Annotated in this window: 58 protein-coding genes (1 of these 58 only partly in view); 21 read left to right on the plus strand and 37 right to left on the minus strand. The window is 63.4% G+C overall.

Annotation, left to right across the window (positions count from 1 at the left end):
• On the plus strand, positions 1-530 hold a 530-nt coding region (gene fhuF / locus QBK88_RS10260; protein ID WP_277961958.1), incomplete at its 5' end, for a siderophore-iron reductase FhuF.
• A 21-nt stretch (positions 531-551) separates the two neighbouring features.
• On the opposite strand, the gene QBK88_RS10265 is transcribed toward fhuF, so the two are convergent.
• Together QBK88_RS10265 and QBK88_RS10270 are read right to left on the minus strand one after the other, a co-directional pair.
• A complete protein-coding gene (locus tag QBK88_RS10265) occupies positions 552-1,262 on the minus strand; it encodes a 4'-phosphopantetheinyl transferase superfamily protein (RefSeq protein ID WP_277961959.1) in 711 nt (236 codons plus the stop codon).
• A gap of 391 nt (positions 1,263-1,653) precedes the next feature.
• On the minus strand, positions 1,654-2,445 hold the full coding sequence (locus QBK88_RS10270; RefSeq protein ID WP_268149042.1) for a dienelactone hydrolase family protein: 792 nt from the start codon (positions 2,443-2,445) through the stop codon (positions 1,654-1,656).
• Between the two features lie 190 nt (positions 2,446-2,635).
• Here QBK88_RS10270 and QBK88_RS10275 point away from each other — a divergent pair, with 190 nt between their 5' ends.
• The 3 genes from QBK88_RS10275 to QBK88_RS10285 all read left to right on the plus strand — a co-directional run bounded on the left by QBK88_RS10275 (position 2,636) and on the right by QBK88_RS10285 (position 6,279).
• Positions 2,636-3,313, plus strand: a complete 678-nt coding sequence (locus QBK88_RS10275; protein WP_268149043.1) for a response regulator — start codon at positions 2,636-2,638, stop codon at positions 3,311-3,313.
• A complete protein-coding gene (locus tag QBK88_RS10280; RefSeq protein ID WP_277961960.1) occupies positions 3,310-4,656 on the plus strand; it encodes an ATP-binding protein in 1,347 nt (448 codons plus the stop codon). Before QBK88_RS10275 ends, QBK88_RS10280 begins: the two co-directional genes overlap by 4 nt.
• A gap of 306 nt (positions 4,657-4,962) precedes the next feature.
• A complete protein-coding gene (locus QBK88_RS10285; RefSeq protein ID WP_277961961.1) occupies positions 4,963-6,279 on the plus strand; it encodes a dicarboxylate/amino acid:cation symporter in 1,317 nt (438 codons plus the stop codon).
• 67 nt (positions 6,280-6,346) lie between these two features.
• On the opposite strand, the gene QBK88_RS10290 is transcribed toward QBK88_RS10285, so the two are convergent.
• Both QBK88_RS10290 and QBK88_RS10295 read right to left on the minus strand, forming a co-directional pair.
• Entirely contained in the window at positions 6,347-6,841 is a 495-nt protein-coding gene (locus QBK88_RS10290) for a SprT family zinc-dependent metalloprotease (protein ID WP_277961962.1), read from the minus strand.
• Positions 6,842-6,903: 62 nt separating this feature from the next.
• Positions 6,904-7,503, minus strand: a complete 600-nt coding sequence (locus QBK88_RS10295; protein WP_277961963.1) for a Yip1 family protein — start codon at positions 7,501-7,503, stop codon at positions 6,904-6,906.
• A gap of 210 nt (positions 7,504-7,713) precedes the next feature.
• Here QBK88_RS10295 and ttcA point away from each other — a divergent pair, with 210 nt between their 5' ends.
• The gene (gene ttcA, locus QBK88_RS10300; protein WP_268149054.1) at positions 7,714-8,538 is read left to right on the plus strand and encodes a tRNA 2-thiocytidine(32) synthetase TtcA; all 825 of its coding nucleotides are present in this window, start codon (positions 7,714-7,716) and stop codon (positions 8,536-8,538) included.
• Between the two features lie 94 nt (positions 8,539-8,632).
• On the opposite strand, the gene QBK88_RS10305 is transcribed toward ttcA, so the two are convergent.
• The 5 genes from QBK88_RS10305 to arsC are packed head-to-tail and all read right to left on the minus strand — an operon-like array spanning position 8,633 to position 11,518.
• Complete coding sequence (locus QBK88_RS10305; RefSeq protein ID WP_277961964.1) at positions 8,633-9,466, minus strand: hypothetical protein; 834 nt, start codon at positions 9,464-9,466, stop codon at positions 8,633-8,635.
• Positions 9,467-9,481: 15 nt separating this feature from the next.
• Entirely contained in the window at positions 9,482-10,153 is a 672-nt protein-coding gene (locus QBK88_RS10310; RefSeq protein WP_268149058.1) for a DNA-3-methyladenine glycosylase I, read from the minus strand.
• Positions 10,154-10,570, minus strand: coding sequence for a DUF2069 domain-containing protein (locus tag QBK88_RS10315; RefSeq protein ID WP_277961965.1), 417 nt, complete (start codon positions 10,568-10,570; stop codon positions 10,154-10,156).
• Entirely contained in the window at positions 10,563-11,168 is a 606-nt protein-coding gene (gene wrbA / locus QBK88_RS10320; RefSeq protein WP_277961966.1) for an NAD(P)H:quinone oxidoreductase, read from the minus strand. The genes QBK88_RS10315 and wrbA overlap by 8 nt, the downstream gene beginning before the upstream one ends.
• A complete protein-coding gene (arsC, locus tag QBK88_RS10325; RefSeq protein ID WP_277961967.1) occupies positions 11,165-11,518 on the minus strand; it encodes an arsenate reductase (glutaredoxin) in 354 nt (117 codons plus the stop codon). Before arsC ends, wrbA begins: the two co-directional genes overlap by 4 nt.
• Positions 11,519-11,590: 72 nt before the next feature.
• Between arsC and QBK88_RS10330 the strand changes: the two genes are divergently transcribed.
• Complete coding sequence (locus QBK88_RS10330; RefSeq protein WP_277961968.1) at positions 11,591-12,046, plus strand: TlpA disulfide reductase family protein; 456 nt, start codon at positions 11,591-11,593, stop codon at positions 12,044-12,046.
• An 85-nt stretch (positions 12,047-12,131) separates the two neighbouring features.
• Here the strand turns inward: QBK88_RS10330 and QBK88_RS10335 are convergent, their stop codons facing one another.
• From QBK88_RS10335 to QBK88_RS10355, 5 genes are all read right to left on the minus strand, one after another.
• Complete coding sequence (locus QBK88_RS10335) at positions 12,132-12,533, minus strand: META domain-containing protein (RefSeq protein WP_268149068.1); 402 nt, start codon at positions 12,531-12,533, stop codon at positions 12,132-12,134.
• Complete coding sequence (locus tag QBK88_RS10340) at positions 12,530-12,967, minus strand: hypothetical protein (RefSeq protein ID WP_277961969.1); 438 nt, start codon at positions 12,965-12,967, stop codon at positions 12,530-12,532. The genes QBK88_RS10335 and QBK88_RS10340 overlap by 4 nt, the downstream gene beginning before the upstream one ends.
• Before the next feature lie 42 nt (positions 12,968-13,009).
• Positions 13,010-13,999: a 2-hydroxyacid dehydrogenase gene (locus tag QBK88_RS10345; RefSeq protein ID WP_277961970.1), complete on the minus strand. Its 990-nt coding sequence runs from the start codon at positions 13,997-13,999 to the stop codon at positions 13,010-13,012.
• 145 nt (positions 14,000-14,144) lie between these two features.
• Positions 14,145-16,895, minus strand: coding sequence for a response regulator (locus tag QBK88_RS10350; protein ID WP_268149074.1), 2,751 nt, complete (start codon positions 16,893-16,895; stop codon positions 14,145-14,147).
• A 111-nt stretch (positions 16,896-17,006) separates the two neighbouring features.
• A complete protein-coding gene (locus QBK88_RS10355; RefSeq protein WP_277961971.1) occupies positions 17,007-18,044 on the minus strand; it encodes an SDR family oxidoreductase in 1,038 nt (345 codons plus the stop codon).
• Between the two features lie 166 nt (positions 18,045-18,210).
• Between QBK88_RS10355 and QBK88_RS10360 the strand changes: the two genes are divergently transcribed.
• The 8 genes from QBK88_RS10360 to QBK88_RS10395 all read left to right on the plus strand — a co-directional run bounded on the left by QBK88_RS10360 (position 18,211) and on the right by QBK88_RS10395 (position 27,133).
• On the plus strand, positions 18,211-18,807 hold the full coding sequence (locus tag QBK88_RS10360; protein WP_277961972.1) for a TetR/AcrR family transcriptional regulator: 597 nt from the start codon (positions 18,211-18,213) through the stop codon (positions 18,805-18,807).
• A gap of 78 nt (positions 18,808-18,885) precedes the next feature.
• Positions 18,886-19,605 (plus strand): response regulator transcription factor, encoded by a 720-nt coding sequence (locus QBK88_RS10365; protein ID WP_277961973.1) that lies wholly within the window; start codon positions 18,886-18,888, stop codon positions 19,603-19,605.
• A 1-nt stretch (position 19,606) separates the two neighbouring features.
• The gene (locus QBK88_RS10370) at positions 19,607-20,962 is read left to right on the plus strand and encodes a sensor histidine kinase (protein WP_277961974.1); all 1,356 of its coding nucleotides are present in this window, start codon (positions 19,607-19,609) and stop codon (positions 20,960-20,962) included.
• An 80-nt stretch (positions 20,963-21,042) separates the two neighbouring features.
• Positions 21,043-21,945 carry a cysteine synthase CysM gene (gene cysM, locus QBK88_RS10375; RefSeq protein WP_277961975.1) on the plus strand — a complete coding sequence of 301 codons (903 nt, stop codon included), beginning with the start codon at positions 21,043-21,045 and terminating at the stop codon, positions 21,943-21,945.
• Positions 21,945-23,339, plus strand: coding sequence for a 23S rRNA (uracil(1939)-C(5))-methyltransferase RlmD (rlmD, locus tag QBK88_RS10380; RefSeq protein WP_277961976.1), 1,395 nt, complete (start codon positions 21,945-21,947; stop codon positions 23,337-23,339). Before cysM ends, rlmD begins: the two co-directional genes overlap by 1 nt.
• Positions 23,340-23,424: 85 nt before the next feature.
• The gene (gene relA / locus QBK88_RS10385; protein WP_268149087.1) at positions 23,425-25,671 is read left to right on the plus strand and encodes a GTP diphosphokinase; all 2,247 of its coding nucleotides are present in this window, start codon (positions 23,425-23,427) and stop codon (positions 25,669-25,671) included.
• A 62-nt stretch (positions 25,672-25,733) separates the two neighbouring features.
• Positions 25,734-26,567: a nucleoside triphosphate pyrophosphohydrolase gene (mazG, locus tag QBK88_RS10390; RefSeq protein WP_277961977.1), complete on the plus strand. Its 834-nt coding sequence runs from the start codon at positions 25,734-25,736 to the stop codon at positions 26,565-26,567.
• Between the two features lie 26 nt (positions 26,568-26,593).
• Positions 26,594-27,133 (plus strand): DUF2058 domain-containing protein, encoded by a 540-nt coding sequence (locus QBK88_RS10395; RefSeq protein ID WP_268149092.1) that lies wholly within the window; start codon positions 26,594-26,596, stop codon positions 27,131-27,133.
• Positions 27,134-27,205: 72 nt separating this feature from the next.
• Here the strand turns inward: QBK88_RS10395 and QBK88_RS10400 are convergent, their stop codons facing one another.
• The 5 genes from QBK88_RS10400 to pyrC all read right to left on the minus strand — a co-directional run bounded on the left by QBK88_RS10400 (position 27,206) and on the right by pyrC (position 30,509).
• On the minus strand, positions 27,206-27,388 hold the full coding sequence (locus QBK88_RS10400; RefSeq protein ID WP_277961978.1) for a hypothetical protein: 183 nt from the start codon (positions 27,386-27,388) through the stop codon (positions 27,206-27,208).
• Positions 27,389-27,675: 287 nt separating this feature from the next.
• Positions 27,676-28,152: a bacterioferritin gene (gene bfr, locus QBK88_RS10405; protein ID WP_268149094.1), complete on the minus strand. Its 477-nt coding sequence runs from the start codon at positions 28,150-28,152 to the stop codon at positions 27,676-27,678.
• Between the two features lie 201 nt (positions 28,153-28,353).
• A complete protein-coding gene (locus tag QBK88_RS10410) occupies positions 28,354-28,572 on the minus strand; it encodes a bacterioferritin-associated ferredoxin (protein ID WP_277961979.1) in 219 nt (72 codons plus the stop codon).
• 222 nt (positions 28,573-28,794) lie between these two features.
• On the minus strand, positions 28,795-29,466 hold the full coding sequence (gene rnt, locus QBK88_RS10415) for a ribonuclease T (protein WP_277961980.1): 672 nt from the start codon (positions 29,464-29,466) through the stop codon (positions 28,795-28,797).
• Positions 29,463-30,509 (minus strand): dihydroorotase, encoded by a 1,047-nt coding sequence (pyrC, locus tag QBK88_RS10420; protein WP_277961981.1) that lies wholly within the window; start codon positions 30,507-30,509, stop codon positions 29,463-29,465. The genes rnt and pyrC overlap by 4 nt, the downstream gene beginning before the upstream one ends.
• Positions 30,510-30,638: 129 nt before the next feature.
• Between pyrC and QBK88_RS10425 the strand changes: the two genes are divergently transcribed.
• Both QBK88_RS10425 and QBK88_RS10430 read left to right on the plus strand, forming a co-directional pair.
• The gene (locus QBK88_RS10425) at positions 30,639-31,607 is read left to right on the plus strand and encodes a flagellar protein MotY (protein ID WP_277961982.1); all 969 of its coding nucleotides are present in this window, start codon (positions 30,639-30,641) and stop codon (positions 31,605-31,607) included.
• A 131-nt stretch (positions 31,608-31,738) separates the two neighbouring features.
• Positions 31,739-32,956, plus strand: a complete 1,218-nt coding sequence (locus tag QBK88_RS10430) for an argininosuccinate synthase (protein WP_277961983.1) — start codon at positions 31,739-31,741, stop codon at positions 32,954-32,956.
• Positions 32,957-33,013: 57 nt separating this feature from the next.
• On the opposite strand, the gene QBK88_RS10435 is transcribed toward QBK88_RS10430, so the two are convergent.
• Positions 33,014-33,685, minus strand: a complete 672-nt coding sequence (locus QBK88_RS10435) for a hypothetical protein (protein WP_277961984.1) — start codon at positions 33,683-33,685, stop codon at positions 33,014-33,016.
• Positions 33,686-34,262: 577 nt separating this feature from the next.
• Here QBK88_RS10435 and QBK88_RS10440 point away from each other — a divergent pair.
• Positions 34,263-34,889 (plus strand): response regulator transcription factor, encoded by a 627-nt coding sequence (locus QBK88_RS10440; RefSeq protein WP_268149102.1) that lies wholly within the window; start codon positions 34,263-34,265, stop codon positions 34,887-34,889.
• Between the two features lie 97 nt (positions 34,890-34,986).
• On the opposite strand, the gene QBK88_RS10445 is transcribed toward QBK88_RS10440, so the two are convergent.
• The 4 genes from QBK88_RS10445 to metG form a co-directional block, all read right to left on the minus strand.
• Entirely contained in the window at positions 34,987-35,163 is a 177-nt protein-coding gene (locus QBK88_RS10445) for a PA3496 family putative envelope integrity protein (RefSeq protein ID WP_268149104.1), read from the minus strand.
• Positions 35,164-35,270: 107 nt separating this feature from the next.
• A complete protein-coding gene (gene nth, locus QBK88_RS10450; RefSeq protein ID WP_277961985.1) occupies positions 35,271-35,909 on the minus strand; it encodes an endonuclease III in 639 nt (212 codons plus the stop codon).
• A 19-nt stretch (positions 35,910-35,928) separates the two neighbouring features.
• Entirely contained in the window at positions 35,929-36,939 is a 1,011-nt protein-coding gene (gene rsxB, locus QBK88_RS10455) for an electron transport complex subunit RsxB (RefSeq protein WP_277962091.1), read from the minus strand.
• Between the two features lie 81 nt (positions 36,940-37,020).
• Positions 37,021-39,063, minus strand: coding sequence for a methionine--tRNA ligase (metG, locus tag QBK88_RS10460; RefSeq protein ID WP_277961986.1), 2,043 nt, complete (start codon positions 39,061-39,063; stop codon positions 37,021-37,023).
• Between the two features lie 188 nt (positions 39,064-39,251).
• Between metG and apbC the strand changes: the two genes are divergently transcribed.
• Complete coding sequence (apbC, locus tag QBK88_RS10465) at positions 39,252-40,346, plus strand: iron-sulfur cluster carrier protein ApbC (protein WP_277961987.1); 1,095 nt, start codon at positions 39,252-39,254, stop codon at positions 40,344-40,346.
• Between the two features lie 125 nt (positions 40,347-40,471).
• On the opposite strand, the gene QBK88_RS10470 is transcribed toward apbC, so the two are convergent.
• Positions 40,472-40,681, minus strand: coding sequence for a cold-shock protein (locus QBK88_RS10470; RefSeq protein WP_008365925.1), 210 nt, complete (start codon positions 40,679-40,681; stop codon positions 40,472-40,474).
• A 337-nt stretch (positions 40,682-41,018) separates the two neighbouring features.
• On the opposite strand from QBK88_RS10470, the gene dcd reads away from it, so the two are divergent.
• Both dcd and QBK88_RS10480 read left to right on the plus strand, forming a co-directional pair.
• Positions 41,019-41,585, plus strand: coding sequence for a dCTP deaminase (gene dcd, locus QBK88_RS10475; RefSeq protein WP_003184751.1), 567 nt, complete (start codon positions 41,019-41,021; stop codon positions 41,583-41,585).
• A 100-nt stretch (positions 41,586-41,685) separates the two neighbouring features.
• Entirely contained in the window at positions 41,686-41,901 is a 216-nt protein-coding gene (locus QBK88_RS10480) for a hypothetical protein (protein ID WP_268149115.1), read from the plus strand.
• Positions 41,902-41,950: 49 nt separating this feature from the next.
• Here the strand turns inward: QBK88_RS10480 and pdeM are convergent, their stop codons facing one another.
• From pdeM to QBK88_RS10525, 9 genes are all read right to left on the minus strand, one after another.
• Positions 41,951-42,586 (minus strand): ligase-associated DNA damage response endonuclease PdeM, encoded by a 636-nt coding sequence (gene pdeM / locus QBK88_RS10485; RefSeq protein WP_445764919.1) that lies wholly within the window; start codon positions 42,584-42,586, stop codon positions 41,951-41,953.
• A 20-nt stretch (positions 42,587-42,606) separates the two neighbouring features.
• On the minus strand, positions 42,607-45,045 hold the full coding sequence (locus QBK88_RS10490; protein WP_277961989.1) for a ligase-associated DNA damage response DEXH box helicase: 2,439 nt from the start codon (positions 45,043-45,045) through the stop codon (positions 42,607-42,609).
• Positions 45,046-45,120: 75 nt separating this feature from the next.
• Positions 45,121-45,885 (minus strand): ABC transporter ATP-binding protein, encoded by a 765-nt coding sequence (locus tag QBK88_RS10495; RefSeq protein ID WP_268151371.1) that lies wholly within the window; start codon positions 45,883-45,885, stop codon positions 45,121-45,123.
• A gap of 13 nt (positions 45,886-45,898) precedes the next feature.
• Positions 45,899-47,017, minus strand: a complete 1,119-nt coding sequence (locus tag QBK88_RS10500) for a succinylglutamate desuccinylase/aspartoacylase family protein (protein ID WP_277961990.1) — start codon at positions 47,015-47,017, stop codon at positions 45,899-45,901.
• Between the two features lie 9 nt (positions 47,018-47,026).
• Positions 47,027-47,737: an ABC transporter permease gene (locus QBK88_RS10505; RefSeq protein ID WP_268149121.1), complete on the minus strand. Its 711-nt coding sequence runs from the start codon at positions 47,735-47,737 to the stop codon at positions 47,027-47,029.
• A complete protein-coding gene (locus QBK88_RS10510) occupies positions 47,734-48,462 on the minus strand; it encodes an ABC transporter permease (RefSeq protein ID WP_268149123.1) in 729 nt (242 codons plus the stop codon). The genes QBK88_RS10505 and QBK88_RS10510 overlap by 4 nt, the downstream gene beginning before the upstream one ends.
• Before the next feature lie 66 nt (positions 48,463-48,528).
• Positions 48,529-49,308 carry a transporter substrate-binding domain-containing protein gene (locus tag QBK88_RS10515; RefSeq protein ID WP_268149125.1) on the minus strand — a complete coding sequence of 260 codons (780 nt, stop codon included), beginning with the start codon at positions 49,306-49,308 and terminating at the stop codon, positions 48,529-48,531.
• A 198-nt stretch (positions 49,309-49,506) separates the two neighbouring features.
• On the minus strand, positions 49,507-51,144 hold the full coding sequence (locus QBK88_RS10520) for an ATP-dependent DNA ligase (protein WP_277961991.1): 1,638 nt from the start codon (positions 51,142-51,144) through the stop codon (positions 49,507-49,509).
• Entirely contained in the window at positions 51,141-52,151 is a 1,011-nt protein-coding gene (locus tag QBK88_RS10525; protein WP_277961992.1) for a ligase-associated DNA damage response exonuclease, read from the minus strand. The genes QBK88_RS10520 and QBK88_RS10525 overlap by 4 nt, the downstream gene beginning before the upstream one ends.
• A gap of 150 nt (positions 52,152-52,301) precedes the next feature.
• On the opposite strand from QBK88_RS10525, the gene QBK88_RS10530 reads away from it, so the two are divergent.
• Positions 52,302-52,847, plus strand: a complete 546-nt coding sequence (locus QBK88_RS10530) for a glutathione peroxidase (RefSeq protein ID WP_268149130.1) — start codon at positions 52,302-52,304, stop codon at positions 52,845-52,847.
• Between the two features lie 72 nt (positions 52,848-52,919).
• Here QBK88_RS10530 and QBK88_RS10535 read toward each other — a convergent pair whose 3' ends face one another.
• The 3 genes from QBK88_RS10535 to QBK88_RS10545 form a co-directional block, all read right to left on the minus strand.
• Complete coding sequence (locus QBK88_RS10535) at positions 52,920-54,191, minus strand: outer membrane protein transport protein (protein ID WP_277961993.1); 1,272 nt, start codon at positions 54,189-54,191, stop codon at positions 52,920-52,922.
• A 144-nt stretch (positions 54,192-54,335) separates the two neighbouring features.
• Positions 54,336-54,818, minus strand: coding sequence for a hypothetical protein (locus QBK88_RS10540; RefSeq protein ID WP_277961994.1), 483 nt, complete (start codon positions 54,816-54,818; stop codon positions 54,336-54,338).
• A 301-nt stretch (positions 54,819-55,119) separates the two neighbouring features.
• Positions 55,120-55,164, minus strand: partial view of a hypothetical protein gene (locus tag QBK88_RS10545; RefSeq protein ID WP_008365955.1) — the final stretch only. The gene runs 177 nt beyond the window's last position; the window shows 45 of its 222 coding nt (coding positions 178-222); its start codon lies beyond the right edge, outside the window; the stop codon is at positions 55,120-55,122.

A 55,164-nucleotide genomic window follows, 5' to 3' on the forward strand; every position in this document is an offset into this window, starting at 1 on the left:
AGCTGTTTGCCGAGCAGAAGCCGGTGCTGGTCTCGCAATGGTCCAAGTACTTCTTCATGCACTGGCTGCCGGCGGTGCTGGTCGCCCAACTGGCCTATGGCTGGTACCTGCCACTGCAATTGGACCAGTTGGGCCTGGTGCTCGATGAGCGCGGTTTGCCGCTGGGCGTGAAGCTGCTGGAGGAGGGCGAGCCGGGCGATGCCGACGAATCCCTGGAGCCGGTGGTGCAGGCCAGCCTGCGGCCCTTCGTTGAGCGCCTCAGTGCCTATGGCGAGGTGCCCACCGCGGTGTTGTGGGGCAATGCCGGGGATTACCTGGAGCAGGCCGTGGTGCGGCTGCAAGCACTGGGTGTGGCGGTGGGGCCGGCGTTGGCGTTGCTGCAGGCGCGCAAGGCGGCGGATGGGCGGAACAACCCTTTATATGAGCCGGTGCGGTATTTGCCCGACGGCAAGCGGCAGCGGCGCAGTTGCTGCCTGGCGTACAAGGTGGAGTGGGTGGGGCCGTGTGAGCATTGCCCGTTGGTAGCCTGAGGCAAAACTCGAGAAGCAGGTTCAGCAGGGAATAGCGATCAAGCTCAGCAGTTGATCACCCTGTACCACGAATTGCCCTTCCAGTTCACGGCCGTTGCACCACTGGGCCGACAGGTCTGTCAGCAGGCGCAGGCGGACCGTGCCCCGTGCATCCCACCCCAGCACCTCGGCATGCTCGAAATAGAAGCGCTTGCCGACGATGGGGTACAGTGCCTTGAACAGGCTTTCCTTGATAGAGAACGTCAGGGTCACGGCCAGGGACACCTGGGCCGGGTCCATGCGGGCCAGTTCATCGGCGGTGAGAATTTCCGCCGCCAGCCGCGTGGCGCGGTCGTCGCCCAACAGGTTCTCCATGTCCAGGCCCAGGCCTTGCCACTCGTTGGCTCGGGCGACGATGGCGCCAGCCCAGCCAGTGCCATGGGTGATGGAGCCGCTGATGCCGGCTGGCCAGACAGGTGCGCGGTCTTCACCGATGTCGGGTACATGGTCCAGGTTGGCCAACTGGTGGAGGGCAGTGCGGGCGCACAGGCGGCCCGCCAGGAACTCGGCCTGGCGCTTGGCTACCGAACGCTGGATGCTGGCGGGCGGTGCGATGCCGGCGCGAGCGAAATCGTCGGGGGCCAGGGCCTTGGGGTCGAACTGGCTGCTGACCAGCACGGCGCCGGGCAGCGCGAAGGGCAGTGGCCAGTGGCGGTTGGGGGCGGTGCAGCAAAGGGGAAGTAAGCTGGTCATGGCGCTAGTTTGCCATAACCGAGGCGCCTGTTTCCCGAGCTTCGCCCGGTCCCACAGAGAAAACCCATCAGCGGGTGCCAGCCCTGTGGGACCGGGCGTCAGCTCGGGAAGGGGGCGCCGCGTAGTGTCAGTGTGGCCGCGTTGCCTGTTTCCCGAGCTTCGCCCGGTCCCACAGAGAAAACCCACCAGCGGGTGCCAGCCCTGTGGGACCGGGCGTCAGCTCGGGAAGGGCGCGCGCGTAGTGTCAGTGTGGCCGCGTTGCCTGTTTCCCGAGCTTCGCCCGGTCCCACAGAGAAAACCCATCAGCGGGTGCCAGCCCTGTGGGACCGGGCGTCAGCTCGGGAAGAAGGCGCCGCGTGGTGTCAGGGGGACCGCGTCGAAACCCTTGATCCTAACCAAACACCTTCTTCAAAAACGCCTGCATGTCCGCCCAGGACTTTTCATCCGCTTCCTTGTTGTAGCCAATGTCCGGCCCGCCATGGTCGCCATGGGCCAACCGGTCGGCGTCGGGGTTGGTGAAGCCGTGCTTGGCACCAGGCTGCACCACGAACTGGTAGTTCACCCCGGCGGTGGACATTTCGGTCTTGAAGTCGGCTACGTCCTTGGGTGTGCTCATGCTGTCCAGTTCACCATGCTCCACCAGGATCGGCGTTTTCACGCTGCCTTTGGTGGCGCGGGTCTTGGCGGCCAGGCCGCCGTGGAAGCTCACCACGCCCGCCAGGCTTGCACCGTGGCGCGCGGCGTTGAGCACCACGGTGCCGCCGAAGCAATAGCCAATGGCGGCGATTTTCGCCGGGTTGGTCTGGGGCTGCTGTTTGAGCAGTTGCACGCCAGCGTCAAAGCGTGCGCTGGACACCGCGGCATTGGCCGAGGCCTCCTGCATGAACGCCATGGCGTCCTTGGGGTGCTCGGTGTGCTTGCCTTCGCCGTACATGTCGATGGCCAGGGCGCTGTAGCCCAGGGCCGCGAGCGCACGAGCGCGGCCCTTGGCGTAGTCGTTCAGGCCCCACCACTCATGGACCACCACCACGCCCGGCCGCGGGCCCTGGATGGCGTCGTCGTAGGCGAAGTAACCCACCAGCGGCGTGCCGTTGAGGTCCTTGTAATGCAGCTCCTGGGTCTTGATTTCGGCCTGGGCCAGGGTGCTGGCCAAAAGCAGCAGGCACATCAGCAATACGCGCATGTTCGAGGCTCCGTGTGTGGGCAGTCAGCTCAGCCTAGTCCATCCGGTTCAGTTGGGGTTCAGCGCTGCATGACTAACATTGTTACAGGTACACTCTTGGTGCCGGGCAGCGCATGGGTGCGCGCCCGGTGCTGCAAACAGTCGAGGGAACACGGCGGCCCGCACGCAAGGGCACCGGTCGGGGAGCACTATGAAACTGCTGGTGGTAGAAGACGAGGCGCTGTTGCGGCACCACTTGTACACCCGTTTGACCGAAAGCGGCCATGTGGTCGAGGCCGTCGCCAATGCCGAAGAGGCGTTGTACCAGGCCTCCCAGTACAACCATGACCTGGCCGTCGTCGACCTGGGCCTGCCGGGCATGGGCGGCCTGGAGCTGATCCGCCGCCTGCGCGCCGACGGCAAGGCATTCCCCGTGCTGATCCTCACTGCCCGTGGCAACTGGCAGGACAAAGTCGAAGGCCTGGCCACCGGTGCCGACGACTATGTGGTAAAACCCTTTCAGTTCGAAGAGCTGGAAGCGCGCCTAAACGCATTGCTGCGCCGCTCCAGTGGTTTCATCCAGTCGACCATCGTCGCCGGCCCGCTGCTGCTGGACCTCAACCGCAAGCAGGCGAGCCTGGACGAACAGCCGCTGGCCCTGACCGCCTACGAATACCGCATTCTTGAATACCTGATGCGCCATCACCAGCAGGTGGTGGCCAAGGACCGCCTGATGGAACAGCTGTACCCGGACGACGACGAGCGCGACCCGAATGTCATTGAAGTGCTGGTAGGCCGCCTGCGTCGCAAGCTGGAAGGCACCAACGGCTTCAAGCCCATCGAGACCGTGCGCGGCCTGGGCTACCTGTTCACCGAGCGGTGTAAATGATTCGATCGCTGCGCGTACGGCTGATGGCGGCCGCCTTCATTCTGGCGGTGCTGTTCATGATCGGCCTGCTGCCAGCGCTGCAAAGCACCTTCAGCCTGGCGCTGCGCGAGTCCATCGAGCAGCGCCTGGCGTCGGACGCCACCACCCTGATCTCTGCGGCACGGGTCGAGAACGGCCAGTTGCAGATGCCTGACCTGCTGCCCGACGAGCGCTTCAACCTGCCCGACAGCCGCCTGCTGGGGTACATCTACAACCGTGAGGGCGACCTGGTGTGGCGCTCCCGGGCCACCACCGAGCAAAGCATCAACTACAAGCCACGTTACGACGGCATGGGCGCCCAGTTCGCGCATATTCGCGAGCCCAACGGCGAGGAGTATTTCGTCTACGACGTGGAGGTAAAACTGCTGGGCGGCAAGAGTGCGGCCTACAGCATCGTCGCCCTGCAACCGGTGCGCGAGTACAAGCTGATTCTCTCCGGGCTGCGCGAAAAGCTCTCCCTGGGTTTCGGCGCGGCCTTGCTGGCCCTGCTGGTGCTGTTGTGGGCCGGCCTGACCTGGGGCTTGCGTGCCCTGCGCCAGTTGAGTTCGGAGCTGGACGAGATCGAATCGGGCAAGCGTGACAGCCTCAGTGAAACCCACCCCCGCGAACTGCTGCGCCTGACCGGCTCGCTGAACCGTCTGCTCAGCAGTGAGCGTGAGCAGCGCGGCCGTTATCGTGATTCCCTGGGCGACCTGGCCCACAGCCTGAAAACGCCGCTGGCAGTGTTGCAGGGTGTCAGCGAGACCATCGCCCAACGCCCGGAAAATATCGAGCAGGCCCGCATTCTGCAAAGCCAGATCGAGCGCATGAGCCAGCAGATCGGTTACCAGCTGCAACGTGCCAGCCTGCGCAAAAGCGGCCTGGTGCGCCACCAGGTGCCGCTCAAGCCCATGCTGGATAGCCTGTGCAGTACCCTGGAAAAGGTCTACCGCGACAAGCCGGTGCAGGTGACCTACGCCATTCCCGAAAATGCCCAGGTGCCCATGGAGCAGGGCGCCTTGCTGGAGATGCTCGGCAACCTGCTGGAAAACGCCTATCGGCTGTGCCTGAGCGAAGTGAAGATCAGCCTGAGGTACAGCGGCGCGGCACTTGAGCTGAGCGTGGAAGACGACGGCCCGGGCGTGCCCCCGGACCAGCGTGCGCGCATCCTGCAACGGGGTGAGCGCCTGGACCGGCAGAACCCAGGGCAGGGCATTGGCCTGGCGGTGGTCAAGGACATCATCGAAAGCTACGACGCCTTGCTGATTCTCGACGACTCGCCCTTGGGCGGCGCGGCGTTCCGGGTGCGCTTCAAGCCGCTCTGAAGTGCGCTATACCTTCTTGTGACGAGTCGAGGCGGGCGGGAATCCGCCATGTGGCGGAACTCGCCCGGGCGGATTGGCGGAATTCCGCCAGGCAATTTCTCCCGTGGTGGCTATCATGATGGCACCGACCCCCGCAATCATTGACCCTTTACCCAAACCTGTAACCTGGCACGCCCCTTGCGATACACAGGCAAGGTCTGCCCCGAGCAGCTCGACAATAAATCCCTCCAGTTCAGGGGGGTTCGTGCTTAGGTGTCGTGTGCATCACAGGAATGGATGTCAGGCGATGCACTTGAGGAATTTGTAATGACGACTCGTCAGCCACTGTACAAATCGCTGTATTTCCAGGTGATCGTCGCGATCATCATCGGCATTGCGTTGGGGCACTTCTACCCTGACACCGCCGTTACCCTGAAACCGCTGGGTGATGGCTTCATCAAACTGATCAAAATGGTCATCGCCCCCATCATCTTCTGCACCGTGGTCAGCGGTATCGCTGGCATGGAGAACATGAAGGCCGTGGGCAAGACCGGTGGCTATGCGCTGCTGTACTTCGAAGTGGTCTCGACCATCGCGCTGCTGATCGGCCTGGTGGTGGTCAACGTGATTGGCCCGGGCAACGGCATGCACATCGACCCGGCCACCCTGGACGCCTCCAAGGTCGCCACTTACGTGGCCGCCGGTAAAGACCAGAGCGTGATTGCGTTCTTCCTCAACATCATCCCCAACACCATCGTCGGTGCCTTCGCCAACGGCGATATCCTGCAGGTGCTGATGTTCGCCGTCCTGTTCGGTTTTGCCCTGCACCGCCTGGGCGCCTACGGCAAGCCGCTGCTGGACCTGATCGATCGCTTTGCCCATGTGATGTTCAACATCATCAGCATGATCATGAAGCTGGCGCCCCTGGGTGCGCTGGGCGCCATGGCGTTCACCATCGGTGCCTACGGCGTCAGCTCGCTGGTGCAACTGGGCCAGTTGATGATCTGCTTCTACATCACCTGCATCCTGTTCGTGCTGCTGGTGCTGGGCTCCATCGCCCGCTTCCACGGTTTCAGCATCCTCAAGCTGGTGCGCTACATCCGTGAAGAACTGCTGATCGTACTGGGCACGTCCTCGTCGGAATCGGCCCTGCCACGCATGCTGGTGAAGATGGAGCGCCTGGGCGCGCAGAAGTCGGTGGTTGGCCTGGTGATCCCGACCGGCTACTCGTTCAACCTGGACGGTACCGCCATCTACCTGACCATGGCCGCGGTGTTCATCGCCCAGGCCACTGACACCCACATGGACCTGTTCCACCAGCTGACCCTGCTGGCCGTGCTGCTGATCTCCTCCAAGGGCGCCGCGGGCGTCACCGGCAGCGGCTTCATCGTGCTGGCCGCTACCTTGTCGGCTGTTGGCCACCTGCCGGTAGCCGGCCTGGCGCTCATCCTGGGCATCGACCGCTTCATGTCCGAAGCGCGTGCGCTGACCAACCTGGTGGGCAACGCCGTGGCGACCCTGGTGGTTGCCAAGTGGGTAGGCGAGCTGGACGAGGACACCATGAAGACGCAGCTGGCCGCAGGCCCGACTGCCATCGAAGTGGCTGAAGCCCATGAGGCTGTGGTCGTTGATACCCCACGCTAAGTACTGACGCTGCACGAAAAAACCCATCTTCGGATGGGTTTTTTCATGGTGCTCCGGGCACCCCGGATCATTCCACCCGGGTTTCCCCGGTGAACACCAGGGTATGGCGGCAGCGCCGGCACAGGTAACGGCGCCCCTGGTGGACCAGTTTGTGGCGCTGGGCCGAGAAGGGAAAGTCGCTGTCGGCACACGGGCATTTGTAGATGTAGCGCGTGACCCGTCGGCGTTTCACTTCATAGGTGTGGCAGCGGTTGGGCGGCAGCTCGTACACGCCGCGCATGATCAACTGCCATTCTTCGCCATGGGGCGCGATACGGTCGCCGAACAACTGGTGCGCCACCAGGTGGGCAACCTCGTGGGGCACGGTCTGGCGCAGGAAATCTTCACTGTTTTCGCGGTACAGCTGCGGGTTGAAGCGCAGCAGGTTTTCATGCAGATGCGCGACACCGGCCTTCTGCCCCCTCAGCTTGAAGCTGACCTGGGGGCGGGCGAAGGTGCGTTTGAAAAAGGCTTCGGCTTGCTGGAAACAGGATTCGACGCGGGAATTGAGTAACTCGGGCATGCTAGACAACACTCCATATGCGCCGATTATGCCGCAACCCTGGGGGCCTGCCGAGCCGCCTGTCAGTTGGTGTAGACCGGGCCAACGCCCAAGCCCCAGATGATCACCGTGAACGCCATGATCGCCACCAGCACCACCAGGCCTACGGCCAGCACCGAGCTGGCGAACAGAAAGCCTTCGTCTGCGTGGATATTCATGAAGGTCGGCAACCCCACGTACAGCAGGTACACCGTGTAGCAGATGGCTGCGGTGCCCACCATCATGCCCAGCCACAGGTGCGGGTACAGGGCCGCCAGGCCGCCGATGAACAGCGGGGTGGCGGTGTAGGTGGCGAAAGCCACGCAGCGGGCGAGGCTAGGGCTGGCGTCGTAGGTGCGGGCCATCCAGTGAATGAAGGCGCCCATCACCGCCACCCCGGCCAGCATGGCCACGTAGGACATCAGCGTCATCCACACCGCACTGTCCACGGTCAGCATCACCGGGGCGCGGTTGCCTATGACCCAGCCCACGCGGGTGGTGCCGATAAACGCGGAAACGGCGGGTATCGCCGCCAATATCAAGGTGTGGGTGAGGTACATGTGGCCGATGCTTTCGTCTTCGCCACGAATCTGCCGCCATTCCCGATCGGGATGGGTGAATAACCCGACGACGTGATGGATCATGCCCTTCACTCCTCTGGTGATTACCGCTCAAGCGCAGTATAGGGCGAAGATGCCAGCACTTTTAGAGCAAATCGCGCTCTGTGGGGGCGCTGTAAGCACTTTGCAGTATTTACCTGCGTTAAAGGCGAGTTGACCAGATACCGTACCCGCGCGCCGGCTTTACAGGTAAAATGCCCGGCTTTTCGTCTCACCACGCGGATTCCAAGCGCCATGGGCACCCTTTCGGTCAACCAGAACAAACTGCAGAAACGCCTTCGTCGGCTGGCCGGTGAAGCCGTCGCCGACTACAACATGATCGAGGACGGTGACAAGGTCATGGTCTGCCTGTCGGGCGGCAAGGACAGTTACACCATGCTCGACGTGCTGATGCACCTGCAGAAGGTCGCGCCGATCAAGTTCGATATCGTCGCCGTGAACATGGACCAGAAACAGCCAGGTTTCCCGGAGCACGTGCTGCCGGCCTACCTCAAGGAACTGGGGGTGGAATACCACATCGTCGAGAAGGACACCTATTCGGTGGTCAAGGAATTGATCCCGGAAGGCAAGACCACCTGCTCGCTGTGCTCGCGCCTGCGCCGTGGCACCCTGTACACCTTCGCCGACGAAATCGGCGCCACCAAGATGGCGCTGGGGCACCACCGCGACGACATCGTCGAGACGTTCTTCCTGAACATGTTCTTCAACGGCAGCATGAAGGCCATGCCGCCCAAGCTGCGTGCCGACGACGGCCGCAACGTGGTGATCCGCCCGCTGGCGTACTGCAACGAGAAGGACATCCAGGCCTATTCGGACCTCAAGGGCTTCCCGATCATCCCGTGCAACCTGTGCGGCTCGCAGGAAAACCTGCAGCGCCAGGTGGTCAAGGACATGCTGGTGGAGTGGGAGCGCAAGCACCCGGGGCGTACCGAGAGCATCTTCCGTGGCTTGCAGAATGTGGTGCCGTCGCAGTTGGCTGACCGCAACCTGTTTGACTTCGTGAACCTGGCGATCGACGAGTCGGCGCCTTCGCGGGTATTGAATGTGTTGAACCTGTAGAACCGAGTCGCCTGGTTCCCGAGCTTCGCCCGGTCCTACAATGAAGCGTGTTTTTTGGTAGGACCGGGCGAAGCTCGGGAAGGGGCCGGCAGCGTTATTCCGCTCTGAGCTCGATCACCCGATTACGGCCTCCTTCGGCCAGCAGGTAGGTATTGTCCCCTGTAGGCAACAACTCCTGCGGCGCCCGCAGGTGCGACAGGATCACCTGCAACTTGCCATCCGGCGTGCGCAGCCACAGCCGCGCCAAGTGCGTCTGGTCTTCCACTATCCATAGCCCGCGCTTGTCGCACAGGATGAACGTTGGGTTGGTAATGCCGTCCACGTACACCGGGTCCTTGCCCGATTCGTCGAACTGGCGGACCACGCCTTCCTTTTTCACGGTGTACAGCAGCTTGCCGCCGGAGCAGATCTCCACCGACTCGGTCTGCGCCAGTTTGTCGCGCAGCACGGTCAGCGAGCCGTCGGCGGCGTCGTAGCGCATCAACCGGCCGTCGTCGTGGCGGTCCTCAATGGCATACAGCGTGTCGCCGTCACTCTTCAGGCCCTGCACGTCGCGGCCCATGAACAGCTGGGTGACCTTGCCGTCCTTGAGCAACTGCACTGGCTTGTTGTCGAATTCCTGGCTGAAGACGTGGCCACCCAGGAACGGCGCCAGGCCGTCGGGCTTGGTCAGGCCGTCGACAATGACCGTGCGGGTGCCGTCCGGGGCGATGCTGCTCAGGCGGCCCTTGTCGTCACGCAGTTCCTCGGTGACCAGCACGTTGGCGCCGTCCAGGCCCAGGCCTGCGGCCTTCTCGACCTTGTCGTAGACCAGGCGCGTGCTCCAGCCGGAGGCAGCCTGCACCGGCCAGTAATGCTGCCAGCCCAGGAAACTTAGTGCCCCGACAACAGGGACGGCGGCCAGCCACAACAGCGGTTTAAGGTTCATCAGCGGTCCATGCAATTAGTGGTTGACGGTGTAGGCCAGCATCGCCGAGAGCTGGCACAGGGGCCGCCCACTTTCGGCCTGCCACTGGTTGAACACTTCCTGGACCTTGGCCTGGTCGCGTTTGCTGCTGGGCACCCTGTCGACGATGCCTTGGGCGTTGAGTGCCGCCACCACGTCGCCGCTCGGAATGAAGGTGTCCTTGCCGACCATGCGCAGGAAGCGCGGGGCCGACAGGCCGCCCATCTGGTTGCCGTGCTTAGCCAGATACTGCCACAGGCCGACGATGTCATTCACCGGCCAATCGGCGATGAAGGCGCCAAAGCTTTTGTGCTCGTGCTCGATGTCCAGAATCAGCTGGGCGTTGCGTGGCACGCTCTTGAGCTTGCCCAGGTGGCGGATGATGCGGGTGTCCTGCATCAGCCGCTCCAGGTGCTCGGCGCCCATCAGTACAACCTTTTCCGGATCGAAGCCGAAGAACACCTGCTCGAACGCGGGCCACTTGGAATCCACCAGGCTGTGCTTGAGGCCGGCGCGGAAGACCCGCAGGGCCATGGTCGACAGGTAACGGTCAGCGGGGATCTTGCGCAATTGTGCCGCGGTTTTCGGCTCGGGCAGCTGTGCCTCCAGGGCCTTGGCCGAGCCAAAGCGGTTGAGGCAGTATTCGTTGAGCCATTTGTAATCCTGCATTCACGCCAGGCCCTCTCCGGCCAGTTTCCGATTCAATTGAAAACGCCAGCGCACGTATAGCAGCGCGCTGGCGAACAGCGCCAGGCTGGCGGCCATTTCCAGCAGGCCGAACAGCTGGCGGTGGGGGTCGTAGGCGGCCAGCGCGCCCTTGATGAAGTACAGGTTGACCGCAAAGCAGGTCCACGCATGCCCGCGCGGGCTGCCCAGGAGCATGCCGGGGGTCAGCAACAGCAAGGGCACCAGCTCGATCAACAGGATGACCCAGGGCCGCGCGCCATGCAGGTCGGCCACCAGCAGGTAGTAACCGCACAGCAGGGCGATGAAGCCGAAGAAGCACGCCAGGCTCAGCCAGCGTGCCATTCGCACCCGGGGTTGCAGCCATTGGACACTGGGCAGCACCTTGGCGCGTTTAGCCACGCGGTGTTTCCAGTTTCTGCGCGATGTTGCCCAGGCGCTGCCCCAGGGCACGGCACAGGGCGATCTCGTGTTCGTCCAGGGCGCGCTTGCTGTCGGCGCCGGCATGGTGGCTGGCACCGTACGGGGTACCGCCGCCGCGGGTCTCCAGCAATGCCGACTCGCTGTAGGGGATGCCGCTGATCAGCATGCCGTGGTGCAGCAACGGCATCATCATCGACAGCAGCGTGGTTTCCTGGCCGCCGTGCAGGCTGGCGGTGGAGGTGAACACCGAGGCCGGCTTGCCCACCAGGGCGCCGCTGAGCCACAGGCTGCTGGTGCCGTCCAGGAAATACTTGAGCGGCGCGGCCATGTTGCCGTAACGAGTGGGGCTGCCCATGGCCAGGCCGGCGCAGTTCTTCAGGTCATCGATGCTGGCGTAGGGGGCGCCGTGCTCAGGGATGCTCGGGCCTGTGGCCTCGTGGTCGGCGGACACCGCTGGCACGGTGCGCAGGCGCGCTTCCAGGCCGCTGAGCTCGACGCCGCGGGCGATATGCTTGGCCATCTGCGCGGTGGCGCCGCTGCGGCTGTAGAACAGCACCAGGATGTACGGTTGGCTCACGGCAGGATCTCCAGCACTTTCTCGGGCGGCCGGCCAATGGCGGCTTTGTTGCCGGCGATCAGGATCGGCCGTTCGATCAGTTTCGGGTGCTGGACCATGGCGTCGATCAACTGGTCTTCGGCCAAGGCCGCGTCGGCCAGGTTCAGCGCCTTGTATTCGTCTTCGCCGGTGCGCAGCAGGGCACGGGCATGCAGGCCCAGCTTGGCCAGCACGGCCTTGAGGGCGGCGGCGTCGGGCGGTGTGTCCAGGTAACGCACCACGGTGGGCTCCAGGCCACGGGCCTGCAGCAGTTCCAACGCGGCACGGGATTTGGAGCAGCGCGGGTTGTGATAAAGCGTCAGGTCGGTCATAGGGGGTCGCACCTTGGGTGGAGAGGGGGCTATTCTAACCCTCTGGCGGGCACATAGAGGAAGGTCGCAATCATGGCATGGCGCGTGGTGATATGTCTGGTCCTGGTGGTGCTGGCAGGATGTGGTGCCGATTACGGGATGGACCAGAACGGCAAGGTGGTCAAGGCAGGCCAATTGGACGATCAGTGGCTGGTGGTCAACTACTGGGCCGATTGGTGTGGGCCATGCCGTAGCGAAGTGCCGCAGCTCAATGCCCTGGCCGAGCAGCTGAAGGGCAAGGGCGTGGCAGTGGTGGGCGTGAACTTCGACGGGTTGCACGGTGACGACCTGAAGAAGGCCGCCCAGGAACTGGGCATCGGTTTCACCGTGCTGGCGGACGACCCCGCGCCGCGCTTCAACCTGCCCCAGAGCGAGGCGTTGCCCATTACCTACATCATCGATGCGAAGGGCAAGGTGCGCGAGCAGTTGGTGGGCGAGCAGACCGCCGCGGGCATTCGCGAGAAGCTGGCCAAACTGAAAAGCTCCTGAGCAGCCCTGCCCAAGCGCGTAGCAGCGGACCTGGCCGCGTCACTGGCGCCGCGAAACACGCGGCCAGGTCCGCTGCTACGCCCGATCAGCTCTCGTCAGGCCACAGGCGCAACGGCTTGCCTTCTTCGGGCCACAGGCGGATCTGGCCTTCCTTGGAAACGCTCCAGCGCTGCACGCCACCGAGGGCCTGCAGGAAGCGCTGTTCCTGTTCCATGGTGGCCGGGTCGCACAGGCGGCGGGTGCTGCCTACCGGGCCGAAATTCAGGTGGTGGTGCTGCAGGGTATACGGCGCGAACCAGTGGTTGCAGCCAGCATTGCCATAGGCCCGGCCGTCTTCACCCAGGGTCAGGCTGATGTGGCTATAGTCCATCAGCGGGCGGTCGCCGATCCACTCCAGGGTGTACGCCTGGTCCTGTTGCAGCTTGGGCCCGGTTGCGCAGCCCGTCAGGGTGGCGGCCAGTGCCGCCAGCAGCAGGGCTTGTCTCACGGGCGCGGCTCCTGGCAGTTGCGGCACAGGTGTTTGTCGCCCAAGGTGGTCCAGCCCAGCTCGGCGATGCGCGCGGTGGCAGCCGGCTTCTGCGCCTTGGTGCCCAGCTTGGCGTCCACGGCGAACTCGAACTCCAGGTCCGCTGCGCATTTGTCGCACTGTACGTGCCACTGGTGGATGGCCAATTCGCCAAACACCGGGCCACGGGCCACGGCGACCCACTGGCCTGGCGGGTTGATCAGGTGGCGGACTTTCTCGATGGTCAGGCGCATGGACAAGGTCTTGCTGCCCTTGAGGGTCACCAGCAGGACATCGTCATTGTGAATCGAACCACCGTTGCCGGTGACCTGATAACGACCCGGCGCCAAGGCACGGCATTCGATCAGGGTGTGGTGCGGGTTGAGCAGGCTGTAGCGAAAATCGTGTTCGACCATGGGTCCTCCAAATCTGCGCGACATGCTAGCACGGCCGCCTGCCTAAGCCTCGACCAGATTCTGCGGCGAACCACGCCCCCAGTCGGAAATATTCGCCAGGGTAGTGCTGGCGATGGCGGCCAGGGCCTCGCGGGTCAGGAAGGCCTGGTGCGCGGTGATGATCACGTTGGGAAACGTCAGCAGCCGGGCCAGCACATCGTCCTGCAGGGGCAGGTCGGAACGGTCTTCGAAAAACAGCTGCGCTTCTTCCTCGTATACGTCCACGCCCAGGTAGCCCAGCTGGCCGCTTTTCAGTGCGTCGATCAGCGCCGGGGTGTCCACCAAGGCGCCACGGCCGGTGTTGATCAGCATGGCACCCGGTTGCAGGCGGGCCAGGCTGGCGGCGTTGATCAGGTGGTGGCTGGTGGGGGTGAGCGGGCAGTGCAGGCTGATGATCTGTGCCTGGCTCAGTACGTCGTCTAGCGGCAGGTAACGAGCGCCAAGGGCCAGCACGGCCTCGTTGGGATAAGGGTCATGTGCCAGCAGTGTGCAGCCGAAGCCGTGCATGATGCGTGCGAAGGCAGCGCCGATCTGGCCGGTGCCGATCACACCCACGGTCTTGCCCACCAGGTCGAAGCCGGTCAGGCCGTGCAGGGTGAAGTCGCCATCACGGGTGCGGTTGCTGGCGCGGTGCAGGTGACGGTTGAGGGCCATGATCAGCGCCACCGCATGTTCGGCCACGGCATGGGGCGAATAGGCGGGCACCCGTACCACGGCCAGGCCCAGGCGTTGGGCTGCGGGCAGGTCCACGTGGTTGTAGCCGGCCGAGCGCAAGGCGATCAGGCGGGTGCCGCCGGCGGCCAGTTGGGCCAGTACCTCGGCGCCCAGGTCGTCATTGATGAAGGCGCATACCACCTCATGGCCGGCGGCCAGGGGCGCGGTTTCGGCGGTCAGGCGCGCGGGCTGGAAATGCAGGTCGATGGCGGCGTCGCGCGGGGCGGTCAGGAAGCTGTCGCGGTCGTAGGGCTGGGCGCCGAACAGAAGGGTGCGCATGGGCGAGGGTTCCTTGGGCAGCGGGCTCGGGCCATGAGTGTAGCGGGTTGGGGGGCGGGGTTATTGTTTGGGGTCAGTGTTGTCCGCGGACCTGGCTTGTACCGAACCCGGTCTCACCGGGTTCGGTACAGGCCCCACCGGCGAGTCAGGCGCTGGAGCGGGCGTGTTCGGCCAGGCGAAGAATGGCCGCGTCCAGGTCGTCCAGGGCTGCCGTGGCAGCACTGTCGTCCTGCTTGAGCAGGGTCTCGCTGCGCTGGCACGCCGCGCGCAGCTGCGGTACCCCGCAATAGCGGGTGGCCCCGTGCAGGCGGTGCACCCGTTCGATGGTCAGGGTGTGGTCCTGGGCATCGCGGGCCGCCTTGATGGCGCGGCGTTCATCTTCCAGCGAGGCCAGCAGCATGGCCAGCATGTCGGCGGCCAGGTCTTCCTTGCCCGCGGCCAGGCGCAAGCCTTCCTCGGGGTCGAGCACATGCAGCACGTCGTCTTCGGCTACCCATTCGGCACGCTCGGTGGTGCGCGTGCGCAGCACCAGGCCGGTCCACTTGAGCACCACCTGGGCCAGTTGTCGATCGCTGATGGGTTTGGTCAGGTAATCGTCCATGCCACTTTGCAGCAATGCACGCTTTTCGTTGGCCATGGCATGGGCCGTCAGGGCCACGATGGGCAACGCCGGCCCCGTCTGGGTGGCCTCCCACAGGCGAATCTTTTCAGTGGTTTCGCGGCCGTCCATGCCGGGCATCTGCACGTCCATCAGCACCAGGTCGAAGCGTGAATCCTGCACCGCCCGGATAGCGCTGTAGCCGCTGTCCACGGCCAGCACCTCTGCCCCCAGGTCTTCGAGCAGGGTCTGCACCAACAGCAGGTTGGCGGGGTTGTCGTCCACGCACAGCACCCGTGGCGCGCGGTTGCCTAACGGCTGGGCAGTGTCCACGCGCAGGCGCTTGGGGTTGATCAGGTCGCTCAGGCCACGGCGCAATTTTCGTGTACAGGCCGGTTTGGGCTGCAGTTGGCTGTCCGGGTTGGGCATGGCCGAATGGAACAGCGTCTGCTCGGTAGTGGGGCACAGCACCAGGGCGTGGCAGCCCAGTTTCTCGATATCACGCACCTGTGGGGCCAGGCGGTCAGGGCCGATGTCATAGCTGGTCAGGCCCAGTACGGCCAGGTCGATGGGCTGCCCGGCCAGGTGCGCGGCACTGATGCCGCCCACCAGTTTTTCCACCGACGCGAAGGTGCTGACCTCCATGCCCAGGTCTTCGAGTTGATGGTGCAACGCCTGGCGGGCCAGGTCGTGGTGCTCGACCATGGCGATGCGCCGGCCTTTGAGCGGCTCACCGGGCTGGTCTTCGGCGTCGTCGCGGGCCTTGGGCAGGCGCAGGCTGATCCAGAACTCCGAGCCCTCGCCCGGGGCGCTTTCCACTCCGATCTCGCCGCCCATCTGCTCGATCAGGCGCTTGGAGATCACCAGCCCCAGGCCGGTACCGCCGGGCTGGCGGGACAGCGAGTTGTCAGCCTGGCTGAAGGCCTGGAACAAGGTGCGCACATCCTGGCTGGACAGGCCGATGCCGGTGTCCTGCACACTGATGCGCAACTGCACGCCGTCATCGTTTTCATCTTCGAGCATCGCCCGGGCGACGATGGTGCCTTCGCGGGTGAACTTGATGGCGTTGCTCACCAGGTTGGTAAGGATCTGCTTGAGCCGCAGGGGGTCGCCGATCAGCGACAGCGGGGTGTCGCGGTACACCAGGCTTACCAGTTCAAGCTGCTTGGCGTGGGCGGCGGGGGCCAGGATGGTGAGGGTGTCCTGCAGCAGGTCACGCAGGTTGAACGGAATGCTGTCGAGCACCAGCTTGCCAGCTTCGATTTTCGAGAAGTCGAGAATCTCGTTGATGATCCCCAGCAGGCTGTCGGCGGACTTTTCGATGGTGCCCAGGTAGTCGAGCTGGCGCGGGGTGAGCTCGCTTTTCTGCAGCAAGTGGGTGAAACCCAGGATGCCGTTGAGCGGCGTGCGGATTTCATGGCTCATGTTGGCCAGGAACTCGGATTTGATTCGGCTGGCCTCCAGGGCCTCCTTGCGCGCCAGGTCCAGTTCGATGTTCTGGATTTCAATGGTTTCCAGGTTCTGGCGCACGTCTTCGGTGGCCTGGTCGACGCTGTGCTGCAGTTCTTCCTGGGCACCTTGCAGGGTCTCGGCCATGCGGTTGATGCCAGCGGCCAGTTCGTCCAGTTCGTGGCTGCCCAGGGCGGGCAAGCGGCTTTCCAGGTTGCCGTCCTTGAGCTGGATCACGGTCTGCTTGATCTGGCTGATGGGGCCGTTGATGCCGCGGCTCATGCGTACGGCCAGCAGGGCGGTGGCCAGCAGGCCGCCAGCGATCAGCATGAGGCTGGCGAACAGACCGCGGTAGACGCGCAACAGGGTGCCGTCGTGGGACAGTTCCAGTTCTACCCAGCCCAGCAGGCGGTCATCCTCACCCGGCACCACGTCGCCGGCCAGGTCGCGGTGGCGGCCGAACACCGGCAGCAGGTAGCGGGTGGCGTCGTTGCCGCTGCGCAGCAGCAAATGGGTGCTGCTGCCGATGGGCACCGGGTTGAGCATGCTGGGGCCGGCGTGGGCCAGGGGCGAGCGGTCGGGGGCCAGGAACGACACGGCCCGCACGTCGGCCTGTTCCAGCGCCTGGGCGGCGATGCGTTCCAGCAGCGGCTTGTCGGTCCTGGCCATGCCATGGGCGACCAGCGGCGCCAGTTGCTCGGCGATCATTTGCCCGCGGCGCAGCAACTGGGCCTGCAGTTCAGCCTGCTGCACATAGCTGAAATAGCCGCCCAGCAACACGGCCATCAAGGTCGCCGGCAACAGTGCCAACAGGAGCACGCGGCTCTTGATCCCCAGTCTTTTCAGCACGCCTGTCTCCCTGCTTTGGCTACCCGAAATGGACGCGAACTGTCGCGCGCCCATGGCAAAATACCTTGCCGGGGGCGTGCATGCATCCTTTGTAGCGCTTTATCGCCGGTTTCACCGTGCCTGGGTTGCAGCCCCCGTCCCTTCGGCATGCGGCTGCGCCCGGTACCAGCCCAGCGTGTCGGCCAGCGTTTGCGCCACGGGCCGAAAGCTGCAGCCCAGTTCGTGGCGGCTTTTGACGTGGCTGAAGTGGGTGCGGCCGCGCTCCTGGGCCATCAGCCGTACGGTGGCGGGGCTGATCAATACCGGCTTGCCGCTGAGCCGGTGGTACAGCTCATACCCCGCGGCGATCACGCGCAGCAGGGCCAGTGGTACCTGCCGCTGCGGGGCCGGTACGCCGCTGACCTCGGCCAGCACCTTGAGCAGGCTGGCCATGTCCATGTGTACGCCGGCCGCCAGGTAGCGTTCGCCACTGCGCCCACGTTCGGCGGCGGCCAGCAGGTGCAGGGCCACGTCCCGGGCATCCACCACCGAGAACGTGCCCGGCAGCACGCCCGGCAGCTTGCCGGCCACGTAGTCCATCAGGAACTGGCCGGACGACGTGGGGCCGATGTCGCCTGGCCCGAACATCCAGCCGGGTAGCACCATGGCTACCTTCATGTCCGGATGATGGCGCAGGAAACGCTGCACCACCTGCTCGGCCAGGATCTTGCTGCGGTAGTAGTCGTCGGCACCCTGTTCGGGGCGCGACATGGTTTCATCGATCACCTGGCCAGAGCGGCCGTGCAGCACTGCAATGGACGACACGTGCACGGCGCGGCCGATACCGGCGGCGTAGGCGGCGCTCAACAGGCGCTCGGTAGCAGTGACATTGGTATCGTACAGGGCCTGCCAGTGCCGGCCACCCTTGTAGCTGTCGCGAAAGTAGGCGGCGGTGTGGATCAGGGTGTCGCAGCCTTGCAAGTGATGGCTGAAGGCTTCGGTGCGCGCCAGGTCCCCTTGTACCCATTCCACAGGCAGGCCCGCGAATTGCCTGCGGGCTTTTTCCTGGGACCGCACCAGGGCCTTGACCCGAATGCCCCGGTGCAACAGGGCGCGTACGGTGTTGCTGCCTAACAGGCCGGTAGCACCGGTGACAAATACACATTCCATTGGATGATCTTCCTGTAGAGCCAGGCGGACGATGAGGTGCTGTGCGTGGCATGAGGTCGATTAAATACCAATCGGTATCCGGATATCAATTGGTATTTAATCGCTGCTGCGCTGTACCCTGCCAGCTGCGTTACCATGATGGGTTAGCGCGTGGGGAGAACGAGCGTTGATCAAAACCAGAATGGGCCGTGAAGAGAAGCAGCAGCACACCCGTGAAAAACTGTTCCAGGCGGCCACCGACTTGATGGTCAGCAAGGGCTACCACGGCGCCAGCGTCAGTGATATTGCCGAGGCCGCGGGGTTTTCCAAGGGGGCTTTCTTTTCCAATTTCGCCAGCAAGGCCGAGCTGCTCCTGGCGCTGACCCAGCGTTTCAAAGGGGTGGAAATCGAGCGGTTGAGCAGTGTGCTGAACGCCGATGCCTCGCCCGCCGAACTGAGCCAGGGCCTGGTGCAGTACATCGACAACCTCAAGCACAACAAGGCCTGTGTGGTTCTGGACGTCGAACTGCAATTGATGGCTTCCCGCGACCCTGCTTTCGCCCCCCACTACCACGCGCTGCACCGGCAGAACAGCGAAGCCTTGGGGCGCCTGATCGAGGTCATTTTCAACAACCGTGGCAAGCAGCCGCCGATGCCACGCCCAGCCTTGGCCATGCTGTTCACGGCGCTGTCCGAAAGCTTGATGCTGCAAGGCCTGCCCGACCCGGCGCCGCCTATTCGCCAGGTACTAGAGGCGATGATTGATAGCGCTTTGCCCCTGTAAGCCGCTGGACAAAGGGTGGTTGCTTGCTAGCACTGGGATCACTGATAATCACTGATTGATAATCACTCCCAGATGCCAATGAATCCTGCAACCCACTGTGCTGGCCACATTCTTGCCATTGAGGACGACCCCGTGCTGGGTGCCTATGTGCACGAGCAATTGGGGCGCAGCGGCTTTCAGGTTACCTGGTGCCAGAATGGCCAGGACGGGCTGGCCCTGGCCCGGGGCGAGGGCTTCGACGTGGTCCTGATGGACATTCTGCTGCCCGGCATGAACGGCCTGGACGTGCTGCAGCACCTGCGCGAGCACTCGGCCACGCCGGTGATACTGATGTCGGCGCTGGGGGCGGAGGCCGATCGTATCAGCGGGTTTCGCCGCGGGGCCGATGATTATTTGCCCAAGCCGTTCAGCGTCGATGAACTGCAGGTGCGGGTCGAGGCCATCCTGCGGCGCGTGGCCCTGGAGCGCCGGCGCAGCCAGGGCCCTGTGCGCCCGGAAAGTGATGACCTGCAGTTCGATGACCTGCATTTCGACGTGACTTTCGCCGGCCGCGCCGCGGGCCTGACCCGCAGCGAATTTCGCCTGCTGGACACCCTCAACCGCCACGCCGACGAAGTGCTGAGCAAAGCCTTTCTGTACCAGCACGCCTTGCAGCGCGGCTACGCCCAGCATGACCGCAGCCTGGACATGCACGTCAGCCAGATCCGCCGCAAACTCAAGGCTGCCGGCTACCAGGCCAGGCAGGTACGCACCGTGTGGGGCAAGGGTTACGTGCTCAGCCCCGGCGAGGATGCCTGACATGCCAGGCCGTCATTCATTGTTCTGGAAGCTGGTGGTGCTGCTGGTCGCCTTCTGCCTGCTGATGATCTGGTTGAGCTGGTCGTGGGGGCGGTACATGGAAACCCAGAACGCCTTCCTGTCGTCCGAGGCCCGCCAGGCGCTCAAGGGTTATGCCGCACAAGCCGAACAAGCCTGGCAAGACGCAGGCACGGAGGGCGTCGACCGCTGGCTGGCCGCCATGCGCCAGCGTGAAAATGGTTGGGTGGCGGTCATCGGTCCAGACCTGCAACCCTTGGGCAGCACCCCCTGGACGGCCGCTCAGAGCCAGCGTCTGACCTTTCTGCGAGGGTTGGAGTGGCCCGTCAGCCGACGCTCGCAACTGCTGCCGTGGATGCGCGTGCCGTTCCCCCACGACGCTGGCGCGGGCAGCCTGGTGATCGAACTGCCAGAGCGTTTCATGCCGGGCCGCTATGCCTTGCTGTGGCACCTGACCATCACCGGCATCATCCCCGGGGTGTTCACCTTCCTGTTGTGCATGGGGCTCTACCGTTTATTGATCGCGCCACTGAACCGCCTGCGCGAGCAAGCCAATGCCTGGCGCGCCGACCCCTTGCAGGGCCGCCTGACGGCCCAGGCCACTGGCCGCGGCGACGAACTGGGCGAGCTGGGGCGGGCTTTCGACCACATGGCCGAGCGCCTGCAAAGCACGGTGGCCCTGCAGCGCCAATTGCTGCGCGACCTTTCCCATGAGCTGCGCACGCCCTTGAGCCGGCTGCGGGTGGCCGGTGACAGTGAGCAGGACTGCGCGCGCCTGCGCGACCGGGTACAGCGCGAAGTGCAGGGCATGCAACGGCTGGTGGACGACACCCTGCAGCTGGCCTGGCTGGACACCGAGCGCACTGCGCCCGCTCTGGAACCCATCCAGGTGCAGGCGCTGTGGGACATGCTGGCGGAAAACGCCTGCTACGAAAGTGGCTGGCCCAGCAGCCAGTTGCAATGCCGGGTCAGTGCCGATTGCTGGGTGCAGGGCAACCTCAACGCCCTGGCCCAGGCGCTGGAAAACATCCTGCGCAACGCCATCCGCCACTCGCCCCCGGGTGGGGTGATCAGCCTGGCCGGCCGTCGTGAAGGCGACCAGTGGCTGGTGTGGCTGGAAGACCAGGGCGGCGGCGTGGCCGAGCGCGACCTGGAGCGTATTTTTCACCCTTTCATCCGCCTGGATGGCTCGCGCCCGGGCGACGGCGGGTTCGGCCTTGGCCTGAGCATCGCGCGCAACGCCCTGGCCCGCCAGGGCGGCACCTTGTGGGCGCAGAACAGTGGCGCCGGGCTGCGACTGAACCTGCGCATTCCAGCGGCTTATAACTCAATGGAATGAGCCGCGCACTTTGCGTGATATGGCCTGAAGGCGTTTGCCGGTATGATAGGCGGCCCCGCAGTCCGGATTGCGAATTCGCCATGACCCTGCAGTACCCAACCATCGCCGATTGCGTCGGCAACACGCCGCTGGTGCGCTTGCAGCGCCTGGCCGGTGAGACCAGCAATACCCTTCTGCTCAAGCTCGAAGGCAACAACCCGGCCGGTTCCGTGAAGGATCGCCCGGCGCTGTCGATGATTACCCGTGCCGAAGCGCGCGGGCAGATCCAGCCCGGCGATACCCTGATCGAAGCGACCTCCGGCAACACCGGCATCGCCCTGGCCATGGCGGCGGCGATCAAGGGCTACAAGATGGTCCTGATCATGCCCGACAACTCCACTGCCGAGCGCAAGGCGGCCATGACTGCCTACGGCGCCGAGCTGATCCTCGTCACCAAGGAGGAGGGCATGGAAGGCGCCCGCGACCTGGCCGAGCGCATGCAGGCCGAAGGCCGTGGCAAGGTGCTGGACCAGTTCGCCAATGGCGACAACCCCCAGGCCCACTACGTGAGCACAGGCCCCGAGATCTGGCGTCAGACCCAGGGCACCATCACCCATTTCGTCAGCTCCATGGGGACCACCGGTACCATCATGGGCGTGTCGCGCTACCTCAAGGAGCAGAACCCGGCGGTGCAGATCGTCGGCCTGCAGCCCATGGAAGGCTCGGCCATTCCCGGCATCCGCCGCTGGCCCCATGAATACCTGCCCAAGATCTACCAGGCCGACCGCGTCGACCGCATCGTCGACATGGCCCAGGCCGAAGCCGAAGACGTCACACGCCGCCTGGCGCGTGAAGAGGGCATCTTCTGTGGTGTGTCCTCCGGCGGCGCCGTGGCGGCCATGCTGCGTTTGTCCCAGGAGCTGGAAAACGCGACCATCGTCGCGATCATTTGCGACCGCGGTGACCGCTACCTGTCCAGCGGCATTTTCGATGCGGCGCACTGATGGCTAAGAAGAACGTCGGCCTGCGCTTTCAGCCTGCGGGCGGTCAGCGGGCCGTGCAAGTGCCCACCGGCAAGAAGCAACGCCTGGACATCGAGCGCCTGAGCAACGATGGCCGTGGCATTGCCTTTCTGGAAGGCCGCACCTGGTTCGTGCTGGGCGCCCTGGCGGGCGAGCAGGTGGAAGCACGGGTGCTCAATGCCCATGGCAAGGTGGTGGAAGCACGCACCGAAAAGGTGCTCAAGGCCAGCCCCATGCGCCGCCCGGCACCGTGTGCCCACGTCGACCGCTGCGGCGGTTGCAGCGTGCAGCATGTACCCCGCGAAGAACAGTTGGCACTGAAACAGCGCATGCTCGCCGAGCACCTGCAGCGTGCTGGCAACCTTGTGCCCGAACAATGGGAAGCCCCGCTGACGGGCCCCGAATTCGGCTACCGGCGCCGCGCCCGGGTGGCCGTACGCTGGGATCAGAAAGCCCGCAGGCTGGACGTTGGCTTCCGTGCCGCCGCCAGCCAGGACATCGTCGCCATCGCCGATTGCCCGGTGCTGGTACAGCCCTTGCAACCGATCATGAGCGGCTTGCCCGCGGTGCTCGGCAGCCTGGGCAAACCCCAGGCCATTGGCCACGTGGAATTGTTCGCCGGTACTGACCTGTGCGTGCTGGTACGCCACACCGCAGCCCTGGCGGACGCGGACCTGCAAGCGCTGCAAGCGTTCTGCACCGGCCATGGCGCGCAGTTGTGGCTGCAAGGCGAAGGCCAGCCGCAACCGGCCGATGGCAGCAATGCCCTGGGGTTTACCCTGGGGTTTACCCTGGGGCCCTGGCAGCTGACGCTGGCGTACCGCCCCGGTGACTTCGTGCAGGTCAACGAGGCGGTCAACACGGCGATGATCGAGCAGGCGCTGGCATGGCTCGACCCGCAACCCCAGGAGCGCGTTCTGGATCTATTCTGTGGTTTGGGCAACTTCGCCCTGCCACTGGCCACCCGGGTGAAGGACGTGGTGGCGGTCGAGGGCGTGCAGGTGATGGTGGACCGGGCGGCAGCCAATGCGCTCAGCAACAATCTGCATAACGTGAAGGTTTTTCAGGCCGATTTGTCCCAGCCGTTGGCGGGGGCACAGTGGGCCGCCGGAGGCTTTTCTGCGGTACTCTTGGACCCACCGCGCGACGGTGCGTACGAGGTGGTCAGGAACCTGCCGGCCTTGGGTGCCAAGCGATTGGTGTATGTGTCCTGCAACCCGGCAACTTTGGCCCGCGACGCGGTCGAATTGATCAAGCAGGGCTACCGGTTAAAACGTGCCGCAATCCTCGACATGTTCCCCCAGACAGCGCATGTCGAGGCGATGGCGTTATTTGAAGCGGACCAGGAAGGTCCGTCTAATCCGACTGGTGCTTGAAAGCATGCCCTTTGCCGGCCCCGCGAAGGGCAAAGCCAGCGATCTGTTGATGCGTTAGCAACGCGTCATAGGGAAGGTAAACAAGATGGTACAGGTGAGAGCACACCAGCCGATCAACACTGACGGCAGTATCAATCTCGATGCGTGGCTGGACCACATCGTCAGTGTCGACCTGGCGCTGGACCGTGCGGCCCTGAAACAAGCCTGCGAGTTCGCCTTGCAGGCCGAGCAACAAGGCAACATGGCCAAGCACTCCTGGGCCGACGGTACGTCGTGTTTCCAGGCGGGCCTGGAAATCGCCGAAATCCTTGCCGACCTCAAGCTTGACCAGGACACCCTGGTGGCAGCCGTCATCTACCGCGCCGTGCGCGAAGACCGGGTCACGGTAGCCGACGTCAGCGAGCGCTTCGGCGCGGTGGTGGCCAAACTGATCGACGGCGTGCTGCGCATGGCCGCCATCAGCGCCAGCCTCAGCCCTCGCCAGTCGCTGGTGCTGGGCAGCCAGGGGCAGGTGGAAAACCTGCGCAAGATGCTGGTGGCCATGGTCGACGACGTGCGCGTGGCGCTGATCAAGCTGGCGGAACGCACCTGCGCCATCCGTGCGGTGAAGAACGCCGACGAAGAGAAGCGCAACCGCGTGGCCCGCGAGGTGTTCGACATCTACGCGCCACTGGCCCACCGCCTGGGCATCGGCCATATCAAGTGGGAACTGGAGGACTTGTCCTTCCGCTACCTGGAGCCCGACCAGTACAAGCAGATCGCCAAGCTGCTGCACGAGCGCCGGCTGGACCGCGAGCGTTTCATCAGCGATGTGATGACCCAGTTGCAGAACGAGCTGCTGGCCACCGGCGTGAAGGCCGACATCAGCGGCCGTGCCAAGCACATCTATTCCATCTGGCGCAAAATGCAGCGCAAGGGCCTGGAATTCAGCCAGATCTATGACGTGCGCGCGGTGCGCGTGCTGGTGCCCGAAATGCGCGACTGCTACACCGCGCTGGGCATCGTCCACACCTTGTGGCGGCACATTCCCAAGGAGTTCGACGACTACATCGCCAACCCCAAGGAGAACGGCTACCGGTCGCTGCATACCGCGGTCATCGGCCCCGAAGGCAAGGTGCTGGAAGTGCAGATCCGCACCCATGCCATGCATGAGGAAGCGGAACTGGGCGTATGTGCCCACTGGCGTTACAAAGGCACCGACGTCAAGTCCGGGTCCAACCACTACGAAGAGAAAATCTCGTGGCTGCGCCAGGTACTGGAGTGGCACGAAGAGCTGGGCGACATCGGTGGCCTGGCCGAACAGTTGCGCGTGGACATCGAGCCCGACCGGGTGTACGTGTTTACCCCCGACGGCCACGCCATCGACCTGCCCAAGGGCGCCACGCCATTGGACTTCGCCTATCGCGTACACACCGAGATCGGCCACAATTGCCGCGGCGCCAAGATCAACGGCCGCATCGTGCCGCTCAACTACAGCCTCAACACCGGCGAGCAGGTGGAGATCATCACCAGCAAGCACGGTACGCCGAGCCGCGACTGGTTGAACTCGAACCTGGGCTACGTGACCACCTCGCGGGCGCGGGCCAAGATCGTCCACTGGTTCAAGCTGCAGGCCCGCGACCAGAACGTGGCCGCCGGCAAGACCCTGCTGGAGCGCGAACTCAGCCGCCTGGGCCTGCCCCAGGTGGACTTCGAGCAACTGGCCGAAAAAGCCAACCACAAGACAGCCGACGACATGTTCGCGGCCCTTGGGGCGGGCGATCTGCGCCTGGCGCACCTGGTCAACTCGGCCCAGCAACTGGTCGAGCCGGAGCGCGGCAACGAACAACTGGAACTGATACCGCGCAAGTCCAGCACCGGTTACAAGCCGGGCAAGCGCGGCGACATCCAGATCCAGGGCGTGGGCAACCTGATGACGCAGATGGCCGGTTGCTGCCAGCCGCTGCCGGGCGACGCCATCGTCGGCTACATCACCCAGGGCCGCGGCGTCAGCATTCACCGCCAGGACTGTGCCTCGGTGCTGCAACTGGGCGGCCGCGAACCGGAGCGCATCATTCAGGTCAGCTGGGGCCCGGTGCCGGTGCTCACCTACCCGGTGGACATCATGATCCGTGCCTACGACCGTTCCGGCCTGCTGCGCGACGTCTCCCAGGTGCTGCTCAACGAGCGCATCAACGTACTGGCGGTCAACACCCGCTCGAACAAGGAAGACAACACCGCGCTGATGTCGCTGACCATCGAGATCCCCGGGCTCGATGCCCTGGGGCGCTTGCTGGGGCGTATCTCGCAGCTGCCGAACATCATCGAGACCCGGCGTAACCGCACGCCTTAATTCACCCCTCGGCCCGCCTTGTCCTCTGCAGGGCCGGGCGGGAAGCTCCAAGAGATTTGCAGATGTATTCACTTGAAGACCTGCTCAGCCTGATGGCCCGCCTGCGTGATCCGCAGTACGGCTGCCCCTGGGACATCAAGCAGACCTACGCCAGCATTGTTCCCTATACCCTGGAAGAGGCCTACGAGGTCGCAGACGCCATCGAGCGCAGCGACTTCGAGCACCTGCAAGGCGAACTGGGGGACCTGCTGTTCCAGGTGGTTTATTACAGCCAGCTGGCGCGCGAAGAAGGCCGCTTCGAGTTTGACGGCGTGGTCGATGGCATCACCCGCAAGCTGATCCGCCGTCACCCCCATGTTTTCCCCACCGGCGAGCTCTACGCGCCGCTGGACACCCCACGCCTGAGCGAAGAGCAGGTCAAGCTGCGCTGGGACGAGATCAAGGCCCAGGAGCGCGCTGAGAAGGCCTTGGCCCCTGAGCAGTTGTCATTGCTCGACGACGTGCCGCAGGCCTTGCCGGCCCTTGCGCGTTCCGCCAAGCTGCAAAAGCGTGCCGCAGGCGTCGGTTTCGACTGGCCGGCGGCGCTGCCGGTGCTCGACAAGGTGCGCGAAGAGCTGGACGAAGTGCTGGAGGCCATGGCTGATGATGACCACGCGGCGGTGAGCGAGGAGGTCGGTGACCTGCTGTTCACGGTGGTCAACCTGGCCCGGCACCTCAAGGTCGACCCGGAAAACGCCTTGCGCGGCGCCAATGGCAAGTTCGAGCGGCGCTTTCGTTTTATCGAACAGGCATTGCGCGACACCCACCGCCCCATTGAAGATTGCACCCTCGACGAATTGGACGCCCTGTGGGGCGACGCCAAACGCCAGGAAAAAAACCTGCCCAGCTGTGGCTGAGCCCGTTGCATAAGTGAGCACGTACCATGAGCCTTTCCCTTCGTGACCAATTGCTGAAAGCCGGTCTGGTCAACCAGAAGCAGGTCAAGCAAGTCAGCAAGAACCAGCAGAAACAGAAGCGCCTGGAGCAAAAAGGCCAGGTGGAAGTCGACGACACCCAGCAGCGCCTGGCCCAGGAGGCGATGGCCGAGAAGGTCAAGCGTGACCAGGAGCTGAACCGCCAGCAGCAAGAGAAGGCCGAGCAGAAAGCCCGCGCCGCCCAGGTCAAGCAATTGATCGAGGTGTCGCGCCTGCCCAAGCTGACCACCGAAGACTATTACAACTTCGTCGATGACAAGAAGGTCAAGCGCCTGTCGGTCAACGCCTTGATGCGCGCCAAGCTGAGTTCCGGTTCGCTGGCCATCGTGCATCATGGTGGTGGCTACGAGGTGATCCCCCGCGAGGCCGCCCTGAAGATCCAGGAGCGCGCACCAGAGCGAATCGTTTTGCTGAACGTGGTGACCGAGGAACCGGACGCCGATGACCCGTACGCGGCCTACGTGATCCCTGACGACCTGATGTGGTAAACCCCGCACAAAGAAAAACCCCGCTTCGGCGGGGTTTTTTACTGAAGGCAGTAGTGACGATATAAAAATGACTTATTGCTGGGAGCGCTGCGCTTCCAGGTTTTCCAGCTCGGCTTTATAGCTCTGAGCGTCGTTCTCGTTGTGGAACATGCCAACCAACAGGTCCTGTTGGTAAACGTCCCAGATACGGACGCCAGCGGCCACGCCTTCGTGAGACATGTGTGAATCGTCGCGTTCGGTTACTTTTACAGTCATTTGAAAGCTCCAATTTCTCAAGTTCTGCAGCAAGGCTCTGCAGGACTCCTTTATAGAATTTGTTAGCTTCCTAAGTAAACAGGCGGTTTTTGCAACGATTACTTGCGCAAATCGTATGAATGGCTGAAAGCCCCGTGCTTGGCGGTCTGCGGCGCTTTGTCGCACCCTACTTTGGTAACATGAAAGTATCTTCATTTTTAGCTGGGGAACCGTTCGGGCACAAAAAAGCCCTGCGAACAGGGCTTTGATGATGTGCGTGGCCAGTGCAGGACAGGGCGAAGTAAGGCTTACTCGTCCTCGCCCATGCCCGATTGCAGGTAGTTCTCCAGGCTGACCTTGTCGATCAGGCCCAGCTGGGTTTCCAGCCAGTCGATGTGCTCTTCCTGGTCTTCCAGGATGTCTTCCAGCAAGTCGCGGCTGCCGAAGTCGCCGGTGGTTTCGCAGTGGGCGATGGCGGCCTTGATATCGGTGTGGGCCTTGCGTTCGATCTTCAGGTCGCACTCGATCATTTCACGGGTGTGTTCGCCGATGAGGATCTTGCCCAGCTCCTGCAGGTTGGGAATGCCTTCCAGGAACAGGATACGCTTGATCAGTTTGTCAGCGTCCTTCATGGCCTGGATGGATTCCTTGTACTCGAACTTGCCCAGCTTGTTCAGGCCCCAGTCTTCATACATGCGCGCGTGCAGGAAGTATTGGTTGATGGCGATGAGCTCGTTACCGAGGATCTTGTTGAGATGCTGGATGACGCTGATATCGCCTTTCATGGTGGGGTCCTGTCCTGGGTAATGGGTGCCAATGCCGGAAGTTTGAGCCCCGCAACTTCCGCTGTCAAACCTAAGTTATTGAATACTATATGAAAATTAATCGGAATAAGAATGTTTGAGTTCCGCATCCGGAACGTAACTACTTGAATTTCAGGCATAAAAAAACCGGACACACGGTCCGGTTCTTCAGTATTCGGGGTTTCAGGCGGCGGTAAATTCTACCGGGTAGGGCAGGGCGGCCTGGGTAGTTTGCAGTTCGGTGAGGGTTTCGCGCACCACTTGCTTGGCAAGGCAGGCGCATTTACCGCATTGAGAGGCCACACCCAAGGTCTGGCGGACGTCCTTGTAGCTGCAGCATCCTTCATAGATCGCGTCACGGATCTGACCATCGGTCACACCTTGGCAGAGGCAAACATACATAGGGGGCACACCGTCGCTGTGTCGTCTTGATGCGGTGAGACTAATCGTAATGAGAATGCTTGTCAAAACAACTTCGCAACGCATTAAGTCAGAGCGATGGGTGGTCATGTGCGGGGGATGAGAGGGTGCAGGGCCGGTCGTGCCTGCGAGCCTTTGGGGGCTCGAAAGGCTTGCTGGCAAACCAGCTCCTGCAGGGATCACGGGGTGATCAGGCGAGGCGTATCAACGGTCGAAGTCTTCCCAGCCACCCATTTCCTTCCAGCGGTTGACGATGCCGCAGAACAGCTCGGCGGTCTTCTCGGTGTCATAGCGGGCCGAGTGGGCCTCACGGCCGTCAAAGTCGATGTCGGCTGCCTGGCACGCCTTGGCCAGCACGGTCTGGCCGTAGGCCAGGCCCGCCAGCGTGGCGGTGTCGAAGCTGGAAAAGGGGTGGAACGGGTTGCGCTTGAGGTCGTTGCGCGCCACGGCGGCATTGAGGAAGCCCAGGTCGAAGCTGGCATTGTGGCCCACCAGCACCGCGCGCTTGCAGCCATTGGCCTTCAGCGATTTGCGGATACTGCGGAAGATGTCGGTCAGTGCCGATTCCTCAGTGACTGCCATGCGCAATGGGTGGTCCAGCTTGATGCCGGTGAACTCCAGCGCCGCCGGCTCGATGTTGGCGCCCTCGAACGGCTCTACCCGGAAGAACAGCGTGTGCTCGGGGTACAGGAAGCCCATCTCGTCCATGCCGATGATGGTCGCGGCGATTTCCAGCAGCGCGTCGGTGGCGCTGTTGAAGCCGCCGGTCTCGACATCGACCACTACCGGCAGGTAACCGCGAAACCGCGCTGCCATGGGGTGGCGTGAGCCGCCACCGCCGTTGTCCTGGTCTTCGTCGAAGTGGTCTTCACTCACGCGGTTTTCTCCAGCAGGCGCCAGCGCAGTTTTTCACCGGCGCGCAGCGGGATGACGGACAGCTCGCCGAACGGCAGGCTGGCCGGGGCCGTCCACTCTTCGCGGACCAGGGTAATGGTGTCGGTGTTCACCGGCAGGCCGTAGAAGGCCGGGCCATGCAGGCTGGCGAAGCCTTCGAGCTTGTCCAGCGCATTGCGCTGCTCGAATGCCTCGGCGTACATCTCGATGGCCGCGTAGGCGGTGTAGCAACCGGCGCAACCGCAGGCCGCTTCCTTGGCATGCTGGGCGTGAGGTGCCGAGTCGGTGCCCAGGAAGAACTTGGGGCTGCCACTGGTGGCCGCGTCCAGCAACGCCACCTGGTGGGTGTTGCGCTTGAGGATCGGCAGGCAGTAGAAGTGCGGACGAATGCCGCCCACCAGCATGTGGTTGCGGTTGTACAACAGGTGATGCGCGGTGATGGTCGCCGCCACGTTGGCCGAAGCCTCGTTGACGAACTGCACGGCGTCACCGGTGGTGATGTGCTCGAACACCACTTTCAAGGTAGGGAAGCGTTCCACCACGCGGCGCATGTGCTCGTCGATGAACAGCTTCTCACGGTCGAACACGTCCACTTCGCCGCGGGTCACTTCACCGTGCACCAGCAGCAGCATGCCCACTTCGGCCATGGCTTCGAGCACCGGGAAGATCTTGTCGACGCTGGTCACGCCCGAATCGGAATTGGTGGTGGCCCCGGCCGGGTACAGCTTGGCCGCGTGGACAAACCCGCTGGCCTTGGCCGCGCGGATGTCGGCAGGGGTGGTCAGGTCGGTGAGGTAAAGCACCATCAGCGGCTCGAAACGGCTGCCGGCCGGGCGTGCGGCCAGGATGCGCTGGCGGTAGGCGTCGGCTTCCTCGGCGTTGCGAACAGGCGGTACCAGGTTGGGCATGATGATTGCGCGGCCAAAAGTGCGCGCAACGTCGCCGACGGTGTGGGGCAGCACGGCGCCATCGCGAAGATGGATGTGCCAGTCATCGGGACGCAGGAGGGTCAGGCGGTCGGACATGGGGGTTTCCAGGCGGTTCGAACTCGGGGGAATGCTACCGCAAATGGGCGATACAGGCACTCGCTATCAAGTTTTCCGCGACCCGACCGATAGCCCGGAGGTATGCCGTACACATTTGTGGAGCCTCCCGTGCGCCAGCGTTATCTTGCCCTGCTCAGTATGTTTGCCAGCCTGCCTGCGATGGCAATCACTTTCCAGACCCGTCTGGAGAATGTCGAGTGGAAGGTCGAAGGCGATCAATTCGAATGTCGGCTGGTTCAGCCCATCACCGATTTCGGTTCCGGTGAATTCGTTCAGCGGGCGGGGGAGGGGGCGGTGTTCAGCCTCAAGTCCAACAGCCGCCTGTTGGGCCGTGGCTCGGCGACCTTGCTGGCGGCGGCCGCGCCGTGGCAGCCAGGGCGCGGCGACATCAGCCTGGGTTCGGTGCGCATGGGCGGCGGTGACACGCTGTTCAGCAGTTCCCAGGGGCAGGCCAGCCGCTTGATCGGCGGCCTCATCGAGGGGCGCAGCACGGTCATCCGTACGTTTTCCGGGGAAACCGGGCGCCCGACGGAAGTACGGGTGCTGCCAGTGAAGTTCAGCCAGGGTTACACCGACTTCCAGGCTTGCACCAGCAAACTGCTGGCGATGAACTTCGACCAGGTCAGCCGTACCCAGGTGGGCTTTCCAGGCGGTGGCAACGACCTGGACGCCGCCGCCAAGCGCCGCCTGGACACCATCCTGGCGTACATGAAAGCCGACCCCAGCGTGAACCATGTCGAGCTCGACGGGCACTCGGACAACAGCGGCAACCGCCTGACCAACCGCGACATGTCGCGCCGTCGCGCCCTGGCCGTGATGGATTATCTGAAGGCGGGGGGCGTGCCCGAAGCCGATATCGTCATGCGCTTTCATGGCGAGCAATACCCCATCGCGCCGAACACCAACGCTGCCAACCGCGCCCTCAACCGCCGGGTGAACATCCAGTTGTCGCGGGTGCCCGTGGCCGAGCAACCCGCGGTACCGCCTGAAGCGGTACAACAGGCACCCGTGCCGGCGTCCCGGCAGGCGCCTGCGCAGCCCGGCCCTGCGCAAGCCAAGCCGCCCGCGCAGCTATAAAGGCTGCTCAGAAGGGTCGCCCGCGCGAAAGTTATTGTCGCTTCATCGTCATTTGCTGTCGCGCCTCTGTAAATCTGCGGGTTTGAACGGTAGACTAATCGGCTTTCCGTACAACCCCGTGGAGTGATGGCATGGCGGACGTAAACAAGGTCGTTCTGGCGTATTCCGGCGGCCTGGACACTTCGGTGATCCTCAAGTGGCTGCAGGACACTTATAACTGCGAAGTGGTGACCTTCACCGCTGACCTGGGCCAGGGCGAAGAAGTAGAACCGGCACGCGCCAAGGCTCAGGCCATGGGCGTCAAAGAAATCTACATCGACGACCTGCGCGAAGAATTCGTGCGCGATTTCGTGTTCCCGATGTTCCGCGCCAACACCGTCTATGAAGGCGAGTACCTGCTGGGTACTTCCATCGCCCGCCCACTGATCGCCAAGCGCCTGATCGAGATCGCCAACGAAACCGGCGCCGACGCCATTTCCCATGGTGCCACCGGCAAGGGCAATGACCAGGTGCGTTTCGAGCTGGGCGCCTATGCCCTCAAGCCAGGTGTGAAAGTCATCGCCCCATGGCGTGAGTGGGACCTGCTCTCGCGCGAGAAGCTGATGGACTATGCCGAGAAGCACGGTATTCCGATCGAGCGCCACGGCAAGAAGAAGTCCCCGTACTCGATGGACGCCAACCTGCTGCACATCTCCTATGAAGGCGGCGTGCTGGAAGACACCTGGACCGAGCACGAAGAAGACATGTGGCGCTGGACCGTCTCCCCGGAGAAGGCCCCCGACACCGCGCAGTACCTGGAACTGACCTACCGCAACGGTGACATCGTTGCCCTGGACGGCGTCGAGATGTCCCCGGCTACCGTGCTGGCGACCCTGAACAAGATCGGCGGCGCCCACGGCATCGGCCGTCTGGACATCGTCGAGAACCGTTACGTGGGCATGAAGTCCCGTGGCTGCTACGAAACCCCTGGCGGCACCATCATGCTGCGCGCCCACCGTGCCATCGAGTCCATCACCCTGGACCGCGAAGTCGCTCACCTGAAAGACGAGCTGATGGCCAAGTACGCCAGCCTGATCTACACCGGCTACTGGTGGAGCCCTGAGCGTCTGATGCTGCAACAGATGATCGATGCTTCCCAGGTCAACGTGAACGGCGTCGTGCGCCTCAAGCTGTACAAGGGCAACGTCATCGTCACCGGCCGCAAGTCCGACGACTCGCTGTTCGACGCCAACATCGCCACCTTCGAAGAAGACGGCGGTGCTTACAACCAGGCCGACGCGGCGGGCTTCATCAAGCTCAACGCACTGCGCATGCGCATCGCTGCCAACAAGGGCCGCAAGCTGTTCTGATTGCCCCCTGTCTGCCACACGAAGCCCCGGCCTGCCCGGGGCTTTTTGTTTTGCGGGTCACGCAGGGCCCGCGCTATCAAGTGGCCCGTTGGCTTGCCGGCTCAAGGTGACCAGCGCAGCGGTGCCCATGTCGTAAGCGCTCACGGTGCAATCGCTGCCATGCTCGAAGGTTCTGGCGAGGGCCTGCGCCAGCAACTCGTTGACGCCACCGCCCCCCTCCCTTGGCTGGTAGAGCAGTATCAGGTGCTGGCCGTTTGCGTGGGGCGCCTTCAGGAGGGTGTCGATCGCTGTATTCAGGTGGTCGGCGGTTTCGAAATGCCTGCAGTCCAGAATATACAAGGCCCTTGGCCGCGCCGTGCTGCCTGGTGCGGCGGGAGGGTCGGGCGCCGGTGGCGGGTGGTTGACGGCCGATACCGGGGGGGTGGTGACCGCCGGGGTCGGTTCGGGTGTGGTGGGCGTTACCGCTGCCGGTGGGCCGTTGGCTATTTGCATGAAGTCGCGTTGGTTATTGAAGTCTGAAGGCGAGTACAGCACTTTGTAATTGAAATTAAGGGTTACAAAGAATAACAGTGTCAGAAACGGTGGAAAGCCAACCAGAAACCACGTGTATAGGTCCTGGCTGTCCTCTTTGAGAAAAGGCAGTGAAGCCAAGGCCGATGCTTCTACAATTGCGGCAAAGATTGCAATGATCGTTAACGGGTTCTTGGTCTGCGCGGGGGGACTGGACATGGTAGCTCCTTGCCATGGCTTGTATTCAGCCGACATCAGTCAGCGACATCGTAGAGTTTCAACGGCGGGGCCGGGTTGATGCATAGTTATTTTTGTTTGTGTTTATGACGAGGCCCATCCTGCCGCCAGGGTGCGCCTTCCCTGATTGAAGGGGTGGGCGCCCCCGCTGGCAAAGGCCTTTGCAGGATCTGCGAGGTGAAAAACCATTTACAACTGGATATAAAGAGAAGGGCAGGCACCGGGTGAATGATTGCGTGGGGTGTGCCGCGGTGGTACCGGAAACGGAAGACTGCAGTTGGAAACAGGTTGAATGTCTTGTAAGTAAATACTCAATTGCTGCCGATAAATCAATGTGCAATGCTCATTGTCGTCAGGTATTTATCAATGTAGGGCTACCAATTGTCGGAAAAATCTGGAGAGAACTTCAACGGACGAGGTTTTCTGTAGGAAAAGTCTTTGTTGGCTGTAGGTTTTGTCTTTGCTGCTAGGTGGATGGTGGCGATGCAATGCAAAGAGCCAGACGACTAGGCTATTGTGCGGGCTCTAAAAATTCGAACAGCGATAATTGGATTTTCCCATGAATAAAGTGCTGATCGTGGATGATCACCCTGTCATTCGCCTAGCGGTGCGCATGCTGATGGAGCGCCACTGCTACGAGGTGGTAGGGGAGACGGACAATGGCGTGGACGCCCTGCAACTGGCACGGGAGCATGAACCGGACATCGTCATACTCGATATCGCCATACCCAAGCTCGATGGCCTGGAGGTCATCGCAAGGCTGACGGCCGAGAAACGGACGGCCAAGGTGCTGGTGCTCACTTCCCAGGCGCCTGGGCATTTCTCCATGCGCTGCATGCAGACGGGCGCGGCGGGTTACGTGTGCAAGCAGCAGGACCTGACGGAACTGCTCAGTGCCATCAAGGCGGTGCTGTCAGGCTACAGTTATTTCCCCAACCAGGCGTTGCACTCGGTGCGCTCAAGCCTTGGCAATGCGTCCGAGGCGCAGATGATCGAGCGCTTGTCAGGGCGTGAAATGATGGTGTTGCAGCAACTGGCGCGGGGCAAGAGCAACAAGGAAATCGCCGATGGCATGTTCCTGAGCAACAAGACCGTGAGTACCTACAAGACCCGGTTGCTGCTCAAGCTCAATGCACGGTCCCTGGTGGACCTGATTGAATTGGCCCAGCGCAACGGCCTGGCCTGAAGGAAAATGTGCGGCTGGGTTGCTGGCGAACAGTCGAGCCGCGTTGAAAGGCTCGCTGGCCCGCGCAATGCTGCCCGCCGGCGCCCAGCCGGAGGGTTCAGAGGTCGAAATCGTAATCGGCCAACTGCTTTTGCAGGCGGCGTTCTTCCAGAAGGTTGTCGATGGTGCGTCGTTTGCTGAGATTGGTTTTTGCCGTCTCCACGGGGGCATCGTCATCGCTGTCGACGGGGGCGAACTCGTCTTCCACATCCAGTTCTTCTTTACCGGTGCTCATATAGTCAACTCCAGGCTTGGAATGCCATTGGCGCACCTTATATCGGTAAAAACGCAACAGGTAAAAAAGATTTTTTCAATCGCCTGATCAGCTTTTTCAATAAGGCGTCAATCGTCGGAGGTCTTGTGCTTGTAATCGCACAAGTCTTCGATCCGGCAACTGCCGCACCGTGGTTTGCGCGCCTGGCATACGTAACGGCCGTGCAGGATCAACCAATGGTGTGAATCGAGCAGGTAGTCCTTGGGTACGAACTTGAGCAGGTTCCTTTCCACCTCCAGCACGTTCTTGCCTGGGGCGATGCCAGTGCGGTTGCTGACGCGGAAAATGTGGGTGTCCACTGCCATGGTGGGCTGGCGGAAGGCGGTGTTGAGGACCACGTTGGCGGTTTTGCGGCCTACGCCTGGCAGCGCCTCCAGGGCTTCGCGGGTTTGTGGAACCTCGCCACCATGCAGTTCCACCAGCATGCGGCACGCTTCGATCACGTTGCGGGCCTTGCTGTTGTACAGGCCGATGGTCTTGATGTATTCGGACAGGCCCTCGATGCCCAGGGCATGGATGGCCGCGGGCGTGTTGGCGACCGGAAACAGTCTGGCGGTGGCCTTGTTCACGCCCACGTCGGTGGACTGGGCCGACAGGATGACGGCGATCAGCAGTTCGAAGGCCGAGGTGTAGGCCAGTTCGGTCTTGGGTTCGGGGTTGTCTTCGTGGAGCCGGCGGAAAATTTCCCGGCGTTTGGCGGCATTCATCGGTCACGGTGTCCTGAGGTCATGGCTGGCCAAGGGCGTCCAGCGCTTGTTGGGCCAAAGTGACCGCCTGGCGAGCGTTCTCCAGGGCCACGGCGTCGGTGGTGTCGGTGCGCTCCAGCTTGCCCAGCTCCGCGCGGCGCATGGCCAATTGTATCTTCGCGCGCTTGAGGTCGGCGCCTGGAGCTGGCGGGGTAGCGGGCTGCGCCTGACCCTGCAGGCTGGCCAGGTGGGCTTCGGCGTTGCTGGCTTCTTCGTCCAGGGCCTGCAAGCGTTGGAAGTGCGCCAGGGTCGGAGGCGTCGGGTATACGCGCAGTGTCTTGGTCCACTGTGCACGGGTCATGGCCGCGGCGACCTTGGCTTGCTTGAGCGGTGCATCGTCGCCGGCCTTCTGGGCCTGTACGCGGGCCAGCGCGGCCTGTACCGGGTCGGTGGTAGCGGCAGGCGAAGCCAGGCGGGCCTGGCGCAGGCTCTCGCGGCGTGCCTGGTCGCGGGCCAGGCGCGCGTTGTGGTGTTCGAAGCGGCGGCGGGCGCGGTCACGTTTGTGGGCACGCGCCTGGCGCTCGTTGTCGTCATGGGCGAGGCCACCGACGATGGCCACCCCTTGGCTGGCGGGCAGTGGGCGCAACTCGATGCAGTCCACCGGGCACGGAGCGACGCACAGGTCGCAGCCGGTGCATTCATCGATGATCACGGTATGCATGAGCTTGGCGGCGCCGACGATGGCGTCTACCGGGCAAGCCTGGATGCATTTGGTGCAGCCGATGCATTCGGCCTCGCGGATATACGCCACCTGCGCCGGTGCACTGCCGCGGCTGGTGTCCAGGGCGATGACCGGCACCTGCAGCAGGTCTGCCAGCGCGCGGATGGTCTCCGTGCCGCCAGGTGGGCATTTGTTGATCGCTTCGCCGGCGGCCAGGCCCTGGGCGTAGGGCAGGCAGCCGCCATGCCCGCATTTTCCGCATTGGGTCTGGGGCAGGAGGGCGTCGATGCGTTGAATGAGGCTCATGTCGGGTGTCCGAAATAAATGCAGGAGCTGGCTTGCCAGCGAGCGTCCGGTGGCCCGGAACGGCTCGCTGGCAAGCCAGCTCCTGCATGACCGCCAGGGCGGGTGTTACTTGATGCGCTGGCCTGGCTTGGCGCCGCTGTCGGGGCTCAGCAGGTAGATCTCTTCGCCGCCAGGGCCGGCAGCCATGACCATGCCTTCGGAAATACCGAAGCGCATTTTGCGCGGCTTGAGGTTGGCGATCATCATGGTCAGGCGACCTTCCAGCTCGGCCGGGTTCGGGTAGGCACTCTTGATGCCCGAGAACACGTTGCGTTGCTGGTCACCGATGTCCAGGGTCAGGCGCAACAGTTTGTCCGCACCCTCGACATGCTCGGCTTTGACGATCAGGGCCACGCGCAGGTCGACTGCGGCGAAAGCGTCGAACTCGATTTCCGGCGACAGCGGGTCTTTGCTCAGCTCGCCGTTGCCGGCAGGCGCGGCTGGGGCCTGGCTGGCTTCCAGGTCCTCCCTGGAGGCGTCCACCATGGCCTGCACCTTCACCGGGTCGATACGGCTCATCAGCGCCTGGAACGGGTTCAGCGTGTGGTTGGCCAACAGGGTCTTGTGGTCGTCCCAGGTCAGGGGCGCGACGTTGAGGAACGCCTCGGCGTCAGCGGCCAGGTTCGGCAGCACCGGTTTGAGGAAGATCACCAACTGGCGGAACAGGTTAACGCCCAGGGCACACACGGCCTGCACTTCGTCCTGCTTGCCTTCCTGCTTGGCCAGGGCCCACGGTGCCTTGTCGGCGATGAAGGCGTTGGCGCGGTCGGCCAGGGCCATGATTTCGCGCATGGCACGGGCGAAGTCACGGGCCTCGTAGGCTTCGGCGATGCTTGGGGCCGCGGCCAGGAAGGCATCGGTCAGCTCAGGGGCGGCGTTCTCGGCCACCAGCACGCCGGCGTTGCCTTTGTGGATGAAGCCGGCGCAGCGGCTGGCGATGTTGACGACCTTGCCCACCAGGTCGGAGTTGACCTTCTGCACGAAGTCGTCGAGGTTCAGGTCCATGTCGTCCACGCCGCGGCCCAGTTTGGAGGCGTAGTAGTAGCGCAGGTATTCCGGCGACAGGTGGTCCAGGTAGGTGCGGGCCTTGACGAAGGTGCCGCGCGACTTGGACATCTTCTGACCGTTGACGGTCAGGTAGCCGTGCACGTTCACCGCGGTCGGCTTGCGGTAGCCGGCGCCTTCGAGCATGGCGGGCCAGAACAGCGCGTGGAAGTTGATGATGTCCTTGCCGATGAAGTGGTACAGCTCGGCGGTGGAGTCCTTGCTCCAGTACGCGTCGAAGTCCAGCTCCGGGCGGCGTGCGCACAGGTTCTTGAAGCTGGCCATGTAGCCGATCGGCGCATCCAGCCACACGTAGAAATATTTGCCAGGCTCGCCTGGAATCTCGAAGCCGAAATACGGTGCGTCACGGGAGATGTCCCACTCCTGCAGGCCGCTGTCCAGCCATTCGGCCAGCTTGTTGGCGACGGCGTCCTGCAGCGTGCCGCTGCGGGTCCAGGCCTTGAGCATGTCCTGGAAGTCGGGCAGCTTGAAGAAGAAGTGCTGGGAGTCCCGCAGTACCGGGGTGGCACCGGAGATCGCCGACTTGGGGTTCTTCAGCTCGGTGGGCGCGTAGGTGGCGCCGCATTTTTCGCAGTTGTCGCCATACTGGTCTTCGGCCGCGCACTTGGGGCAAGTGCCCTTGATGAAGCGGTCGGCCAGGAACATCTGCTTGTCGGGGTCGAAGTACTGGGTGACCGAACGCTGGGAAATGTGCCCGGCGTCGCGCAGCTTCAGGTAGATCTGCGACGACAGTTCGCGGTTCTCTTGCGAGTGGGTGGAGTGGAAATTGTCGAATTCCACCAGGAAGTCGGCGAAGTCGGTACTGTGTTCGACCTGCACGTTGGCGATCAGCTGTTCGGGGGTGATGCCTTCCTTTTCCGCGCGCAGCATGATGGCCGAACCGTGGGCGTCGTCGGCGCAGACATAGGTGCACTGGTTGCCACGGTGCTTCTGGAAACGCACCCACATGTCGGTCTGGATGTACTCGACCATGTGGCCAAGGTGGATCGAACCGTTGGCGTAGGGCAGGGCGCTGGTGACGAGAATCTTGCGGGGCTCGGACATGGGGCTCGGCTACTTAGAAGTCAAACGAAGATCGGCCACTATAAAGGCCCGGCGGATTTTTTTCACCCTCCCCAGGCTTCCTCTGCCCCGCAGGGTAGCGCGGGGGGCTTCGAGATTTTCCCTACCGTGCCGCGGACGCGCTAGGATAGCCGCCTGTCTTGCTCAGTCTTTATATAACGGGAGAACCCATGGGCGCCGTCAACCGCGCAGCCGTCGAGGCCGTGCTTCGCCAGTACACAGACCCCTACCTGAACCAGGACCCGGTCAGCGCCGGATGCGTGCGGGCCATCGACATCAATGGCGAGCAGGTCAGCGTCACGCTGGAACTGGGCTACGCCGCCGGCCTGTTCAAGAACGGGTTCGCGCAGATGCTGCAACTGGGCATCGAGGGCCTGGAGGGCGTCGCCCGCGCCACGGTGCAGATCAACTGCGTGATCGCCGCGCACAAGGCTCAGGCCCAGGTGCCAGGCATGGCCAACGTCAAGAACATCGTGGCAGTGGCCTCGGGCAAGGGCGGGGTGGGCAAGTCCACCACCGCCGCCAACCTGGCCTTGGCACTGGCCCGTGAAGGTGCGCGAGTGGGCATGCTCGATGCCGATATCTATGGCCCCAGCCAAGGGGTGATGTTCGGTATTGCCGAAGGCACCCGGCCGCTGGTCAAGGACCAGAAGTGGTTCGTGCCGCTCAAGGCACATGGCGTGGAGGTGATGTCCATGGCCTTCCTGACCGATGACAACACCCCCATGGTGTGGCGCGGGCCCATGGTGTCTGGCGCGTTGCTGCAGTTGATCACGCAGACTGCCTGGGACGATCTGGACTACCTGGTCATCGACATGCCGCCAGGCACCGGCGACATCCAGCTGACCCTGGCGCAGAAAGTGCCGGTGGCCGGTTCGGTGATCGTGACCACGCCCCAGGACCTGGCACTGCTGGACGCCAGGAAGGGCGTGGAGATGTTCCGCAAGGTCAACATCCCGGTATTGGGTGTGGTGGAGAACATGGCCGTGCACATCTGCTCCAACTGTGGCCATGCCGAGCACCTGTTTGGCGAGGGCGGTGGCGAGAAGCTGGCGGCCCAGTACGGTGTGGAGCTGCTGGCTTCGTTGCCGTTGTCGATGCTGATCCGCGAGCAGGCCGACAGCGGCAAGCCCACGGCCATCGCTGAACCGGAAAGTCAGATCGCCATGGTTTACCAGGAGTTGGCTCGCCACGTGGGTGCGCGGATCGTGTTGCAGGAGGCTGCGGCGCCCGCGATGCCGAACATCACCGTCAGCGACGATTGAGATCGGCGTCATTTGGTCCCCGAGCTTCGTCCGGACCGGGCGAGCTCGGGGAACAGGCATCGCAAATTCCAGGCATAAAAAAACCCCGCTCGAGAGCGGGGTTCTTTTGAACTGTTCAGTACAAGTTAGATAACTTGAACTTCTTCAGCTTGCATGCCTTTCTGGCCGCGGGTAGCGACGAAAGAAACTTGCTGGCCTTCTTTCAGGCTTTTGAAGCCGTCAGCCTGGATAGCTTTGAAGTGTACGAACAGGTCGTCACCGGATTGTGGAGTGATGAAGCCGAAGCCTTTTTCATCGTTGAACCACTTAACGGTACCGGTTTGGCGATTGGACATGGTGAGTCTCCTTGGACAAAGTTAACTGCGGCTAGGAACGCCCTGGCCGAGACTGAGTGCAAAGAGCAGGAAAATTCATGAAGATGTAAAACATCGGGTAGAGATTCTCAGTGACACAAGCAACACAGTGACGCCACCATAACCCTTTTTCCGGGGCCTGCCAATGCCCTTCGCAACGAATATCCCAAATCATGACTGACGGTGCGGGCAAGTGACGAAAAGTCGCAGTTTTCGCGGGCTTCCAGCCCGCTAATTGACCACTGCACTTTGAGCCGTGGCCCGTGGTCCGGTAAGATGCCGGCATCATTTTCACACCTCGCTATTCAGGACACCCGCCATGAGCATCAAATCGGACAAGTGGATTCGCCGCATGGCGCAAGAGCACGGCATGATCGAGCCTTTCGTCGAGCGCCAGATGCGTGGCGAAGGCGCCGACCGGCTGATCTCCTTCGGCGTGTCCAGCTACGGCTACGACGTGCGCTGCGCCGATGAATTCAAGGTGTTCACCAACATCAACTCGGCCACGGTCGACCCGAAGAACTTCGATGAGAAGAGCTTCGTCGACGTCAAGAGCGACGTGTGCATCATCCCGCCGAACTCCTTCGCGCTGGCCCGCACCGTGGAGTACTTCCGTATCCCGCGCAATGTGCTGACCATCTGCCTGGGCAAGAGCACCTACGCGCGTTGCGGCATCATCGTCAACGTCACGCCGCTGGAACCGGAGTGGGAAGGCCACGTGACCCTGGAGTTCTCCAACACCACCACGTTGCCGGCCAAGATCTACGCCAACGAAGGCGTGGCGCAGATGCTGTTCCTGGAGTCCGACGAAGAGTGCGAAGTGTCCTATAAAGACCGCGGCGGCAAGTACCAGGGCCAGCGTGGCGTGACCCTGCCGCGTACTTAATCCGACCGGCGCAAGGAATTAGTCGGGAAAAAGGCACTCTATCGAGGTGAACTGTTCTGTTTCGCGTCACGCGAAGCGGACCTTTGCCCAGGGAGTGCCTATGAAAATCGACCCGACCATCAGCGCCGAACTGGCCAGGCTGCAACCCAACCAGATTGGCGTGCTTGCCTGGACCTTGCTGGCCAACCCCATGGCCCAACAGGCAGGCGGCCTACCGGGCCAACCGGACCCCGATCCCAATCCCGACTACCCTCAGCCCGAAGAGCCTGGCGAACCTACTATTCCAGACCAGCCACCACCCGCCCCCGTGGCGTGAAGCTGACGACGGTGCAGGGGTTGGCTTGCCAACTCCTGCAGGGCAGGGTCTAGCCGGCCACTGGCCAGACGTGTCCGTCACCTACCACGTAGACGGTCTCGCCCACCCCGGGGCGCACCGCATAGCCCCCCGTGAACGCTCCGAAAGCAGGCAGCAGGCTGACCTGCCCGCCCAGCACAAAGCAGGGCAGGCGCAGGCTCTGGCGGCCTCTCCCGTGTAATCGATATACGGGGTGTACATGCCCGGCCAGCACCGGTAGGTGCGAATGGGGCGTGGGTTCGTGCTGCAGGGCCAGGGGCCCGACCACCCAAGGTTCACTGACGACCTGGAAACCCAGCTCGGCAGGCGGGTCGCCAGCGCGCCGGTCGTGGTTGCCGCGTATCAGCGTCACTGCGAGATTCGTGTGCCGCTCGCGCCAGGCCATCAGGGCGGCCAGGGTCGCAGGGCCTTGTGAGCCGGGTGCATGGAGGAAGTCACCGAGGAAGATCAATTGCCCGCAGTCATGCTGCGCCAGAAGGCGGTCCAGCATGGCCAGGTTGCTGGCCGTGGTACCGTGGGGCACTGGTTGCCCCAGGCGCCGGTAGGCTGCCGCCTTGCCGAAATGGGCGTCGGCTATCAACAGCGCGCGCTGCTGAGGCCAATAGATAGCTTTCTCCGGCAGCAGCCACAGCGTGGTGCCATGCACACTTAACTCATGATGCCCGCTCACCGGTCTGCTGCCCGCTCAAGTTCGCCGACCATCCGCGCGATGCGATCAGCAAGTTTTTCCGAACTCAGGCTTTCGCGAAAGCGCTCCACCAACAAGGGGAACGCCAGAGGCGTGGCGCGCTTGAGGGCATGCACGTCCAGGCGCAGGCCCTGAATGCGCGTCAGAGTATGAGCCAGGCGCTGCACATCCAGCTCCTGGCGCAGCACCTCTTCCTGGGCTTGGGTAAGCAGCAGGTTGCCGGCATCGTACTGTTTGAACACCTCGAAGAACAGGCTGCTGGAGGCCTGAACCTGGCGTGTACTTTTTTGCGACCCGGGGTAACCGCCGAAGACCAGGCCGGAAATGCGCGCGATCTCCCGGAAACGTCGTTGCGCCAGTTCCCCGGCATTGAGGCTGGCCACGACGTCGGCCAGCAGGTGATCGGGGCTGAGCAAGGTCCCATTGAGCCACAGCGGCCAGTCCACCGCCGTTGCGCTGAGCAGTTCGAAGCCGTAGTCATTGACCGCCATGGAGAAGGTCAGCGGCTGCTGGCGGCTCATGCGTGAGGCCAGCAGGCTGGCCAGCCCCAGGTGTACCTGGCGGCCGGCAAAGGGGTAGAGAAACAGGTGCCAGCCCTCTCGGGACTTGAGGGTTTCGGCCAGCAGGGTAGTGGGGGTTGGCAGCGCGGACCAGTGTTGCTGCACCTCCAGCAACGGCCGCACAGCACGCATGGGCGCGCTGTGGTACTCGCCCTGGGCTGCCAGGCCCAGTTGCACCACCAGGGCATCGGCCAGCTCGCTGGACAACGGCATGCGCCCACCATTCCAACGGGGTACGGCGGCTTTTTTCGCGGTGCTGCGCTTGACATAGGCGGTCATGTTTTCCACCCGCACCAACTCCAGTTGCCGGCCGGCGAACAGGAAGCCGTCGCCGGGGCGCAGGCGGGCGATGAAGCCTTCTTCGACACTGCCCAGGGAGCGGCCGCCTCCGCCTTTGCTCCAGAATTTGAGTTGCAGGCTGGCGTCGCTGACGATGGTGCCGATACTCATGCGGTGGCGGCGCGCCAGCCGGGCGTCGGGCACCCGCCACACGCCGTGTTCGTCAGGCTCCACGCGGCGGTAGTCAGGGTAGGCGGTCAGCGAGTGGCCGCCATGGCGGACGAACGCCAGGGCCCAGCGCCATTCGTCATCGGTCAGGTCGCGGTAAGCCCAGGCGCTGCGTACCTCGGCCAGCAGTTGCTCAGGCAAGAAGCCGCCCCCCAGGGCCATGGTCACCAGGTGCTGTACCAGCACGTCCAGCGGTTTGTGCGGTGATTCACGCGGTTCGATCTGACGGTCGGCCACGGCCTGCTCGGCGGCGGCCGCTTCCACCAGTTCCAGGCTGTGCGTGGGCACCAGGGTGACCCGCGAGGCGCGACCGGGCGCGTGGCCCGAGCGGCCGGCGCGTTGCATCAGCCGCGCCACACCCTTGGCCGAGCCGATCTGCAGCACGCGCTCCACCGGCAGAAAGTCCACGCCCAGGTCGAGGCTGGAGGTGCAGACCACGGCCTTGAGTTCGCCTTGCTTGAGTGCCCGTTCAACCCAGTCGCGGGTTTCGCGCGCCAGCGAACTATGGTGCAAGGCGATGATACCGGCCCAGTCGGGGCGGGCGTCCAGAATCGACTGAAACCAGATTTCCGCCTGGGCGCGGGTGTTGGTGAACACCAGGCAACTGCTGCTGGCGTCGATTTCGGCCACCACCTGGTCCAGCATGCGCAGGCCCATGTGGCCACCCCAGGGGAAGCGCTCGATGGCGCCGGGCAACAGGGTGTCGACCTCGATGCGCTTGGCGTCGGCGCCCTGCACGCTGATACCTTCGCCCGGGCCCAACAGGACTTCCTGGGCGTGGGCCTGGTTGCCAAGGGTGGCGGAAATACCCCACACGATCAGGCCAGGTTGCCAGCGGCGCAGACGCGCCAGGGCCAGTTGCAGTTGCACGCCGCGCTTGTTGCCGATCAGTTCGTGCCACTCGTCCACCACCACCATGCGCAGGCTGGCGAATTCGGTGTGCGCCTGCTCACGGGCCAGCAGCAGGGTCAGGCTTTCCGGGGTGGTGATCAGCGTGGTCGGCAGGCGCCGACCCTGTCGCGCGCGTTCGGCGCTGCTGGTATCGCCGGTGCGCAGGCCCAGGCTCCAGGGCAGTTGCAGGTCGTCAAGGGGCGTTTGCAGAGCGCGTTGGGTGTCGGCCGCCAGTGCGCGCATGGGCGTGATCCACAGCACCGTCAGTGGCGCGGTGCGGCTGCCGGCCTTGGCGAACCGCTGCAAGGCCGCGAACCACAGTGCGTAAGTCTTGCCGGCGCCGGTACTGGCATGCAGCAGGCCGGACTGTCCCGCTTTCACCGCTGTCCAGACCTGTTTCTGGAAAGCGAAGGGTTTCCAGTGTCGGTCGGCGAACCAGTGGCGGGCGTGATCGGGCATGGGTGCTGTCCGTGGGGGTTAAACCAAAGACAGCGGCGCCCGGCAGATAGTTTTGTTTTAAAAGCGCAGTGGGTGTTACTTCAGGTTGCCACTGAGGAACTGGCGCAACCGCTCGCTGGTCGGGTTGCCCAGTACGTCCGCCGGGGCGCCTTGTTCTTCCACCAGGCCCTTGTGCAGGAACATCACCTGGTTGGACACCTGGCGCGCGAAGCTCATTTCGTGGGTGACCATGATCATGGTGCGGCCTTCCTCGGCCAGGCCCTGAATCACCTTCAGTACTTCCCCCACCAGCTCCGGGTCCAGCGCCGAGGTGGGTTCGTCGAACAGCATCACCTCCGGTTCCATGGCCAGCGCGCGGGCGATGGCCACGCGCTGCTGCTGGCCACCGGAAAGGAACGCCGGGTATTGGTCGGCGACCCGCGCCGGCAGGCCTACCTTGTCCAGGTAGCGGCGCGCCCGCTCTTCGGCTTCCTGCTTGCTCACGCCCAGCACCCGGCGCGGGGCCATGGTGACGTTTTCCAGCACGCTCATGTGGCTCCACAGGTTGAAGTGCTGGAACACCATGGCCAGGCGCGTGCGAATACGCTGCAGTTCGGCCGGGTCGGCCACGCGCATGCCATGGCTGTCCTGCACCATGCGGATCTGCTTGCCGTCCAGGCTCATGGCGCCGTCGTTCGGGGTTTCCAGGAAGTTGATGCAGCGCAGGAACGTGCTCTTGCCCGAGCCGCTGGCGCCGATCAGGCTGATGACGTCGCCGGTGTTGGCCTTGAGCGATACGCCCTTGAGCACTTCGTTGTCGCCGTAGCGTTTGTGCAGGCCTTCGATGGTCAGTTTGTACATGGGCAAGTGGGTCTCAAGGCGAAAGGAGGTAGCCGCTGCGGTAGGCGTCACGGCCGGCGACATGGGCAATGACCATGCCGGCGGTGGCCATGCGGCGCAGCGAACGGGCGTAGAGCAAGCCAGGTTGGGCACACCGCACCGGGGTCACGGTGTCGGTGATCGGGTCTATGACCTCGGCGATCAGCTGGTCGGTCGTCATCAGGGTGCCCGGCAGCACATGAAACACCAGCAGGCCGCCCACGGGCGTGACCACCGGTTCTACGGCCGCCAGTGGCGTGGCAGGCTGCAGCAACGCGGGCAAGGGCGCCGGGGTGCCGCTGATGGCGCCGAAGTGCGTCAGGTAGTCGAGAATGCCCTGGCAGTCGGCCAGGGCCGTGGGGTGGTCCACATCGCCCTGACCGCGCAGTTCCACGGTCACCGAAAAGCTGCCCTGGGGGATCTCGAAACGGTGGTTGAAGCGCTGCTGCAACTCCCACCACACCAGGGTGAAGCACTCGTCGAACGACTGGCCGCCCGAATCGGTGGCGAGCAGGCTGGCCTGAGCGCCCAGGTAGCGCGACAACGGCTCTACCCTGGGCCAGGCCTCGGGCGTGGTGTACAGGTGTTGCACGGCTTCGAAGTCACAGTGCAGGTCCAGCACCATCAGCGCATCGCAGGCCAGGCGCTGCAACACCAGGCGCTGGGATTGCAACTGGGTGGTCGGCACCTGCGCTTGCAGGGCTTTGCGCAGGCTGGCGCGGATCAGGCTGGCGTTGTGCTGCGGGTCGTCGCTGAGGTGGGGTTCCACCTCGGTCCCCACCTCATCACTGAGGTCGACGAACAGGCGGTTGAAGTTTTGCCCGCTCTCCAGCTCATAGCGGCCCAGGGGCACGTCCATCAGCACTTGTTCGAGGCCCACCGGGTTAGCCACCGGCACCAGCACGATTTCGTGGGTCAGGCGCCCGGCCTGTTCCAGCTCGCTCAGGCGCTGCTTGAGGTGCCAGGCCACCAGCATGCCGGGCAGTTCGTCGGCGTGCAGCGAAGCCTGGATGTAGATCTTGCCGGCGCCGTCCGTGGGGCCATAGTGAAAGCTGTGGACCTGCCGGGTGGTGCCGGGCACCGGGCTGATCAGGTCATGGGTATGGTGTCGCATGATCGTGTCCTAGTGCGCGGGGCCGAGGAAGGCCAGCCAGCGGCGTTCAGCCAGGCGGAACAGCCCCACCAGCGTAAAGGTGATGGTCAGGTAGATCAGCGCGGCGATGCCGAACGACTGGAAGGTGAGGAAGGTCGCCGAGTTGGCGTCCCGGGCCACCTTGAGGATATCGGGCACGGTGGCGGTGAAGGCCACGGTGGTGGAGTGCAGCATCAGGATCACTTCGTTGCTGTAGAACGGCAGCGAGCGGCGCAGGGCCGAGGGCATGATCACGTAGGTGTACAGCTTCCAGCCCGTGAGGCCGTAAGCCTTGGCTGCCTCGACTTCACCGTGGTTCATGCTGCGGATGGCGCCGGCGAAGATTTCGGTGGTGTAGGCGCACGTGTTCAGGGCGAAGGCCAGGATGGTGCAGTTCATGGCATCGCGGAAGAACGCGTCCAGCACCGGTTGCTCGCGCACCGCGGCAATACTGTAGATACCGGTGTAGCAGATCAGCAACTGGATGTAGAGCGGCGTGCCGCGGAACAGATAGGTGTAGAACTGCACCGGCCAGCGCAGCCAGAAGTGGCTGGACACGCGGGCGATGGACAGCGGAATCGACACCACGAAGCCGATGGCGATGGAGGCGCTGAGCAGCCACATGGTCATGGCCAGGCCGGTGATGTGCTGACCGTCCGAATACAGGAACGGGCGCCAGTACTGTTGCAACAATTCGATCATCGCACCGCCTCCCGGCTGCCTGCGCTGTAACGCCGTTCAGCCCAGCGCAACACGATGTTGGATGCACTGGTGATCAGCAGGTAGATGACGGCCGCCAGGACCAGGAAGTAGAACAGCTGGTAAGTACTCTTGCCGGCGTCCTGCGCGGCCTTGACCACGTCCGCCAGGCCGATGATCGACACCAGCGCGGTGGCCTTGAGCATCACCATCCAGTTATTGCCGATGCCCGGCAGGGCAAAGCGCATCATTTGCGGGAACACCACGTAACGAAAGCGCTGGCCGCGCTTGAGGCCGTAGGCGGTAGCCGCTTCCACCTGGCCGCGCGGTACGGCGAGGATGGCGCCACGGAAGGTTTCGGTGAAATAGGCGCCATAGATGAAACCCAGGGTGATCACCCCCGAGACGAAAGGGTCGATCTCGATGTAGTCCCAGTCCATGGCGTCGGTGAAATTGGTCAGCCAGGTCTGCAGGCTGTAGAAGATCAGCAGCATCAGCACCAGGTCAGGCACGCCGCGGATCAGGGTGGTGTAGAGCTGGGCAGGCACGCGCAGAAGCTTGACGCTGGACAGCTTGGCGGTAGCGCCCAGCAGCCCCAGGCAAACGCTCACCAGCAGCGACAGCACGGCAAGCTTGATGGTCATCCAGGTGCCTTCCAGCAGGATGGGGCCGAAGCCCTTCAAGCTGAATGCCGAAAGCCCCAGGTTTTGTAATAGGTCATCGAACATGGATCAGGCCTGTGCAGGTAGAAAAAACGCCTTCCCCCGGAGAGAGGAAGGCGTCGTTACCAAATGTTACTTACCGCTGTACAGGTTCAGATCACCGAAGTGTTTCTTCTGAATGGCATCGTAGGTGCCATCTTTGTGTAACGCTTCGATACCTTTATCCAGCAGGGCCTTGAGGTCTTTGTTACCTTTCTTGATACCGACGGCGGTCTTGGCCGGCAGCAGCGGGTCGTCCACTGGCTTGCTGACTTCGTAGGCGGCGCCCTGCGGAGACTTCAGGAAGCCCAGCTCGGCCTGCAGCATGTCCTGGATGGAAGCGTCCAGGCGGCCATTGGTCAAGTCAGCGTAGACCTGGTCCTGGTTGGCGTAAGGCTGGATTTTCACCCCGGCCGGCTCCAGTTTGGCCTTGGCGTAGGCTTCCTGGATGGTGCCCTGCTCATAGCCCACGGTCTTGCCTTTGAGCGACTCGGGCGTGCTGTAGGCCGCACCCTTTTTGAACACCAGCGCGGTTGGGCCGGAGAACAGTTCGCTGGAGAAATCGATGACCTTTTCCCGCGCTTCGGTCACGGTCATGGACGAAATCACGCCGTCGAATTTGCCGGCGTTCAGGCCCGGCACCATGCCGTCGAAGTCGTTCTCGACCCACTTGCACTGCACTTTCAGTTCTTTGCAGATGGCGTTGCCCAGGTCGATGTCAAAGCCCACCAGGCTGCCGTCGGCGGCCTTGGATTCAAACGGAGCGTAGGACGGGTCCACGCCGAAACGCAGTACCTTGTAATCCTTGGCCATCGCGGCGCCAGCAGACAAACATAAGGCCAGTGCAGAAAGGGTCAGCAATGCTTTTTTCATTGTGCAGTCCTTAGAACCTGAGAAGAGCGTACAGGGGTACGCGACATTCGTTACCGGCAAATGCCAGACATCATTGTGATAGCAATTTCCGCACCATAGTCCACGAACGGGCGTTTAAATGGAGCACCCGCAGAGGCTCTGGCGCGCTGTGATGCCCAAAATCGGGCGGTCGAAAAATGGTGCACCAAAAGCGTGCGGTCAGCTCAGCAGATCCTGCAGCGTAGCCAGACTATCGGCTTCTTCCACCGGTTTGTCCTGCCGCCAGCGCAACATGCGCGGAAAACGTACGGCAATGCCGCTTTTGTGACGTTTTGACAGGGCGATGCCCTCGAAGCCCAGTTCGAACACCAGGGTAGGGCGAACGCTGCGCACCGGGCCGAACTTCTCCACGGTGGTCTTGCGCACGATGGCATCCACCTGGCGCATTTCCTCGTCGGTCAGCCCCGAGTAGGCCTTGGCGAACGGTACCAGGGTGCGTTCGCTGGCCTCGGCGGGGCCATCCCAGACGGCGAAAGTGTAGTCCGTGTAGAGGCTGGCGCGGCGGCCGTGGCCGGCCTGGGCGTAGATCAGCACAGCGTCGACGCTGAATGGGTCGACCTTCCATTTCCACCACACCCCCATGTCCTTGGTGCGGCCCACGCCATACAGTGCCTCGCGGGCCTTGAGCATCATGCCTTCCACGCCCAGACGCCGGGAGTGCTCGCGCTGCTCGGCCAGGGCTTGCCAGGTATCACCTTGCACCAGGGGCGACAGCCGCAGTACCGGCAGGTCGGCACCGGCCACCACTTGCTCCAGTTGGCGGCGGCGTTGGTGTTGGGGTTCGTTGCGCCAGTCGTGGCCTTGCCATTCCAGCAGGTCGTAGGCCAGCACGGCGACGGGAACCTCGGTCAGCATCTTCTTGCTCAGGGTCTTGCGGCCGATGCGCTGCTGCAACAGGGCGAAGGGCTGTACGCCTTCGTTCCACACCACGATCTCGCCGTCGATGACGGTGCCATCGGGCAAGGCATCGATGAGTGCCTGCAACTCGGGGAAACGGTCGGACACCAGCTCCTCGCCGCGTGACCACACCCATAGCTGGCCATCGCGCTTGACCAGTTGCGCGCGTATGCCGTCCCACTTCCACTCCACCTGCCAGTCGCTGACGGGCCCGATCAGTGTGTCGAATTGGTCCACCGGTTGCTGCAGTGCATGGGCGAGAAAGAAGGGGTAGGGCTGGCCGCCGCGCTGGGCGTGTTCATCAGCCGATTCGGCGGCGATCAGCCGGCGGTAACTGTCGGCGGTGGGGCGGTGGGACAAGTCGGTATAGCCCACCAGGCGCTGGGCCACGCGCTTGCTGTCAATGCCGGCCAGTTGCGCGAGGGCACGGGTGACCAGCAATTTCGATACGCCCACTCGGAAGCTGCCGGTGATCAGCTTCAGGCACAGCATCAGGCTTTGCCGGTCCAGTTGCGCCCACAGCGCCGGCAAGCGCTCGGCGAGGGTTTCCGGTGGCAGCCCGCGCAAGGGTAGCAGGGCTTGTTCCACCCACCAGGCCAGGCCCTGGTCACTGCTGTGCTCGGACTCGGGCAACAGCAGGGAGAAGGTTTCCGCCAGGTCGCCGACAGCCTGGTAGCTTTCCTCGAACAACCAGTCCGGGATGCCGCTGGTGGTCACGGCTATCTCGCGCAGCACCCGGCTGGGCACCAGTTGTCGGGGGCGGCCACCGGACAGGAAGTACACCGCCCATGCCGCGTCGGCGGCGTCGGCGTGGCTGAAATAATCTTCAAGCGCCTGGCGCTTGGCGTTGGTGGAGGTGGTTTCATCCAGGCGGGCATACAGTTGGGCAAAGGCTTTCATGCGCTGGCCGCCTTGTCGTCGTCTTCGTCGCCGTATTCGGTGGTAAAGCCCTGGGCGTCCAGCCCCAGGTCGCGCAGGTAGCGCACCAGCACCGCCACCGAACCATGGGTGACCATCACCCGTTCGGCGCCGGTCTGTTCGATGGCCCACAGCAGGCCGGGCCAGTCGGCGTGGTCGGAAAGCACGAAGCCACGGTCCACGCCGCGCCGCCGGCGGGTGCCGCGCAGGCGCATCCAGCCACTGGCGAAGGCGTCGCTGTAATCACCAAAGCGGCGCATCCAGGTGCTGCCACCGGCCGAGGGCGGCGCCAGGATCAGCGCCTGACGCAGGGCCGGGTCGGTTTTTTTGAAGTCGCCGGCGTAGTGGGTATCCGGAATGCGGATGCCGCCTTCGTGGTATACCCGGTTCAGCGGCTCTACCGCGCCGTGCACCAGAATCGGCCCGATGCTGGCATCGATCCCATGCAGAATGCGCTGAGCCTTGCCGAAGGCATAGGCGAACAAGACGCTGGCCTTGCCCGCCTGGGCGTTCGCGCGCCACCAGCTGTCGATCTCGCTGAAGATTTCCTGTTGTGGCTGCCAGCGGTAGATGGGCAAGCCGAACGTGGATTCGGTGATGAACGTATGGCAGCGTACCGGTTCGAACGGTGCGCAGGTGCCGTCGGCTTCCACCTTGTAGTCGCCGGATGCCACCCAGACTTCACCCTGGTATTCCAGCCGCACTTGAGCGGAGCCGAGCACGTGGCCGGCTGGGTGGAAGCTGAGCGTTACCCCGTGGTGTACCAGGCGTTCACCGTAGTCCAGGGTTTGCAGGTTGATGTCGGCACCCAGCCGCGCGCGAAGGATACCGGCGCCGGGGCTGGCGGCCAGGTAGTGGCTGTTGCCGGTGCGGGCATGGTCGCCATGGCCGTGGGTAATCACCGAACGCGACACGGGGCGCCAGGGGTCGATGTAGAAATCGCCGGGCGGGCAGTAGAGGCCTTCGGGGCGGGCGATGACGAGGTCCATGGGCGAGCCTTTTGCTGGGGGCTTAAAGGCTCAGAGGCGGGCGGCGTGTTATAAGTTTCAATGGGGCAGGCGTTGGCGTTTCAAGCCTTGAAGCGCTCGCTGGCAAGCCAGCGGCTGCACTGACGATGACTGTTGATGAGGAGCATACCCATGGCCTTGCGCTGGTTGGCACTACCGCTTCTGCTCGTGACCGGTTCGGCTTTCGCCGCCGGTTGCCCCGAACTGTTGCAAGGCCAGATGCCCGCATTGCGGGGTGGCACGCCCATCGACCTGTGTCAGCGCTTTGCTGGCAAGCCGCTGGTGGTGGTCAATACCGCCAGCTACTGTGGCTTTGCCCCGCAGTTCAGTGGCCTGGAAGGTCTGTATGGCCGCTATAAGGATCAGGGCCTGGAGATGATTGGCGTGCCCTCCAATGACTTCAAGCAGGAAGCCCAGGACACCGCCGAGACCGCCAAGGTGTGTTACGCCAACTACGGCGTCACCTTCACCATGACCCGTCCCACTGCTGTGCGCGGGGCGGATGCCACCCATCTGTTCAAGGTGCTGGCCGAGCAGAGCAGTACGCCGAAGTGGAATTTCTACAAATACGTGGTGGATCGCCAGGGCAATGTGGTGGCCAGTTTCTCCAGCATCACCAAGCCTGATGACCCGGACCTCATCGCCGCGGTGGAAAAGGCAATCGCCTCCAAGCCTTGATGCGGCCTTCAATGTAACGCCCCGGTAAATGAAAAAACCCGCCGAAGCGGGTTTTTTGCTGCAGGCAGGGAATCAGAAGCGGTAGGTCAGCGAGGTGCCGAAACCGCTGGCGCTGTTCTTGTACTTGGAGCTGTAGGCCAGCGCAGTACCCGCACCTTCGTTGATCTTCACGCTCTCTTCCCACAGGTAGGAGTAGGCGAAGTCCAACGTGATGTTGCTGACCGGGGTCCAGCCCACACCGAAGCTGACAGCCTGGCGGTCGCCCGTCGGGATGCGCGGAGAGCGGTCGACGTTGTTGGTCGGCGACTGGTCGACCGAGTAGCCGGCGCGCAGTACCACTTCCTTGTTCAGCTGGTACGCGGCACCAATGGCGTGGGCCCAGGTGTCATGCCAGTTCTGTTCTTCGGTAATGGTGCTCAGCGAGCCCGAGAGCAGGGCAGGCACGCCCTTGTTTTCCACGGTAATGTCCTGCAGGCGGCTCCAGCGGGTCCAGGTGCTGCCGGCATACACGGTCCAGTCATCGCCCAGTTTCTGGGTGATGGAGAAGTCGACCGATTCCGGGGTGTCCAGGTCCAGCGAGGCGTCGTAGCTGTGGCCACTCAGGCCCAGCAGGCTGAATGTGCCGCCAGTGACCTTGGTGTCGCCGTCCAGGTGGTAATCCACCTTGGAATGGTAGGTCAGGCCCAGGCTGGTGGTGGGCGTGGCCTGCACCAGGATGCCAGCGTTGAAGCCGATGGCTGTGTCGTTGCCGTTGATTTTCACCTTGCCGTCATTGGTGCCCGGCGTGAAGGCGTTCGGCACCATGGAGCTCAACTCGCCGTCGATGCGGTTGATGGTGGGGCCGAAGCCGATCGACACTACGTCATTGAATGCGTAGCTGACGGTCGGTTGAAAGGTGATGACCGAGACCTTGCTCTTGTTGGCGTGGTAACGGCCAGCGAAGTCGCTGTGGTAGTCGGTGATCAGGCCGAACGGCACGTAGAAGCCGACACCGAAGGCCCAGTGGTCATCAATGGGCTGCACGTAGTAACCCATTGGCACGGTGGTCATCGGCACCATGTCACCGCCTTCTTTGCCCCCAAGGGCGGCGCGACTTTGGCTGATGTCGGTCTTGGCGTCGATGACAGCGGCACCCACGGTGGCTTGTGCGCTCTTGAGGCGCGACATCCCCGCAGGGTTTCCGTAGACAGTGCTGGCATCATCGGCAGATGAAGAGCGGCCGGCGAACCCGGTGCCCATCCCGCTGATGCTGGTTTCGTTGATGGCAAAGCCACTGGCGAACAGCTGGGTGGAAGCGAGCGTTACGGCGATGCTGAGTGTGGTCTTGAGCATTACTTTTTTCATTATTAGAACTCCATGTGATCACCGAAGCGAAAACTACCAACATTTTCGCGGCGGCGCTATAGCCCGTATCGCTTGAGATAGAGCGGTTTTGTAGGACAATCCGACCAGATTTGAGGTTTATAAGCTGGCGTTATGCCACAACCTTCAGCTGGCTAATCTGTCAGGTGTCGTGATGCAACGGGCCCAGGCGGCGGTGAAGTCCCTGATGCGTCCTTGGGGTTGGAAGGTCTGACGCCATATTCTGGCCATGCCGATGAGGTCATCGGCCTGTGGCAGGGGCGTTTTCTGCTGTTCTATCAGTAGCCAGGCGATGGCGGTGGCGTATCTCAGGTTGACCGTCAATTCCTGATGCGGGCCACTCAGAAAGGCGTGTTGGCTGGCCAGCCCTCGTACCAGGCTGGCCAGCTCGGGATCCAGGGCCAGGTAGCGGTCCCAGAGCGCCTGGTGGCGCAGGGCGCCGATGCGGTAGAGGCCGTGGCCACGCCGGCCATGCAGCTCGTTACCCAGGGCTGACTGGCTGGCGGCGACGCCCAGTAGCAATGCTTCAGCGTTGGCGCAATGACGGCCCAGGTACAGCAACGTCGGGCGAATCACGTACTGGCTCAATTCCCGTGCGGCGATCCCCATAAAGCCCAGTGACCTCTCCTGTATGGCCGGCGGGGCAGGGGTGCTTGGCAGCAGTGAATCGGATAGCCCCGCCGGAAGCGGCGTGAACCGCTTGAATTGAAGTGTAGTGTCATATGTATGCTGTAAAGGGCTGTTTTTAAATTATTTGCCCGCCCCCAACGGCCGTGAATATGCCTCAGGGAAATAAGGGGGGCGCTGCAAGTTACACGCGCGAGGCGATGCCTCGGGGCTTGCAGCTGGCCGCCAAGCGGGCATAAAAAAGCCCCGCGTCAGAGCGGGGCCTCGGGGTGTTGCGGTTGCCTCAGGCAACCAGTGCCTGGCGCGTACGGTCGATAACGGCCTGCAG

Origin of the sequence: Pseudomonas sp. RIT-To-2 (assembly GCF_029623465.1) — a bacterium.
Taxonomy (GTDB): Bacteria; Pseudomonadota; Gammaproteobacteria; order Pseudomonadales; family Pseudomonadaceae; genus Aquipseudomonas; species Aquipseudomonas silvicola.

What these genes read in the sequence shown, in the direction of transcription:
- QBK88_RS10500 (WP_277961990.1), bottom strand. Translation starts at nt 47,017, where the DNA reads ATGCGACACCATACCCATGACCTGATCAGCCCGGTGCCCGGCACCACC.
- QBK88_RS10525 (WP_277961992.1), bottom strand. Translation starts at nt 52,151, where the DNA reads ATGGACCTCGTCATCGCCCGCCCCGAAGGCCTCTACTGCCCGCCCGGC.
- QBK88_RS10510 (WP_268149123.1), bottom strand. Translation starts at nt 48,462, where the DNA reads ATGTTCGATGACCTATTACAAAACCTGGGGCTTTCGGCATTCAGCTTG.
- QBK88_RS10275 (WP_268149043.1), top strand. Translation starts at nt 2,636, where the DNA reads ATGAAACTGCTGGTGGTAGAAGACGAGGCGCTGTTGCGGCACCACTTG.
- QBK88_RS10430 (WP_277961983.1), top strand. Translation starts at nt 31,739, where the DNA reads ATGGCGGACGTAAACAAGGTCGTTCTGGCGTATTCCGGCGGCCTGGAC.
- QBK88_RS10340 (WP_277961969.1), bottom strand. Translation starts at nt 12,967, where the DNA reads ATGGTCGAACACGATTTTCGCTACAGCCTGCTCAACCCGCACCACACC.
- QBK88_RS10490 (WP_277961989.1), bottom strand. Translation starts at nt 45,045, where the DNA reads ATGCCCGATCACGCCCGCCACTGGTTCGCCGACCGACACTGGAAACCC.
- QBK88_RS10285 (WP_277961961.1), top strand. Translation starts at nt 4,963, where the DNA reads ATGACGACTCGTCAGCCACTGTACAAATCGCTGTATTTCCAGGTGATC.
- QBK88_RS10365 (WP_277961973.1), top strand. Translation starts at nt 18,886, where the DNA reads ATGAATCCTGCAACCCACTGTGCTGGCCACATTCTTGCCATTGAGGAC.
- QBK88_RS10370 (WP_277961974.1), top strand. Translation starts at nt 19,607, where the DNA reads ATGCCAGGCCGTCATTCATTGTTCTGGAAGCTGGTGGTGCTGCTGGTC.
- QBK88_RS10330 (WP_277961968.1), top strand. Translation starts at nt 11,591, where the DNA reads ATGGCATGGCGCGTGGTGATATGTCTGGTCCTGGTGGTGCTGGCAGGA.
- QBK88_RS10530 (WP_268149130.1), top strand. Translation starts at nt 52,302, where the DNA reads ATGGCCTTGCGCTGGTTGGCACTACCGCTTCTGCTCGTGACCGGTTCG.
- QBK88_RS10440 (WP_268149102.1), top strand. Translation starts at nt 34,263, where the DNA reads ATGAATAAAGTGCTGATCGTGGATGATCACCCTGTCATTCGCCTAGCG.
- relA (WP_268149087.1), top strand. Translation starts at nt 23,425, where the DNA reads ATGGTACAGGTGAGAGCACACCAGCCGATCAACACTGACGGCAGTATC.
- mazG (WP_277961977.1), top strand. Translation starts at nt 25,734, where the DNA reads ATGTATTCACTTGAAGACCTGCTCAGCCTGATGGCCCGCCTGCGTGAT.
- QBK88_RS10535 (WP_277961993.1), bottom strand. Translation starts at nt 54,191, where the DNA reads ATGAAAAAAGTAATGCTCAAGACCACACTCAGCATCGCCGTAACGCTC.
- cysM (WP_277961975.1), top strand. Translation starts at nt 21,043, where the DNA reads ATGACCCTGCAGTACCCAACCATCGCCGATTGCGTCGGCAACACGCCG.
- pyrC (WP_277961981.1), bottom strand. Translation starts at nt 30,509, where the DNA reads ATGTCCGACCGCCTGACCCTCCTGCGTCCCGATGACTGGCACATCCAT.
- QBK88_RS10310 (WP_268149058.1), bottom strand. Translation starts at nt 10,153, where the DNA reads ATGCAGGATTACAAATGGCTCAACGAATACTGCCTCAACCGCTTTGGC.
- QBK88_RS10505 (WP_268149121.1), bottom strand. Translation starts at nt 47,737, where the DNA reads ATGATCGAATTGTTGCAACAGTACTGGCGCCCGTTCCTGTATTCGGAC.
- QBK88_RS10410 (WP_277961979.1), bottom strand. Translation starts at nt 28,572, where the DNA reads ATGTATGTTTGCCTCTGCCAAGGTGTGACCGATGGTCAGATCCGTGAC.
- QBK88_RS10305 (WP_277961964.1), bottom strand. Translation starts at nt 9,466, where the DNA reads ATGAACCTTAAACCGCTGTTGTGGCTGGCCGCCGTCCCTGTTGTCGGG.
- apbC (WP_277961987.1), top strand. Translation starts at nt 39,252, where the DNA reads ATGGGCGCCGTCAACCGCGCAGCCGTCGAGGCCGTGCTTCGCCAGTAC.
- QBK88_RS10400 (WP_277961978.1), bottom strand. Translation starts at nt 27,388, where the DNA reads ATGACTGTAAAAGTAACCGAACGCGACGATTCACACATGTCTCACGAA.
- QBK88_RS10295 (WP_277961963.1), bottom strand. Translation starts at nt 7,503, where the DNA reads ATGATCCATCACGTCGTCGGGTTATTCACCCATCCCGATCGGGAATGG.
- QBK88_RS10345 (WP_277961970.1), bottom strand. Translation starts at nt 13,999, where the DNA reads ATGCGCACCCTTCTGTTCGGCGCCCAGCCCTACGACCGCGACAGCTTC.
- ttcA (WP_268149054.1), top strand. Translation starts at nt 7,714, where the DNA reads ATGGGCACCCTTTCGGTCAACCAGAACAAACTGCAGAAACGCCTTCGT.
- QBK88_RS10280 (WP_277961960.1), top strand. Translation starts at nt 3,310, where the DNA reads ATGATTCGATCGCTGCGCGTACGGCTGATGGCGGCCGCCTTCATTCTG.
- QBK88_RS10520 (WP_277961991.1), bottom strand. Translation starts at nt 51,144, where the DNA reads ATGAAAGCCTTTGCCCAACTGTATGCCCGCCTGGATGAAACCACCTCC.
- QBK88_RS10270 (WP_268149042.1), bottom strand. Translation starts at nt 2,445, where the DNA reads ATGCGCGTATTGCTGATGTGCCTGCTGCTTTTGGCCAGCACCCTGGCC.
- arsC (WP_277961967.1), bottom strand. Translation starts at nt 11,518, where the DNA reads ATGACCGACCTGACGCTTTATCACAACCCGCGCTGCTCCAAATCCCGT.
- metG (WP_277961986.1), bottom strand. Translation starts at nt 39,063, where the DNA reads ATGTCCGAGCCCCGCAAGATTCTCGTCACCAGCGCCCTGCCCTACGCC.
- dcd (WP_003184751.1), top strand. Translation starts at nt 41,019, where the DNA reads ATGAGCATCAAATCGGACAAGTGGATTCGCCGCATGGCGCAAGAGCAC.
- QBK88_RS10395 (WP_268149092.1), top strand. Translation starts at nt 26,594, where the DNA reads ATGAGCCTTTCCCTTCGTGACCAATTGCTGAAAGCCGGTCTGGTCAAC.
- QBK88_RS10290 (WP_277961962.1), bottom strand. Translation starts at nt 6,841, where the DNA reads ATGCCCGAGTTACTCAATTCCCGCGTCGAATCCTGTTTCCAGCAAGCC.
- QBK88_RS10265 (WP_277961959.1), bottom strand. Translation starts at nt 1,262, where the DNA reads ATGACCAGCTTACTTCCCCTTTGCTGCACCGCCCCCAACCGCCACTGG.
- QBK88_RS10515 (WP_268149125.1), bottom strand. Translation starts at nt 49,308, where the DNA reads ATGAAAAAAGCATTGCTGACCCTTTCTGCACTGGCCTTATGTTTGTCT.
- rlmD (WP_277961976.1), top strand. Translation starts at nt 21,945, where the DNA reads ATGGCTAAGAAGAACGTCGGCCTGCGCTTTCAGCCTGCGGGCGGTCAG.
- QBK88_RS10470 (WP_008365925.1), bottom strand. Translation starts at nt 40,681, where the DNA reads ATGTCCAATCGCCAAACCGGTACCGTTAAGTGGTTCAACGATGAAAAA.
- QBK88_RS10445 (WP_268149104.1), bottom strand. Translation starts at nt 35,163, where the DNA reads ATGAGCACCGGTAAAGAAGAACTGGATGTGGAAGACGAGTTCGCCCCC.
- QBK88_RS10355 (WP_277961971.1), bottom strand. Translation starts at nt 18,044, where the DNA reads ATGGAATGTGTATTTGTCACCGGTGCTACCGGCCTGTTAGGCAGCAAC.
- QBK88_RS10495 (WP_268151371.1), bottom strand. Translation starts at nt 45,885, where the DNA reads ATGTACAAACTGACCATCGAAGGCCTGCACAAACGCTACGGCGACAAC.
- QBK88_RS10435 (WP_277961984.1), bottom strand. Translation starts at nt 33,685, where the DNA reads ATGTCCAGTCCCCCCGCGCAGACCAAGAACCCGTTAACGATCATTGCA.
- bfr (WP_268149094.1), bottom strand. Translation starts at nt 28,152, where the DNA reads ATGAAAGGCGATATCAGCGTCATCCAGCATCTCAACAAGATCCTCGGT.
- QBK88_RS10480 (WP_268149115.1), top strand. Translation starts at nt 41,686, where the DNA reads ATGAAAATCGACCCGACCATCAGCGCCGAACTGGCCAGGCTGCAACCC.
- nth (WP_277961985.1), bottom strand. Translation starts at nt 35,909, where the DNA reads ATGAATGCCGCCAAACGCCGGGAAATTTTCCGCCGGCTCCACGAAGAC.
- QBK88_RS10540 (WP_277961994.1), bottom strand. Translation starts at nt 54,818, where the DNA reads ATGGGGATCGCCGCACGGGAATTGAGCCAGTACGTGATTCGCCCGACG.